The organism is uncultured Muriicola sp. (assembly GCF_947258935.1).
Lineage (GTDB): Bacteria > Bacteroidota > Bacteroidia > Flavobacteriales > Flavobacteriaceae > Muriicola.
In genome coordinates this window covers 1-56992 of the sequence record NZ_CAMYKH010000014.1, presented here as the reverse complement: position 1 = coordinate 56992, position 56992 = coordinate 1, and the positions used below count along the sequence as shown (strand labels likewise).

Here is a 56992-nt window from a genome sequence, read left to right as displayed (position 1 = left end):
CCTAATGTTGCCAAAGGACAAAAAGTACCTGTGGCCACTATCGGAACTACGCTTCATATGAATAATGGAGAATCCTTGGTTATTAAAAAAGGAAAAATCAGAGGGGAACTAAGTGCAGGGATGATCTGTGCAGAAGATGAATTAGGATTAGGAGACAGTCATGATGGCATTATGATCCTTGAGGCAAGTATAGAACCTGGAACCCCGGTGGCCGATCTTTTTGAGATCGAGATAGATCAAGTCTTTGAAATTGGCCTCACTCCTAACAGGGCAGATGCCATGAGTCATTATGGCGTAGCGCGAGATCTAAAAGCGGGACTAAGGCAGCAAGGCATACAGAAGGAACTCATGACTCCCTCAATAAGCAATTTTAATGTGGCCAACAGGTCCTTGAAAATTGCGGTTAAGGTAGAAGATAAAACAAAGGCTCCAAGATACGCCGGCGTTACTATTAGTAATCTAATTGTTCAACCGTCCCCTAACTGGTTAAAGAACAGGCTTAAAGCAATTGGTTTAAAACCCATTAACAATGTAGTAGATGCCACTAATTATGTGCTGCATGAGTTAGGACAACCATTGCACGCTTTTGATGCAGACAGAATCTTCGGAAAAGAGATCGTGGTGAGGACCGCTATAGAAGGAACTCGTTTTATGACCCTTGATGGTGAAGAACGTATCCTGGACAAGGAAGATCTAATGATCTGCGATGCTGAAAAAGCCATGTGTATTGCAGGAGTTTTTGGTGGGATAAATACCGGTGTTACAGAAAATACAAAATCGATCTTTTTGGAAAGTGCCTATTTCGATCCGGTTTCTATCCGAAAAACGGCCAAACGTCATGGACTTAACACAGATGCCTCTTTCCGTTTTGAACGCGGAATAGACATCAATAATGTGGAATATGCTTTGCAGCGTGCTGCTTTGCTAATTTGTGAGCTCACAGGCGGGGATATCACTTCCGACATTGTTGATCTCTACCCAAAAAAGATAGAAGATCACCAGGTCTTCCTAACATTTGAGAAAATCAATGCCTTAATAGGGCAGGAAATTCCGCGTGATGTGATCAAATCGATCCTGGCCTCTCTCGACATAAAAGTAAAAAGTGTTACGGAATCTGGATTGGGCCTTGTTATTCCGTTTTACAGAATAGATGTTCAGCGCGAGGTTGATGTAATAGAGGAGATCTTGCGGGTATATGGATACAACAATATCCAATTTGAACCAAAATTAAACGCCTCTGTTGCACCTACCTCTAGATTTGAAGATCACAAACTGCAAAATAATATCGGGGATCTGTTGGCAGCTCAGGGCTTCTACGAGATCCTTTCCAATAGTTTGAGTAACCCCGACTATTCAAAGGCTTTGGATCCTTCATGGGAAAAAGGAGCAGTCACCATTCTTAACCCTCTAAGCTCTGAATTATCTGTCCTTAGACCTTCAATGCTCTTTTCTGCTCTTGAAGCAGCCGCCTATAACATCAATAGAAAGCGACCTAATTTAAAGTTATTCGAATTTGGGAAGACCTATCACAAAACTACATCTGGTCATCTGGAAAAGGAACACCTAACCCTGCTGATAACCGGAGATAGAGTACCGGAAAGTTGGACGATGAAATCCAAACCTTCAGATTTTTATTTGCTGAAGGCAGTGGTAGAACAGATCCTGGAAAAGATGGGCGTAGGTGGATATCAAACTGCCGGAATTGAATCCACTGAATATGGCGAAGGCATCCAACTTATGAAGGATAAAACTCCGCTTGTTAAAATTGGCGTGATCCAGGGAAGCCTACTAAAGATGTTCGATATAAAACAAGAGGTGCTCTTTGCCGATTTTGATTGGGCTGCGCTTCGAAAAATGGCGTCCAGAAAGCAAATTATATTTACACCCATCCCAAAATTTCCGGCAGTAAGAAGAGATTTCGCACTACTGCTCAATAAGGAGGTACCTTTTAAACAACTGAAAGAGATCGCTTATAGAACCGAAAAGAAATTATTAAAGGATCTGTCCTTATTCGACGTCTATACAGGCGATAAATTACCAAAAGGCAAGAAGTCATATGCAGTGAGTTTTACACTTCAGGATGAAACCAAAACACTCACTGACAAGAATATAGAAAAGATCATGAACAAGATCAAAAATGCGTACGAGAAACAATTGGGAGCAGAATTACGCTAGTAAATTGAAAGAGGTTTTGGTAAAATAACACTGTCAATGGTATGAATAATCCCATTGCATTGATCGCCGTCTGCCACAGTGATCTTGGCCTTATTTCCTTGCCCATCTGTAAGAACGATATCTATTCCTTCAATGGATGCTTTGATCTTTTTACCCTGTACCGAAGTAAAGGTAGCAATGCCATTGCCACGGACCAGCGCATTAAGAATCTTCGACGCGGATAGTGAACCGGCTACCATAAAATAGGTGACCATTTCTCTGAGTTCCTTTTTATTCTCTGGGCGTAAAAGATGTTTTATCTTTTCAGATGAGAGTTTACGAAAGGCACGATCTGAAGGCGCAAAAATTGTAAAAGAAGCATCGCCATCTAAGGTAAGATCGAGATCTGTAGCCTTTAAAGCAGAAATAAGCGTGGTGTAATTCCCTGCCTCTAAAGTACTTGTGTAAATGGTTTTCTTGAAGTCGGTATATCCCTCGGGCGATTGGGCTTTCATTGATGCCAATGCAACAAAGCATAATAGAACAATATACAGGCGGTATTGTTTCATAGTTATATCTAGGGACCTTTTAATCGATTAACGGTCAAAAAGTCCGACAATATACAATCTAGGAATTAGAAATTGGGGAGCGGTTGCGGTAGTAGAACGAATTTAACATAATATTAACATTAGAGAAATTTGATTTATGGGGTTGTTTTGAGGATTCCTAATCTGTATTTTTGCTGTAATTGCAAAAAGAAAAAGAATGTTATTAAAGAGAACTAATATTGAGGAGAAGCTATCTTCAATAACCAAAAAAGAAATCGCGCAGGCAGATTTACTCTCAAGTGTTTATGAGCTTTTAAGGAAGGATACTGAGAGTGAGGAGCGAATTCAGCAAAGACTTGCCGGCAAGGCGAAAGGAATTCAGAATAACTTTGACTTTGACCAGCTCGAGACAGACAAGATCTATCATATAGAACAAATAAAGAGGATCTGTATTGAATACCGACTTCGTTTTCTGGACACCAAATACTTTAAGGGAGAGATTCCCATGGAAGGGATCTCAAAAATCAAGGCCCTGGAAAAGGAGCACAATATTCAGATTGAAGGCTTTAAAATTATAGCCCCCTCTAAATTATTCAGGTTGGAAGATAAGGATGATCCCTTATTATTTGCGCCCATCGGCAATGGATATTTCTACCTTATCCATCGCTGGGGTAATGATCTGCATCCTTTACGCCGAGCATTTGCCTGGCCCTTTAAGAACATCGTTAATTTAACTTCAATTGTACTTATAATAGCTTATTTGATCACCTTGATGGTCCCTGAAGGTCTTTTTTCTAAAAATAATTCAAGTTCAGAGTTCTGGATCATATTCTTCTTTATGTTCAAGTCTATTGCCTCGGTGGTGATATTTTACGGATTTGCGCTTGGAAAGAATTTTAATCCGGCGATTTGGAATAGCAAATATTTCAACTCTTGAAACGCACCTAAATAAATAAAAAAAGCATTCTTTCGAATGCTTTTTTTATGGATATACTTTGCCTTAAACTGGCACCGAATACATTTTTTCCCGCTGCTCCCTGATACTTTTATCAGACATATAGTCATCAAAACTTGAATAGCGATCAATGGTTTGTTTAGGAGTGAGTTCTACGATCCTACTCGCTACTGTTTGAGCAAATTGATGATCATGGGTCGTAAACATCACCGTTCCCTTAAAATTCTTAAGAGAGTTGTTAAAAGCTGTAATACTTTCCAGATCCAAATGGTTGGTAGGCTCATCCAACATTAAGACGTTTGCTCTAAGAAGCATCATTCTACTCAACATGCACCTTACCTTCTCCCCTCCCGACAAAACTGTACATTTTTTGAGTGCTTCTTCTCCACTAAAAAGCATTTTTCCAAGGAAGCCACGTATATATACCTCTTCCTTTTCCTCTTCGGTCTTTGCCCACTGTCGCAGCCAGTCTACCAAATTTATATTTTCTGTAAAAAAAGAAGCGTTATCTGCAGGTAGATAGGATTGCGTGGTAGTAACTCCCCATTGGAATTTACCACTATCTGGTTTTCTATTACCGTTAATGATCTCGTATAAAGCAGAAGTTGCTCTGGAATCCCTGGATAGCAAAGCCACCTTATCTCCCTTGGCGAGATTTAGGTTTAAATTATCAAAAAGCAAGGTACCATCCTCGCTTATGGCAGACATTCCTTCAATATGCAAAATCTGATCTCCTGCCTCGCGTTCCCGGTCAAAAATAATTGCAGGATACCTGCGAGAAGAAGGCTTAATGTCTTCAATCTTAAGTTTTTCAAGCATCTTCTTTCGGGAAGTTGCCTGTTTGCTCTTGGCCACATTAGCGCTAAAGCGTAAAATGAATTCTTGTAATTCTTTGGCTTTCTCTTCAGCCTTTTTATTCTGTTGTGCCCTTTGTCTTGCAGCTAATTGACTACTCTCGTACCAGAAAGTATAGTTTCCGGAATACAGATTGAGTTTGCTAAAATCGATATCAACCACATGGGTACATACGGCATCTAAAAAATGCCGGTCGTGAGACACCACTATCACCGTATTCTCATAATTGCCAAGGAAATTCTCGAGCCACTCAATTGTTTCATAATCCAGGTCGTTCGTAGGCTCATCCATCACTAAAACATCCGGGGTGCCAAACAATGCCTGAGCTAATAAAACCCGTACTTTTAACTTGGCATCCAGATCAGACATTTGTGTAAAATGATACTCTTCCCTAATTCCCAAATTAGACAATAAGGCAGCAGCATCACTATCGGCATTCCAGCCATTCATTTCCTCAAACGCAACTTGTAATTCCCCTATTCTATCAGCATTTTCATCCGAATAGTCTGCGTATAAGGCATCTATTTCTTTTTTGATCTTATACAAGGGTTTATTTCCAATAACCACTGTTTCCAGTACAGTATGATCATCGTGAGCATTATGGTTCTGTTCCAGGACAGACATTCGTTTGCCGTGTTCCAGATGAACATGTCCTGAAGTTGGGTCCACAGACCCCGAAAGAATTTTTAGGAATGTGGATTTGCCGGCCCCATTAGCTCCTATAACCCCATAGCAGTTACCTTGTGTAAAACTTACGTTTACATCATCGAATAAAATTCGTTTTCCAAATTGTACCGATAAATTTGATACTGAAAGCATATCAGATTCTTTAAATTTTTTGCAAAAATAGACAAATTTAAGGCGATGTGCCAATAAACCTTTATTTGATCGTATTCATCGAATGTTCTTCTTCAGCGCTTATTTTTAACGCCCTATTAACAACCCCTACCCTGCGCAATGCTTAGCTTTGTTGTCATATTTAGTGGATCTTGTACATGAATAAACAGTTACTCTATATTCTTGTTGGATTGATCGCGGTTAGTTGCCTTGATAATAAAGGCAATGAGAAGCATGTTATTTTTGCAGGCGAGATCGTTAACCCTACAAGTGACCAGATAGTGCTCTTTAAGGGCGAAAATCCCGTAGATTCTGTAAAACTGGATTCCGATAACCGATTTATTTTCAGATTAGATTCTGTTTCTGAGGGGCTTCACCACTTTTACCACAACCCCGAATTACAATATGTATACATAGAAAATGGGGACAGTCTTCAAGTTCGATTAAATACTGCCGACTTTGATGAGTCATTAGTGTTTTCCGGGAAAGGTGAAGAGATCAATAATTTTTTATTGGAAATGTTTCTTGCGCGTGAAGAAGAAGAATTCTTGGTAAACTCAATTTACGAATTGGAGCCCGGAATATTTCATCAAAAGATCGACTCTTTAAGAAACATCAAATTGTCCTTACTGGAACAAACCAAAGCCGAATTTGAAATTTCTCCCAAGGCCTATGATTTGGCAAAAGCGCTTATTTCTTACAGCTCTAATATTTCCATGGAAGCCTATCCATTCTATCATAGAAGGCGAAGCGGTGAATCAAAAATGCACCAATTACCCGATTCCTTTTATGAGTACCGCAAAGATATCAACTACAATGACAAGGATCTTACTTACTTAAGGCCCTATTACAATTTTATGAAGTTTCATCTTGGGAATTTGGCTTACACAATGTGCAAAGCAGATTGTGGCGATAAAATTGAAAGAGCCAGCAGACAATTACACTTTAATGAACACAAGTTAAAGCTTATAGACAGCTTAATTACTCAGAAGGAACTTCGCGATAATCTATTCAGAAATGTAGCCATAGACTATCTATTAAAGCACGATACGGAGCAAAACAACCAGCGCTTTATTGAAGACTTCAAAAAATTATCACATAATAATACTCATAGCACAGAGATCTTTACATTATATGAAGGGATCATAAACATGCAACCGTCCAAGTCACTCCCAGATTTTACATTGTATTCTTACGGTGGTGAGGAAGTAAAGCTTATTGACATTGACCACAAATCTCCTGTGGTTTTCTATTTCTGGTCGGGTACAGAACCAGGGCATTTCAGGAACATCAGTAAACGAATAACAGAATTGAAACTTGAACACCCGGATTATCGTTTCGTTGGTATTAACTTAAGAACAGACAAAGCCAAATGGAAAGGTATGATAGACAGTAATAATCTGGATAGATCCGATCAGTTCTGGACAAGTAATTATGAGCAGGCCGTTCAAACACTTATTGTCTACAACCCCAACAAGACTATTGTTGCCAAAAATGGGGTCATTGTAGATGCCTTTGCCAACATTTACAGATCTTTTTAAAGTCTCCTTTTAGTTTCCTTTTTTGTAGTCTTCCAGGAATTTCGCTAGCCCAATGTCGGTAAGTGGATGTTTCAACAATCCTTCAATGGCTGACAACGGTCCTGTCATCACATCGGCCCCTAATTTTGCACAATCTATAATATGCATGGTATGCCTAATGGAGGCAGCAAGGATCTGCGTTTGATAACCGTAATTATCATAAATAAGCCTTATTTCGGCAATGAGATTAAGTCCGTCTGTAGAAATATCATCCAATCTTCCTATAAATGGGGAAACATAAGTAGCTCCGGCTTTTGCGGCTAATAAAGCCTGTCCGGGTGAGAATACAAGCGTACAATTGGTTCTGATCCCTTTATCTGAAAAATATTTTAGTGCCTTTACTCCATCTCGGATCATCGGGACCTTAACTACAATTTGATCGTGTAACTCCGCTAACTCCTCCCCTTCTTTGATCATGCCTTTTAAATCCGTAGCAATCACCTCTGCAGATACATCTCCATCAACAATATTACAGATATCAACATAATGCTTTAGGATATTATTTCGACCAGTGATCCCCTCTTTGGCCATAAGAGATGGGTTGGTAGTGACCCCATCTAATACACCCAATTCCTGAGCATCCCTTATCTGATCTAAATTTGCAGTATCAATAAAAAATTTCATAGGTTCTTGTTTTGTTTAACGATTTCTATTGGCATTTTTTTAAATGCCTTACAAAGCTACAACTTATAATGATTTCGCAGTAAATTCTCATAAACTTTACCGGGAAGAATCTTTTTAAGGACCAAGGAGAATTTTTGCATAAAGCTGCCTACTTTGTAGTGAACTTTTGGAGCTCCACTCTGTAAGATTTTATATACTTTTTTAGCAACTTCTATAGGATCTCCTGCCTTGTCCACATCATCGTTGATCATCTTCAGCGTTTTTTCGTAGGGTACTTTGTAGGGAGATTCTTTGATAATTGGAGCATGAAAGCGACCAGCTGCAATGTTGGTGGCAAAATCGCCGGGGGCTAGTGTTGAAATATGAATTCCAAATTTCTTGGTTTCCAGTCGGATTGCTTCTGTAGCCAGATCGAGTGCTCCCTTGCTGGCTGAATAAATGCCTCTGTATGGCAGCCCCATCTTGCCGGCAATAGAAGTAATATTGACGATACGCCCTTGCTGCTGCGACCGCATGATGGGCAAGCATGCCTTCATCACGTTCAAGGGCCCAATAAAATTAGTTTCAAAGGCATTTTGAATAGCCTCGTTTGGGGTCTCTTCTATAGGTCCGGTGATCCCGATTCCTGCATTGTTGATCAGGATATCTAGTGTGCCTTCTTTCTTAAGCAATAATTGAAGTGCTGCACGGATGGTTTCTGTCTCGCGCACATCGAGCTCTAAAAGCTCAAAATCTGTAAATCCTTGATTTTTTTGAAGATCTCGTGTGGTACCGTAAACGGTGAAGCCCTTATCTTTAAGGAAGTTCCCAATTGCTCTCCCTATCCCGGAAGAACCTCCTGTTACCAGTACAACTTTATTGCTCATAGGTCTTACAAAGAAACAAATAATTGACGCCGGGGACAAACAAGATGAAACATTATAAATTTAGGAAGTTTACTCACTTTTGGGCATAAAAAAAAGGCAAGCTACCTACATCGCACCGCTACAACCATATACCCTTGCTGCGTTCCCACCCTGGGGGATTCTACAGGAGCTGGTCGTGTAGGACTTGCCTCATGCAAATATACAACCTTTTAAATATGAGACAATCGTTTTAGAATCTTAAATTATTAAATTAACTTGCTCTAAATCTACTCTTGTCTATGAATTTCATTAAGTATTTTATCCTTAATGGCCTGGTGCTATTTTTTCTAAGTTGCGGAGGGGAGAAAGATCCCTCTTCATTTTTTTCAATTCAATTTGAGAAGAACAAAAAGGAATTTCAGCAATTCGATACAATTCGTCCTGCCATTGGCAATAAAAAAGAATTTCCTATAGATTCCATTCGGTTTTCTATCGCCGGTGAAGACCTTCCGTACAATAATGATCAATTAGTTCTAAGAGTATCTAAATTAGGAGCACAAACCTTAAAGGCCCATTTCAAATCTGAAGGAAATGTAATTGAGATTAGCAAGGAAATAAAGATCCTGGCTCCTATAGCCCCTGCATTGTATACCTATGAAATTATAAATGAGTATCCACATGACATGCAAGCCTTTACCCAGGGACTGGAATTCTATCAGGATACGCTTTATGAGAGTACAGGCTCTGGAAATGGAGCAAAATCGTTTGTTCGCAAACTAGATTTTAAGACCGGACAAGTATTCAAACAAGTTGATCTTGATACAAAATATTTTGGCGAAGGAATTACCGTACTCAATAACAAATTGTATCAACTAACCTGGCAAAGTAAAGTTGGGTTCTTATACAATGTATCGGATTTGGAACGAATAGATCAATTTCAATATGGCCAGAGTAAGGAAGGATGGGGCCTTTGCAATGATGGGACACACATTTTCAAAAGCGATGGTTCTGAACGCATTTGGTTGCTTAACCCTGAAACGCTGGTGGAAGAAGACAACATACAGATCGTTACCAACAAGTCTATTTTTAACAAGGCGAACGAATTAGAATATGTGGAAGGAAAGATCTATGCCAATGTGTGGCAAAAAGAAAGTATCAATGGCATTGCCTATCACCCTACGCGGAAAACCTTTTTTGTGACCGGAAAGAATTGGGATACGATGTTCGAGATCTCACTTAAAAGAAAGGAATAAATGACCTTTGAAATGACCAGGGTAGTAACCGAAGAAGATCTTGATGATCTGGACCATGTAAACAATGTTCGCTACGTTCAATGGATACAGGATATCTCAAAAGAACACTGGCAATCTTATGCCCCGGAAGCGCTGCGCAACCAAGCCATCTGGGTTGTAAAACAACATTTAATTGAATATAAGAATTCTGCTAAACTGGGTGATACAATAAGAATGAGTACCTATATCGAGAAGTCTGAAGGGGCTATTTCTACCAGGGTTGTGCAAATGCATGATGAACAATCTAAATTACCCTTGTTGCGCTCAGAGACCGAGTGGTGTCTTCTTAATGCCGCTACGCTGCGCCCAATGAGGATATCAGAGGAGATCCGTTCTGTTTTTATTGACGAGCCAAGCACCTGACCCCATTCCATGAGATACCTCATTCCCATATTACTAGTACTAAGTTGCCTTATCTGGGTGACCTCTTGCAGAAAAGATTTTGAGTATGATGCAAGCAACGGAGATCTTCAATTTTCGAAGGACACTGTCTTTTTAGATACCGTCTTTACTAATATAGGAAGCAGTACCTACAGTTTAAAAGTGTACAATAGAAGTGGGAATGACATAGAAATTCCCAGTATTTACCTGGAAGATGGTATTAATAGCAAGTACAGGCTCAATGTTGAGGGTGTTGCAGGTAATTCATTTGAGAATATTTCGCTTTATGCCCGGGATAGTATGTATATTTTTATTGAGACCACTTATGATATAGCACCCGCCAATCTTAACGAATTCTTATATATTGATAACTTACTTTTCGATTCAGGAGTGAATGAACAGCGTATCCCTTTAGTAACATTGGTAAAAGATGCAGTATTCTTATATCCTTCTACCCTGGCCGATGGCAGTAAAGAAAGTCTGTTACTGGGTTTAGACGAGCAAGGGAACGAGCTGCGGATAGAAGGATTTGTTCTAGACGATGATGAACTCAATTTCACCAGCGAAAAGCCCTATGTGATCTATGGGTATGCCGCAGTTTCTGAAAACAAGGTTTTAACCGTTGAGGCAGGATCCCGACTGCATTTTCACGAAAATTCTGGAATCCTTGTTGGTACCGGAGGAAGCCTCAAGATCAATGGTTCACTTAGTGAAGATCCCGGACTCCTGGAAAACGAGGTGATCTTTGAAGGCGATCGATTGGAACCCGAATTCTCTACTGTACCCGGGCAGTGGGGCACACTTTGGCTGGCACCCGGAAGTGCAGAGAATGAGATTTCGTATCTCACACTAAAAAATGCAACGGTGGGGATACTGGCAGAGGGTAATCCGGGAGCTGCCTCCCCTACGCTGACGATAAAGAATTCACAGGTATACAATAGCACAGTCGTAAATTTGTGGGGCAGAAACACCTCAATAGAGGCAGAAAATTTAGTCCTGGGGAATGCAGGGAATCACAGCTTATTATGTACCCTTGGCGGTTCATATAGTTTTCTTCACAGTACCATAGCCAATTATTGGAGTAATGGTTTTAGAACAGGAGCAGCAATAAGGATCAGTAACTTCGAAACAGATGGCTCAGGAGAAATAACCGGCGCTAACTTGTTAAAAGCAGATCTTATCAACTGTATCATTGATGGGAATACAAGCAGGGAATTGGATCTTGAGGATACCGAGGGATTTGATTTTAACTATTTATTTTCTCATGTGCTCCTGAAATTTGTGGATACCGGCGGACAATTCGCCAATGATCCTCTTTATGATTTTAGTGATACTAATTTTTATAAGGAGATCTACCTCAACACTGAAGCCGACTTTATTGATCCATTGCGAAACGATTTCAAAATAGGAAACAATTCTTCCGCATTTGGAAAGGCAGAATTAGATACAGCCCTTTTGGTACCCTACGATCTGCTTGGCAGAGACCGCAGTATAGATCCTGCTTTGGGGGCATATCAGCCCGAGCTCTAGAATCAAAAAGTAACTTTTTTTTATATTTGTAAGAATATTCTTTCTTTTATATTGATTTTCAGTATATTAGCTACTAAAACCATATATATTCTAAGGGAAATATATAGTCCTTTCTCACAAAGGTTCACTAATTTTCCCACAAGGTTGGGTCTATGGAGTATACTTACACCATAATTGATGCGGACGCCACTTCCAATTTGCAATTACAGCATTATCTGGAAGACTATGGTGATTTTATCTGTGCAGATAGGGTAAGAGACAGCAGGGAAGGAATAAATTCCATTTTAAAACACTTGCCAGACCTTGTTTTCATCAACTTATCTGATCTGGCAATGGATTATTTTCTGATGGTCTCAGAATTACATCAGTACATGAACGAACTTCCTTTGATCATTGGGATCGCTAAAAGCAAGGAATATGCATACCATGCTATAAAGAATGGTTTTTATGACTACTGGCTAATGCCGTATAATGAATTAGATATACGCAAAACGCTGCTCAGACTTAAAAAGCAGCATCCCAAAGAAGTAAGCTCTCATACCATTTGTTTAAAATCGTACAAGGACTTCCAGTATCTCGATACAGATGAGATCTTGTACCTCCAGGCTGATAATAATGCCACTGATTTTATTATGAAAGATGGAAGTGTTATCAGTGCCTTTAAAACCTTAAAGACCTTCGAAAAAAGCTTGCCAAAGAATTTTATTCGTGTACATCAGAGTTATATCCTGAATGTAGATTACGTCTCAAGGATCAATTACGGTAAGAATATCTGCGCCTTAAAAACAGGAAAAAAACAACTGCCCTTCTCAAAGACCTATAAGGAGAACATAGACAGTTTAAAAAAGGTGCTCTCCAGAAACGCCATCTCTACCCTTAAATAACAAAATTCTTCCAAAACTGGTGCTTTCCCTCACAGATGTGGTGGGTTTACTAAAACATTGTAGCTAATACAATAGGCTTACACTACTCCTCCTAGATTAGTAAGAAATATTTTAACTCACTAAAACAAATAATAATGAAAAAATTAGCCTGTATTTTTGCATTAGCCCTTTTAAGTTCTACCATGTTCTCCTGCACCAATGATTCTGCCGAAGACCAGACCCTTTACGAACAATCTACCGATGGAAATGATCACCCTCCAACAGGTCGTGATGGATAGTCCAAATAATATTTAGGAATGATAGAGGAGTCTTAGGTTAATTAAGGCTCCTTTTTTTATCTTGTATCCCGAAATAAGATGAAACCCTACCCCATGACCAGAATTTTAGTGGTATTGCTCTTTTTTATTATCCTCATAGGTTCATGCAAAAAAAATAGTGAGAAGCCATATGATCAACACTATATTGTCCTTATAGACAGTTTGGATAATTGGATAGAAATGGCCAAGAATCCTGTTACCAGTAGAGATGTTAGCTTACCTAAACTTTTGAAGATTTCCCAGATCATTGATACGATCTCAATAGATTCTTTAAGGGTAAAATACTTGTCGGAATTATCGCTAGCCTATTACACAGTCCGTGATTCTATTAATTTCTTAAATACGAATAAGGAATTGGAGGTCTTTGCTATAAAAATTAAAGATTCAACTAAATTGGCAGAAGCCTATTGGGATAAGGGGGAATATTTCAATTGGGGGAGTGTTAGGAAACGAGATAGTGCTTATTATTATCTTTCCAAAGCTCAAAAGCTTTTTGATTTACGAGGTGAAAATCTACAATCTGCTAGATTATTAAGGAGCATGGCCAGTATTCAAACAGCTGTTCATGATAATACGGGAGCCTTGGTAACCATGACAGAAAGTCTTAAATTATTAAAGCCCCTTAAAAATAATAAAAGACTATATGAGGCCTACAATACGATGGGCATTGCAGCAGCTGCGCTGGAAGAGTACGACGAGGCTTTTGAATACTACAATCTTGCGGATCAATACCTAAATAAAACAAAACCGGCAAATACCGATCTTGTAACCATTTATAATAATATTGGGCTATTGTATTATAAAAAAGGTGATTTTGCAAATGCCAAAATTGAGTATGAGAAGGCCCTTAATATTGATAGTCTATATCTTTTAAGGCCTATTACTTATGCCAGAGTTTTAGATCATCTTGCTATGACCAATCTAAAGTTAGGTGAAACCACCTCGGTAGAGAACGATCTGACTAGAGCGCTTTATATACGCGATAGCATTGGGGACCTCGAAGGCCTTTCACTTAACTACTACAATTTGTCATTATTTATGAAGGAGTCAGGAAATACAACAGATGCGTTTATCTATGCTCAGAATTCAAGGGATCTTTCCAAACAGATCGACAATAACCTGCGGTATATGGAATCACTGAATCTATTGGCCGAACTGGATCCTGGCAATGCAATCAGCTACAATAAGGAATATATCCGGATATCAGATAGTTTGCAACAGGAAGAACGCCAGATCCGTAATAAATTCAATAGAATTCGGTTTGAAACAGACGAAACCTTAGCCAAAAACCAGCAACTGTCCAAACAGCGGCTGGTATGGATCGGGGTTGCCACCGGAGTAGTACTTTTAGCAATGGCACTTTTTATAATCGTCATACAGCGGATCAAAAACCAACGACTTAAATTTCAGCAACAACAACAAGAAGCTAACCAGGAGATCTTTAACCTGATGCTTGCCCAGAAACAGAAAGTGGAAGAAGGGAAGCAATCTGAACAAAAAAGGATCTCAGAAGAATTACACGATGGGGTGCTAGGAGAGATGAATGGCGTACGAATGATCTTACTGGGCCTCAATAAAAAAGCGGATGATGCTGCAGTGGCCTTACGGGAGCAGGCTATTGAGAAGTTGAAAGATGTGCAGGAAGAGATCCGATCTATCTCGCACGAACTGAATGACACCTCTTACCAGAAGTTGAATAACTTTATGAGTTCCGTTGAAGAATTATTAAAGACCATTTGCGAACCTGCCGGTATAAAATATGATTTTACCTTTGACCAGGATCTGGACTGGGACAATCTGGAGGGGATCACTAAGATCAACCTTTATCGAATATTACAGGAAAGTTTGCAAAATTGTGTAAAACATGCCGCTGCCACCACTGTCTATATTTCTTTTGAAACCAATGAAAAGGATATGTTGATCAGTATTCAGGATAATGGGCGTGGTTTTGATACCTCAAAAGGTAAAGCAGGCATTGGCCATAAGAACATAAAATCGCGTATAGAAAAAATAAAAGGCAGGTGGCATCTTAGGAGCGCCCCCGGAATTGGTACGACAGTTCTTCTGGAAATCCCGTTGGAACATATTTCGCAGGATACAAAAAAAGAAATATCTTTACCTATGGACCTGCAGAAAGTTTAAAATTAAACGTATGAAGACGGTAAAGATCTTAGCAGTAGACGATCATGAAATGACCACCCTTGGGTATAAATTTATCCTGGAAGACACAGAATTTGAGGATTTCAAAGTTCAGATGGATACCGCCAAATCCTATGCTGATGCAAAAAAAAGAATTGAAGAAACTGCTGAGGGCATTATCTATGATATTCTCTTATTGGATATTCAACTTGCCAATCCAACCGATGGCCCTGCAAAGACCGGAGAAGACATTGGAATATTTGCCAGAAAAGTGTCTCCAGATACCAAGATTGTTTTTATGTCCTCCTTTAGTGATAATTACCGTATCAATAGTATTATGCAAACGGTAGATCCGGAAGGGTATATGGTGAAGTCGGAGATCGATCAGAAATCACTGCAAGCCATGGTAAGTACTGTTCTTACTTCTCCCCCCTATTACACTCAGAAAGCGCTGGTAGCCATTCGTAGGAAGATGGCTCAGGATATCTCGCTAGATGACAATGATAAAAAAATACTGTACTACCTCTCTATAGGTACCAAGACCAAAGACATGGTGAACTTCATTTCTCTTTCCCTCCCGGGAATAGAGAATAGAAAACGCCAGCTTAAATCACTTTTTGGTGTTGAAAAACAAAATGATCAGGCTTTGATCACCGCATCCCGAAACAGAGGGTTCATTTAGATTTTATACAACTTTATCTGAATATTAGGCTATAATTCTTCATAAACCTGGCTTTTCAAGGCGAAACCTTACAAAGTCTATGGTTTTTATATACTACTCTGCCAAAAATTAACATTAAATTTACATTAGAGAACCTTCAAATGAGTTGCTATGCCTCACAGGTTTAATAAAGTTGACGCTCAGTTTACTTCCGGCGAAAGAGGGAAATGTGATATCCTTGGGCTGGAGTCACTGAATAACAGCCTTGAAAAAGACTACTTTTCTAATGTAACCATACGCAATTCTGCGGTTTGCTGCGAACAAAATAATCTTGTCATTGAACTAAACTGTGCACTAAGCCTGCATGAAGTTCTATTCCATATTCAACAAGGAACTTGGGGAACTGTCCAGCCTGTGCTTGTAAATAAAGGACTCACAGTGCTAAGTAAGCACATGCAGAGCATAAGGGAAATAAATAATACGTTTATTGATGTAGAAGAACTTTCTTTTTTCCTGAAAGACTGCAGCATAATTATTAAAAAGCTGGGGCCGGAGAGTGTAGAACACGAATTAGATACCATTCTAAGCACTTTGGCTGAAAATTATGTCTATATCACCCGCCATCTCTCTGAAACACCCAGTGAAATTTTTATTCCGGTATATGAGGAAGTCTCCTCCGGGGATCATATTACCAGATTAGCAGGGCCATTAAGGATAGATCAAAAGGGTTATTACTCCTATTGGGGACTCTACTTTGAAAGAGATATTGAAGCAGTTATTTACGACCTCGAGGGTAAAAATATTATTTCTGGAGATCTAAACTTGCTAAACCTATAAAAAGAGGACGCTTTCTCATCATCTTATTTACATTTTCCTTTACTCCTGAAATAACTTCCTCATCTTTAGGGTGACTAAGAACCTCATCGATAAAGGATACGATGATCTTCATGTCATCTTCATTTAACCCGCGTGTTGTAACCGCCGCAGTCCCAAAACGTATTCCTGAGGTAATAAATGGTGATTTGTCATCAAAGGGAACCATATTCTTGTTGGCCGTAATATCTGCTTTTACCAATACATGTTCAGCTTCCTTCCCGGTTATATTTTTATTGCGAAGATCAATAAGCATCATATGATTGTCTGTACCTCCAGATATGATTTTATAATCCCTTGCAACAAAAGCCTCGGCCATGGCAGCAGCATTCTTTTTTACCTGGATCATGTAATGCAAGAACTCCTCTGTGAGGGCTTCGCCAAAAGCAATGGCTTTTGCGGCAATAATGTGCTCTAACGGGCCACCCTGATTCCCCGGAAATACGGCTAAATCGATTAAAGCCGACATTTTTCGGAGGTTACCATTCTTTAAACGAATTCCAAAGGGATTTTCAAAATCTTGCCCCATCATAATAAGCCCTCCCCTTGGACCCCTGAGTGTTTTATGAGTGGTTGTGGTCACAAAATGAGCATGTGGCATAGGATCGTTTAAGATACCCTTGGCGATCAATCCGGCCGGATGCGCAATATCTGCAAGTAATAAGGCGTCTACACTATCGGCTATTTCCCTGAATCGTTCAAAATCCATATCCCTCGAATACGCTGAAGCGCCGGCAATAATAAGTTTTGGCCTTTCCTTTAGCGCGATCTCCTGAATGATATCATAATTCAACATTCCGGTAGACTCTTCTACTCCATAAAAGGTGGGGCGATATAATTTCCCTGAAAAATTTACTGGTGAACCATGGGTTAGATGCCCGCCATGAGAGAGATCGAATCCCAGAATTGTATCGCCGGGCTGCAAACATGCCTGAAAAACAGCGGCATTGGCCTGTGATCCGGAATGAGGCTGAACATTGGCATACACAGCGCCAAACAACTCTTTTGCCCGCTCAATAGCAATTGTTTCAACTTGATCTACAATTTCGCATCCTCCGTAATATCGCTTACCGGGATAGCCTTCTGCATACTTATTGGTAAGAACAGAGCCTGCAGCTTCCATAACCTGTGGACTCGCAAAATTTTCCGAGGCAATGAGTTCTATTCCGTTTACCTGACGTTCTTTTTCGGCAGCGATCAGTTCAAATATTTGCGTATCCCTTTTCATAAATGATGTTTTCTTTCAATTAAGGCGTAAAAGTACAAATTGCACATTGTTAATGATTAGAATATAATATATTTGATCAGGAATTTATCAAATACAAATTAACAATTATACCATGCCTCTAAAAGCCAATGACCCTTCATTATCTTCCTGGTTAGCAGTACCGGAAAATTCTGATTTTCCAATTCAGAACATCCCCTTTGGAGTATTTCTCACAAGAGATGATGTAATCACAATAGGAACAAGGATAGGAGATCATGCCATAGACCTGGGGGCCTTACATCAACTTGGGTATTTTAGTGAAATTCCTTTAACAGATGATATCTTCTTACAGGATACACTCAATGACTTTATATCTGATGGAAAAAAGACCTGGCGACTGGTTAGAAACAGGATAAGTCAGCTTTTTGAAAAAAATAATCAAGAATTACAAAAAAATAAGGATCATCAAAAGATCGTCTTGTTTACCATGGACGAGATCGAGATGCAATTACCTGTTCAAATAGGCGACTATACGGATTTTTACTCCAGTAAGGAGCACGCCACAAACGTAGGTAAAATGTTCCGAGATCCTGAAAATGCTTTATTACCCAATTGGCTGCACTTGCCTGTGGGGTATCATGGTCGCAGCTCAACAATTATCCCGAGTGGAACTCCGGTAAGGAGACCTCACGGGCAAACGCTTCCTAAAGGAGCTGAAAACCCCGTTTTCGGGCCGTCAAGGCTGGTCGACTTTGAATTAGAGATGGCCTTTATTACCACGGATGCCAATGCATTAGGAGAACCTATCTCTGTGGACGAAGCAGAGGAATATATCTTTGGTATGGTCTTGTTTAATGACTGGAGCGCCAGAGACCTTCAGAAATGGGAATATGTACCCCTGGGACCTTTTTTAGCAAAAAATTTCGCCTCTTCCATCTCCCCATGGATAGTAACATTAGATGCCCTGGAACCTTTCAGAGTAGCAAGTCCGAAGCAAGATCCGGAACCACTACCCTATCTAAAACAAAAAGGAAGTAAAAGTTTCGACATTCATCTCGCCGTGGATATTAAAACTGAGGATGGCTCTGTGACAACGGTCTGTAATACCAATTTTAAATATATGTATTGGACCATGTCACAACAGTTGGCACATCATACAATTAATGGATGTAAGATCAATAGTGGAGATATGATGGGAAGCGGCACTATTTCCGGGCCCACGCCGGATTCCTATGGCTCCATGTTAGAACTTTCCTGGCAAGGAACGAAGGAGATCACCCTTAAGAATGGGACTACTCGTAAATTCATTGGTGACAATGACACGGTCATCATGAAGGGGCATTGTGCAAAAAATGGTGTCCGTATAGGATTTGGAGAAGTTTCCACGAAAATTCTACCTGCTGTAAACCTCAATAAAAAATAGTTATCCATCTTTTTAGTTGTGTATTTCGTCGGGAGTATACGATACATAAACCTTTTTCGTTATGATTTTGGATTATTTTGGCACGGCTCTTGGATATGCCCTGTCAAACCATAAAACAAAACGTCATGAAAAGAGCATTACTTTACCTTTCGGTCATTGTTTTTTTGATTGCCTGTGGAGGTGTGAAAAAAACACAGGAAGCTATTAATACTGGAAATTACCAACAAGCAATTAACAGCGCCCTTAGAAATCTTGCGGAAAAAAAGGACAAAAAAGGCAATCAGCCCTATGTCCTGATGTTGGAAGAAGCCTTTAGCAAGAACATGGAAAGGGAACTCCAGAACATCTCTTATTTAGAGAAAGATGGAAATCCGGCAAATCTTGAGGCTATTTATAAAGGATATGCCAGGTTGAAGAATATTCAACAGCGTATTAGACCTTTGTTGCCCTTATATCTTAGAGATGAAGGCAGGGATGCCAGGTTCGCCTTTAAAAATTTCGATGAGGATATTATTGATTCAAAGGAGAGACTATCAGACTATTTGTATGACAACGCTTTGTCTTTATACAACAATGCCTCTAGTAAATTAGATTACAGAAGGGCGTATGAAGATTTCAGGTATTTGGATGAGATCAATCCTGGATTTGGTGATACCAAAGAACAAATGGAACAGGCCTACCAAAAAGGATTGGATTTTGTAAAAGTGAAGATGATCAATGATACTGAAATGGTGATCCCTAACAGATTGGAAGAAGAACTGTTGAATTTCAACACCTATGGTTTGGATGATCTTTGGACACAATATCACAATAATCCTTTGAGTGAAATTAAATATGACTATGAAATGCAGGTTGCTTTTAGAAACATCAACATTTCTCCTGAACAAGTGAATGAAAAGCAATTCATTAAAGAAAAACAGGTGGTAGATGGCTACAAGTATTTGGAAGATGAGAATGGAAACCTGGTAAAAGACAGTCTCGGCAACGAAATTAAAGTAGATAATTTCAAGACTGTAACCTGTAACTATTATCAATTCACCCAACAAAAGCAAGCACAGGTAACAGGAACTGTAAGTTATATAGATTTACAATCTAAACAGCAATTGAATACCTATCCACTATCTAGTGAGTTTGTGTTTCAACATGTGTATGCCAATTACAATGGCGATAAAAGAGCACTAGACAATAATCTGGTAGCCTTGTTAAACCTTGGTGCGGTACCTTTTCCTTCCAATGAACAAATGGTGTACGATGCGGGCGAGGATCTAAAAGCCCGACTCAAAGAGATCGTCGTTAGACACAGATTTAATTAAATATAAACACCCGGAGGCATCACCTCCGGGTTTTTTTTAAAGGTATTTCTCAATCGATACTTCTGCAATTACTCCATGAGAAGCTTCTTTTACAACACTTCCGTTTTTAATGATCAGCAGCTGAGGTGATTCATGCCGCACACGGAACCTTTGTGCGATCTCATTAGAAAGTGGTCTGTTGTGTTGAATGTGCAACATATATAGATCTGCTTGTTCCGAATTCAGATCGTACTGCGCTTCAAATGACCGTAAAGCCATACTACTAATTCCACAAGTTGTAGAATTTTTAAAGATCAGTTGTGGTCTTTTACTTGATTTACTGACCAGAGTGTCCAATTCATCCGCAGAAATAAGTGGAATCCATGGAATTCGACTTTTCTTCTCTGTTGATGCAGTTTCATTTCTTTTGAACAAATCAAATAATCCCATTCTAATTTTCTATTTTAATAGGTGTACCTATTGAGTCTACCTGCCTAATTGTCTGTGTTTTAGCCTAAACATCGGTCATTTTGTCTGCTCTTTTTAAATGGTAAGATTGTTGACCTATACACTGCAAAAGTAGACATAAGAACTAAAAGTACATAACAATGAATATCAACAATTTTACCATAAAATCACAGGAGGTTATTCAAATGGCCCAGCAAATGGCTCAGGAGATGCAGCATCCTCAGATCGAGAATGAACATCTATTTAAGGCCTTAATGGAAATTGATGAAAATGTTCTTCCATTTATTCTAAAGAAATTGAACGTTAACCTCGCCTTGGTAGAACAAATTCTGGCCAAAGAGCTGCAAAGTATCCCAAAGGTTTCCGGAGGCGAGTTGCAATTCTCCAAAGAAGCAGGCAAAACCTTAAATGAGGCGAGTATCATTGCCAAGAAAATGAAGGATGAGTTTGTTTCTCTTGAACATATCTTGCTAGCCATTTTTAAGTCCAAAAGTAAAATTGGTCAGATATTGAAGGATCAGGGTGTTTCAGAAAAGGATCTCCTTGCTGCCATTTCCGAATTGCGAAAAGGGGCCAAGGTTACTTCCCAAAGTGCAGAAGAAACATATAACTCCTTAAATAAATACGCACGAAACCTAAACGAATTGGCAGATAGTGGAAAGTTGGATCCGGTTATTGGCAGAGATGAAGAGATCAGAAGGATTTTGCAAATCCTATCCAGACGCACCAAGAACAATCCAATATTGGTGGGTGAACCAGGAACAGGTAAAACCGCTATCGCCGAAGGATTGGCTCATAGGATCATTCAGGGAGATGTGCCGGAAAACCTAAAAGACAAAGTGATTTATTCCTTAGATATGGGTGCCCTTATTGCAGGAGCTAAATATAAAGGTGAGTTTGAGGAGCGACTTAAATCTGTGATCAAAGAGGTGACCACCAGTGATGGAGACATTGTTTTGTTCATAGATGAGATCCATACGCTGGTAGGTGCCGGTGGTGGTCAGGGAGCCATGGATGCGGCCAATATCTTAAAACCAAAATATTTTGAGAAGGATAAGGCCCTGGAGAGGCGCTTTCAAAAGGTTGTTGTAAATGAGCCCGATACAGAAAGTGCCATATCTATTCTGAGAGGGATCAAGGAAAAATATGAGGCCCATCACAAAGTTCGTATTAAGGATGAAGCCGTAATTGCTGCCGTAGAACTTTCTCAGCGATATATCACTAATAGATTCCTTCCTGATAAGGCGATCGACCTTATGGATGAAGCCGCGGCTAAACTGAGAATGGAGATCAATAGCAAACCAGAAAACCTCGACGTTATGGACAGGAAAATTATGCAGTTGGAAATTGAGATAGAAGCTATAAAGCGTGAGGAAGACCATGCTAAATTAAAGGCCCTTAATATTGATCTGGCTAATGTTAAAGAAGAACGCAATGAGGTCTATGCCAAATGGGAAAGTGAGAAATCGGTCATAGATGCTATTCAAAAGACGAAACTCGATATTGAGAACTTCAAATTAGAGGCTGAACGTGCAGAGCGTAATGGTGATTATGGGCTGGTAGCCGAATTGCGCTATGGGAAGATAAAAGAAGCACAGGAAACTGTGGAAAAGCTTCAAAAAGACCTGGTAGAGGCACAGAAAGGCGGCACTTTAATTAAAGAAGAGGTCACCAATGAGGATATTGCCGAAGTGGTTGCCAAATGGACAGGTATTCCGGTAACCAAGATGCTTCAAAGCGAACGTGAGAAACTGTTGAAACTAGAAAAAGTTTTGCACAAAAGAGTCGTAGGGCAAGATGAGGCCATCGAAGCCGTTTCAGATGCCATCAGAAGAAGCAGAGCCGGTCTTCAGGATGCAAAACGCCCAATAGGATCTTTCTTATTCCTTGGAACCACTGGGGTTGGTAAGACTGAATTGGCCAAGACATTGGCAGACTATCTGTTTGATGATGAAAATGCCCTTACTAGAATAGACATGAGTGAATATCAGGAAAGACATTCTGTAAGCAGGCTAATTGGAGCTCCTCCGGGATATGTAGGTTATGACGAAGGTGGTCAGTTGACGGAAGCCGTAAGAAGACGACCTTATTCCGTTATTCTACTCGATGAAATTGAGAAAGCACATCCGGATACTTTTAATATTTTGTTGCAGGTGTTGGATGAAGGTAGACTTACAGATAACAAAGGCAGGGTGGCCGATTTTAAAAACACCATTATCATTATGACCAGTAATATGGGTGGGCATATCATCCAGGAAACGTTTGAGAATGTGAAGGATCTTCACAGTGCTACAGAGGCTGCAAGGATAGAAGTTATGGGATTATTAAAACAAAACATCCGGCCTGAATTTTTGAACCGGATAGATGACATCATCATGTTTACTCCTCTGAGCAAGAAAAATATTGTTGAGATCGTAAGATTGCAATTAGACCACTTGAAAAAACTTGTGGACAAACAACATATTACCATTGATGCCACAGAAGAAGCTATTCAATATCTGGCTGAGAAAGGGTATAACCCACAATATGGGGCTCGACCCATTAAGCGAACCATTCAGAAAGAAGTATTGAACAATCTTTCCAAGGAACTTTTAAGTGGTTCAATTAGTGCAGAGAGTATTATCCTTATCGATTCTTTCGACAATGGATTGGTTTTTAGAAATCAATCAGAACTGGTAGAATAATTTCTCTTATAAACCCTAAATAACAGGCATCCGAATTCAAAAGACTTCGGATGCCTTTTTTAATCAAAATATATTCGGTGCAGGAATTAGATTTTTTATATTCGTAAAAAATTGATCCTTCATGACCACCAAAGCCGAACGTACGTCCGCTTATATTATTGAAAAAGTGGCGCCTATTTTCAATAAACAAGGCTATATAGGTACCAGCATGAGCGATCTTACAGAGGCCACAGGCCTTACCAAAGGAGCTTTATACGGGAATTTTGAAAACAAGGAATCCCTGGCACTGGCGGCTTTTGAATACCACAGTAAAAAATTATTGGCTGCCATAGACGAACACTTGAATGGTCCGGGTAATGCCATCGATACCCTTTTCCGACTTACGAACTTCTACCGGCACTACGATGAATTTACAGCACCCATGGGAGGTTGTCCAATTCTGAATGTTGGCGTGGATGCACAATACAATAACGGGCATTTAGAAGGTGCAGCGAGAGAAACTTTGCGAACCATAGAAGGAAAGATCGCTTTAGTTTTAGAGAATGGCGTAAATAATGGAGAATTAAAGTTGCCAGTACCACCTTTGCAATTCGCTAAACAGTTATTTACCATGATACAGGGAGCAATTGCAATGGCTACCATCTCAGGAGACAGGAAATACCTGATCAATACTATAGCGTATCTAGAAGTATTGGTAAAAAAAGAGATCAAGAAATAAGCCTATTCCGCCTTCACCCTAAAGATCCAAATGGGCTCAGGGTACTTTCCAAAATACTTGCTGTCTCTTGCTTTTCTGGCCTCCTGCATACTATCATATCGCTCAAGATACACGTAATTATACTTATTTTGAGTCCGGTAAAACGACTTGGGATCTAGACCTTTCTCATTTAAACTTTTCATAAAGCTATTGTAATAGGTTTTCGTTCCAAAGACATTGACAATTAAATAAAATCCGGGACGAATATCCTCTGTAAGAACAGCTTCTTCAAAACGTTCTCCTTTTTTAGGTAGTTCTTCTGCGGTTAATTCTTTTGTAGCAGCCTCTTTTTCCTTAGCTACTGTCTCCAAAGAATCCTTTTTTCGTTGCAATTCTATTAGTCGCAATTCATTTTCCGCAGCTACAGCTTTTGATTTGGCCACGGCTAAGGAATCTCGTGTTCTTATAACTAGTTCAAGTGAATCTTGTGTCTTTTTTTCCTGAGCTAAAGCGAAGGCTTTTCGCTCTTTTCTACTAAGCTTCTTTTCCTTTACAATTTCGGTGTCTTCTTCTTGTACTATTTCTTCTTCCTTTTCATCAGGTTCAAGCGTCTCTGTCTCTTCTTCATCTAATTCCGAGATATTATCGCGCGAAGCAGGGACCGCAAATTGATATGAAGTAACGATCTCAAAAGTTGGTTCTTTTCCAATTAATTCGGATGAGTCTGCTATTTCAATCAGTACACCCAAGGATAACTTTTTAAAAAGAGTACCACCAACACCGCCCGAAAGACCGTAAAAATTATTATACCCCGCTTGTAACCAGTATTTCTTATTACTAAATAGAGCATTTATGCCAAATTGCGTGTCCAGATTTGGTATAGTTTTTACATACAACATAGGACGGAAATACGCTCCTTCTAATTTTCCAGCATCAGTTATTGGAAACTGATAGCTTGCATGCCCAATAAAAATCTTATCGTTAGACCCGTTATTTTTCTCCCCAGCCGTTATATTATAATCCAGCACATTTTCACCAACAAAACCCAGACCAAAATTTTTATAGCCTATCCTAATCCCAGGAGCTGCTTGTAATATAAATGAAGGACCATCGTCTAGTATTGGTAATCCCGGTCCTTGCTGAAAACTGTTATCCGCAAGTTCTTGTTGAAATCCAAATAGGTTTACACCCAGGGAAATTTGAAAATCCTGATTAAAATTGAGTTCATAGGCATAATTTAGAACACCACCTGTTTGCAGGAATACGCCGGTATTCTGTTGTAAAAATCCAACTCCAAAAGCAGCGTTCCCCTTCAATCTATGGGTATAGTTTACAAAGACAGTAGTAGGGTCTGTATCTATTTGCTGCCATTGCCATCTCGTCCATAATGATAAGGATTGTGGATTATTTCTATCTAAGGTAAAAACTGGGTTAAGTAAGCTGCTGTTGTATTGAGTTAGATTGTATTGCCGGAGATCTGGTGGTAAGGGTACTTCTTGAGCTATCAATGTTCTGCTGATCAGAAGCGCAAAGAAAATTATAAGTAGTTTTGGCATAGAAGGATACAATGAAGCAAATTTCATACTATTTTTACAATAGTAAAGTTACATAATAGATCGAAACCCACTAGAAAAACCAAATTAATATGAGACCAAGAATCCTAATTATTCTGATAGCATTGTTCACTTCCATGTATAGCTGTAAAGAAGAATCTAAGGTGGAGGGTACCGAGATTGGTCCGGAGGTTACTACTTTTTACTTTATCAGGCATGCGGAAAAAGACAGGAGTGATCCGGAGAACAGTGATCCTGAATTAAATCAAAAAGGCCTCGGAAGAGCTATGCACTGGGCAGAGATCCTTAAGGAAGCTAATATAAATGCGATTTATACCACAGATTATGCGCGTACAACCATGACCGCAGCACCAACAGAAGTTAAAAATGATCTTATCCGCCAGTACTATGATCCCTCCATGATCAATATAGCTGAGTTTAAAGCCGAAAATCTGGGAAATAATGTTTTAGTAGTTGGTCATAGTAATACTACTCCCGATTTTGTGAACAAGATGATAGGAGAGGAAAAATATCCTGCAATGGATGATATGGACAATGGCAGTCTGTTTATTGTGCAGCAAATTGGAGACATGACCACTGATGTTAGATTGACATTTAATTGTAATTGCCCTGATTAACCTCAACATTCTTGAGTTCTATTTTAGAAAGTAATACGAGCTCCTCTTTTTCATAAAGCGAGTCTATTTGGGTGATCACGATTTCTCCCATGGGTTTATAGTTATAATAATCAACAAACCGTATTCCGTTTACATAACGTTCATTATAAGCTTTCCGGAAACGAAGTCCACCTCCATCTACGTGGAATTCATAGGCCAAATAAGTGGGCTTATAGGTTTTCTGATCTATCCAATAGAGGTACACATCCTCAAAATCGTTGCCGCCGCCTTGCTGATCAAAAGTTACTTTTACTTTATAGTAGTCTTTTCCTTTGATCTGCTTTTTACCTAACAATTCTTTGCGAACGGCGCGATCGTTAAGGCCATATGGCAATAGGGCGAAGTAATGTACAGAATTCACGGAATTGCCATATACGGTTGCCATACTATCTGTAACGGGAATAGGCTCTTCGTTTATGAAACGTTTAAAACTATTCCCTTGTTTTATATCTGTGACCATCCCTGAATCTGTATACTGTATCCTCTTTAGGGCTCTTTTACCTTTTAGTTGCTCCAGAACATAATCTCTATCCCTGAACCTAAAGCTAATATTGCTGGTCTTATATAAGTCGCCTCCTGCCACTTCAATGGAGGCGTCTATGATCTTTTGCACATCATCCACTTCGGTATTATCATTACAGGATAAAACAAAGATTAGTAAGAGTACGAAGGAATAATTTTTTAACATGGATGATAAAATGGGTTTTACCGTACAAAGAAACAGGGATTATTCCACAAAATGAACATAGGAGCTCCAAGATTTGTTCTTATTTTTGTGCCATCATGCAGAACAAGATCAATATTAAAAACAAGAAGGCAAATTTTCAGTACGAGTTGCTCGACACCTATATTGCCGGTATTGTCCTTGCAGGTACCGAGATCAAATCTGTCAGACTTGGGAAGGCATCGATCACTGAAAGCTTCTGTGAATTTAATGAGCAGGGAGAATTGTTCGTTGTGAATATGCAAATAGATGAATATTCTCATGCCTCTCATTTTAATCATCAACCGAAAGCAGCGCGTAAACTCCTGATGAATAAAAAGGAATTAAAAAAATTACATAAGGAGGTGAATACAAGCGGCCTCACCATTATTCCCTTGTCCGTTTTTATAAATGAAAAGGGTCTCGCCAAGATAAAGATAGCCCTTGCCAAAGGGAAAAAATTATATGACAAACGCGAAACCATCAAGAACAGAGAAAGCAAAGTTCGCCTGGACCGGATTAAAAAAAGTTTTAACAAGTAGGGTTAAAAGAGGAAGTACTTCCCTCCTTCCTGGCATTTTAGGCTAAATGCCTGCCAATATCATTTCCTTAATTCTTATCCTCCAGCAGAGGTACAAATCGAAAAGTGCCAAACTCTTCCTGAGCAAATTCTGTATCAGATTTTCTAGTAATTCGAAGCATTTCCTGATCTCCTTTCCCTACCGGGATCACTAACTTCCCTCCTATTTTCAATTGACCCAGTAATTTTTTAGGAACTTCTGGTGCCCCGGCTGTAACTATGATGCCATCGAACGGAGCGTGTTCGGGCAGGCCTTTATATCCATCTCCAAAAACGAATTTCTTTGGTCTGTATCCCATTTTCTTAAAGAATAAATTGGTCTTCTTAAAAAGTTCCAATTGTCTTTCTATAGTATATACTTTGGCCTTGAGATGCAATAAAACAGCGGTCTGATATCCGCTACCTGTTCCTATCTCTAACACTTTATGGTCTGGTTCCACGTCTAATAATTCGGTTTGAAATGCAACGGTATAAGGCTGAGATATGGTTTGATCTGCCGCAATTGGAAAGGGCTTATCCTGGTAAGCATGGTCCTCAAAACTGCTATCCATAAATAAGTGTCTGGGGATGGTGCGAATGGCCGCAAGGACCTTTTTATTACGAATGCCCTTAGAAGCAATCAGTTCTGCCAGCTGATTCCGCATTCCCTTGTGTTTGAAGGTATCTTTCAAAAAGTTCTTAATTTCTTTAGTTTCGTTTGATATTGGTAAAGTTACCACATTTTGTATTTCTCAGCTTGGTTTGTTTTAGGATTAATCTGCGTATTTTTGACAAAATTGAAGATCTATGCTCAAAGTTGGAGTGCTGGGTGCGGGCCATCTTGGAAAAATACACTTACGGCTCTTAAAGGAGTCCTCGAAATATGATTTGATTGGTTTTTATGATCCCGATGCCATTCGTGGAAAAAAAGTAGAGGCAGAATTTGGATACCGGTATTATGACAATATCAACACACTGATAGATGACGTAGAAGTAGTAGACATTGTGACCCCTACACTTTCTCATTTCGATTGTGCAAAAAAGGCCATGGAAAAAGGGAGACATGTCTTCCTTGAAAAACCAATCACCAAGACACTGGAAGAGGCCGAAGAACTTATTGTTCTTGAGACGAAACACGGAGTTAAAGGACAGGTAGGACATGTTGAGCGTTTTAACCCTGCATTTACTGCCATTAAGGATTCCATTCACAACCCCATGTTTATAGAAACACACAGATTAGCAGAATTCAATCCCAGGGGTACGGATGTTCCTGTTGTGCTAGATCTGATGATCCATGATATTGATGCCATCTTAAGTGTGGTACCCTCTGAAGTAAAGGAGATCCACGCCAGTGGTGTATCTGTGATCAGTAAATCCCCAGATATAGCGAATGCCAGAATAGCCTTTAAAAATGGATGTGTAGCCAATCTGACGGCAAGTCGTATTTCCCTCAAAAACATGAGAAAATCCCGATTTTTTCAACAAGACGCTTATATTTCGGTCGATTTTCTTGAAAAAAAGGTGGAAGTAGTAAAAATGAAGGATGCTCCTGAAACACCAGGTGAATTCGATATGATATTGCAAAACGCTGAAGGGATCAAAAAACAAATCTATTTTGAGAATCCATCCATCGAAAACAATAATGCCATCCTGGATGAACTGGAAACCTTTGCCGATGCCATTACACAGGATACCACACCTATGGTAACCCTAACCGATGGCACAAAAGCTTTACGAGTGGCATTGCAAATAATAGATTCGTTTTAGATAATTAGAATAGTCAAACTCCTATATATGATAAAGAATGTAACTGTGATAGGCGCAGGGACCATGGGAAATGGAATTGCGCATGTCTTTGCACAAAACGGCTTTAAGGTAACTATGGTAGATGTCTCAGAACAGGCATTGAAAAAGGGTATGGAAACTATTAACCGGAACCTGGATAGAATGGTACAAAAAAATACGATTACTTCTGAGGTTTCCAAATCCACCTTAAAAAATATTGCAACATATACTGATCTCATAGCAGGAGTAGCTCAATCGGATCTTGTTGTGGAGGCTGCTACAGAGAATCTCGACCTTAAACTTCAAATTTTTAAGGAATTAGATGATCATTGTCCTTCTGATACAATCCTGGCTACCAATACTTCTTCCATATCTATAACACAAATAGCTTCTGTTACGAAAAGACCAGAAAAGGTAATTGGAATGCACTTTATGAATCCTGTACCAATTATGAAGCTGGTAGAGATCATACGTGGTTATTCCACATCTGCTTCGGTAACAGAACAGATTATGGCCTTATCTATAGAATTGGGTAAAACCCCAACTGAGGTCAATGATTATCCGGGATTTGTGGCCAACAGAATATTAATGCCCATGATCAATGAGGCCATTGAAACCTTGTACAATGGTGTTGCGGGGGTAACCGAAATAGATACTGTGATGAAATTAGGAATGGCACATCCTATGGGGCCTTTACAGCTGGCAGATTTTATTGGATTGGATGTATGCTTATCCATCCTGAACGTATTATATGATGGCTTTAAAGCTCCAAAATATGCCCCATGCCCATTACTTGTAAATATGGTAATGGCAGGTAAATTAGGGGTAAAGACAGGTGAAGGTTTCTACGATTACGCCGAAAGCAGGAAAGCAGAAAAGGTATCTTCCCAATTTAAGAATGCATAATGGCAATTGTAAAACCATTTAAAGCCATTAGGCCAGCCGCTGATAAAGTAGCTCATGTGGCATCGCGCTCTTATGAGGATTATTCCAAGGAAGAATTAAAAGCCAATTTAAAGTTTAACCCCTTCTCTTTTCTGCACATTATTAATCCTGGATTTAAATTCCAAAAGAAAGTATCTGGAGATGAACGATTTAAATTGGTGCACAACAGATATATGGAGTTTTTGGAGGAAAAGGTCTTCGTAAAAGATGCAGAGGCGAGCTTTTATATTTATGAAATAATTAAAAATGAAACTCAATGCTCCGGGATATTTTGTGCCACAAGTGTGCAGGATTACAGGAATAACCGCATTAAAAAACACGAAAATACCATTGAAAGCAGGGAACAACTATTTGCCCATTACCTTGAAACCGTAAAGTTCAATGCCGAGCCTGTTTTGATGACCTACCCGGATCACCCAACAATAGCCAGGATAATTCAGCATACTAAAAAAGAAGATCCTTTACATCACTTTACTACACCCGATAGAACTTCACACCGTCTATGGAAAATTTCAAATGGGAAGATAATAAAAGAGATTACGGATGCTTTTGCCAATATAGACAGTCTTTATATAGCAGACGGACACCACCGAAGTGCATCCTCAGATCTCTTGGCACAATGGTGCGAGAAGCGGAATGAAAAGCACAACGGCAAAGAAGCGTACAACTACTTTATGAGCTATCTCATTCCCGAAAGCGAAATCAGGATCTACGAATTCAATAGGTTGGTCAAAGACCTGAACGGCCATACTAAAGAGTCATTCCTAGTGAAGCTAGACGAACTCTATAGAATTAATAAGACAGAAATGGAGCTTTATAAACCTACTAAGAAGCACCATTTTAGCATGTACCTGGATGGGGAATTCTATTCGCTTTATTTGCGAAAAAATGTTTTACCTCTAGACGACCCGCTGAGCAAATTAGATACACACATCCTTTTTAAGACAATTTTGGAACCTATCTTAGGCATTGAAGATCTACGCAATGATAAGAGAATACAATACGGCTACGGAAAACACAATGTGCTTCGTATGAAAACCGAAATAGACAAGGGGAGTTTTGCAGTTGGGTTTAATTTGGTCCCAATCACTATAGATGAAATAAAGGCAATTGCGGACGCCAAATTAGTGATGCCTCCAAAAAGTACCTTCATTGAGCCGAAGCTTAAAAGTGGAATAGCCATATATGAATTATAATTTGCCCTATGTCTATCTCAGCTAATATTAAAAGTATCAAAACTAAAATACCAGAAAATGTAACCCTGGTAGCAGTCTCAAAAACAAAGTCATATAATGAGATTCTCGAGGCCTACCATGCCGGGCAGCGAGTTTTTGGTGAGAATAAAATCCAGGAAATGACTCAAAAATGGTCAGAACTGCCAAAGGACATCGAATGGCATATGATAGGTCATGTACAACGGAATAAAGTAAAGTACATGGCGGCCTACGTTGCATTGATACATGGTGTAGACAGTTTAAAACTGTTGAAGGAAATTAATAAACAGGCTAAAAAAGTACAACGGGTGGTCCCCTGTCTATTGCAGATACATATAGCTGAAGAAGAGACCAAATTTGGTTTCGACAGGGAGGAATTAAAAGCATTGATAGATAGCAGAGTTTTACAGGAATTGGAGCATGTCCAAATCAAAGGTTTGATGGGGATGGCCACATTTACGGAGAATGCCAAACAGATACGGAAAGAGTTTAAGACACTAGGGGCGATGTACCGGGCATTAAGAAAAGAGCTGCCGGATATCACAGAACTTTCAATGGGAATGAGTGGTGATTACCCCATTGCAATAGAAGAAGGTAGCACCATGGTACGCATAGGAAGTAGTATCTTTGGAGCAAGAAATAAGACCTAGAAGGTCTAAATGAACAGAAAGACTCAAGGAAGAGTATCATATGTATGCAATTCTAGATATAGAAACTACCGGAGGCAAGTACAATGAAGAAGGCATCACAGAAATTGCTATTCATAAATTTGACGGGCAGCAAGTAGTAGATCAATTTATCACTCTGATCAATCCGGAACGCGAAATACAACCCTTTGTGGTAAATCTTACAGGCATCAATAGCAAAATGCTGCGAACTGCTCCCAAATTCCATGAAGTTGCAAAACGCATTGTAGAAATAACTCAGAATACTGTCATTGTTGCTCACAATGCACAATTTGATTACCGGATACTCAGGACAGAATTCAGGCGACTAGGTTTTAATTTTGAACGCAAAACCCTCTGCACAGTAGATCTTGCCAAAACATTGATCCCCGAAGCTGAATCACATAGTCTTGGTAAATTGGTTAGATCTTTAGGTATTGCTGTTAGCGATCGGCACCGTGCAAATGGGGATGCCCTGGCAACCTTGAAGCTCTTTAAGATCTTATTGACCAAAGATCTGGAAAAGACCTTTATAACGGAAGTTACAAGAGCAGAGACACATGGGGAATTATCACACAGACAATTAAAGATCGTTGATTTGATGCCCTCAGAAACAGGAGTTTACTATATGCACAATAAGGACGGAAAGGTCATTTATATTGGAAAAAGTTCCGATATTAAGAAACGTGTAAATGAACATTTCACATCCAACGCCAAGTTGGCTAGAAGTCTTCAGAAAGAAACACGGAAGATCACTTTTGAACGAACCGGTAATGAGCTCATCGCCTTTTTAAAAGTGAGTGAAGAACTAAAAAGAAATTCTCCAAAATATCCAACTCATAAAAAAGAGATTTCCTTATCTCTGGACCAGAATAGCAAAGAGAATTCGGACATGGAAGCCATTAGCCTGGCTGGCAAAAACATTATGGTAGTGGATAAAGGAAGAGAATTAGGGGAGCGAAGTGCCATTCTCATTAAAAATGGTAAGTTAAAAGGCATGGGATTTTATGATCTTAATTATCAAATCAATAATATTCATATCTTGGAAACCATAATGACCCCAATGGAAGGCAATGCTAAGATCGTTCAAGAAGTAGAGGCGTATATTAACTATAAGAAAGTATTGAAGATAATTGAACTCAATTAAAAACATTGGATACACCTAAGCCAAATAAAGACTGGAAATACAAGCTGCATGAGATCATCTACGGAACTCATACCCCGGCAGGCAAAATGTTCGATATTGTACTGCTGGTCGTCATTGTTTTTAGTGTTATCGTGGTTATGCTGGAGAGTATTCCCAGTTTCGATGAGAAATTCCACGGATTTCTCAACATCTCTGAATGGTTTGTTACAATATTATTTACAATTGAATATATTTTACGAATCATTTGCATTAAATCTCCCAAGAGATACATTTTCAGTTTTTTCGGGATCGTAGATTTACTCTCTACCATACCAAAATATTTATCTTTCTTTATCGTAGGTTCACAATATATAACCGCCTTCAGGGCATTGCGTTTACTGCGTGTATTTCGGATCTTAAAACTGGTTCGATTCATAGGAGAGTCCAATAATCTGCTGCGAGCGCTAAAAGCCAGCCGTACCAAAATATTCATTTTCGTATTTTTTATATTGGTTGTATCCGTGCTTTTGGGTACAATCATGTATTTGGTAGAAGGCCCGGAACACGGGTTTAACAGTATTCCTCATAGTGTGTATTGGACCATAGTTACCTTAACAACGGTTGGCTATGGTGATATTTCTCCTGAAACCGGACTAGGACAAATAATTGCTACCATCATTATGATCGTTGGGTATGGAATTATTGCCGTTCCTACCGGGATAGTTAGTGCAGAATATGTCACTGAAGCGAGAAAGAGCAAAAAGAAAAAAAAGGATAAGGAAGAAAAAAACTGTGCAGAATGTGGTACCGTTATCTTACGTGTTGATGCTATGTATTGCCGTGTATGTGGTTTCAGGCTAAAAGATGAATAATGGCTCCAAAAACCCTTTTGGTAGTTGCAGGTCCAACTGGAATAGGGAAAACAGCCCTTGCAGTTCAACTTGCTAAACATTTCAAGACTGAGATCCTCTCAGCAGACTCCAGACAATTCTATAGTGAAATGCATATAGGTACGGCTGTACCAGACAAAGAGGAGCTTGCAACGGCTAATCATTACTTTATTCAGCACAAAAGCATTCACGATACATACACTGTAGGCGATTTTGAACGTGAAGCCCTGGAATTACTGGACAAGCTTTTTAAACGTCATGATCTGGTGATCATGGTTGGCGGCAGCGGTTTGTATATTGATGCGGTACTTTTTGGTATGGATTCCTTTCCAGATATTGAGCCTTCCATTCGTGAAGTACTTAACAAGGAATTAGACCAAAATGGTTTGGGCCCTTTGCAGCAAGAGCTGGTAACGGCAGATCCATTATATGCGCAGAAAGTAGATCTGCAGAATCCTCAACGTGTTATAAGAGCACTGGAGGTATGGAGAGCAACCGGGAAGCCGTATTCATCCTTTCTGGGGCGCAAGAAGACTAGCAGACCCTTTAAAACACTTATTATAGGTATAGAAGCCGCAAGAGAAGTAGTCTACCAAAGGATAAATGCTAGAGTTGATCGTATGATGGCAGCCGGACTTCTACAAGAGGCCTCGGGTTTGAAGGAATTTAAAAATCTTAATGCACTTCAAACTGTTGGCTATAAAGAGTTATTTCAATACTTGGATGGGCACTGCACATTAGAAGAAGCGGTAGAAGAAATAAAGAAAAACACCAGGCGTTTTGCAAAGAGACAGGGCACATGGTTTCGTAAAAATAAAACCATTTTATGGGTCCATTATGACCTGTCCTTCAACTTAATAGTAGAGCGGATCCAACAAGAACTGAGAAAACAGCTATGATAAAATCATCAAAAAATATCTTTGTGATCATGGGAGTCTCCGGTTGTGGAAAGTCGACCATTGGGCGAATGCTGGCAGAAACCCTTTCAATTCCTTTCTTTGACGGTGACGATTATCATCCTGAAAAGAACATCCAGAAAATGTCTAAAGGGGAGCCATTGAATGATGAAGACAGGTACTCGTGGTTGATGGCCCTCAATAAGCTTGGGGGGGAAAATCAAAATAATGGCGCGGTCATTGCGTGTTCTGCATTAAAAGAAATGTATAGAGACATTATAGAAAAAGACCTGGATCCTGTTCCGATTTGGATCTATCTGGAAGGCAGCTATAATGCTATTCTGAAACGCCTGGAGCAAAGAAGTGGGCACTTTATGCCTGCCAAGCTATTAAGGTCACAGTTCGATGACTTAGAACCACCTACAAAGGCGATTTGTATTTCTATTGAACTGGAACCGAAGGAAATCATCAACGAGATCCTGGAAAAATTAGGGTATTAAAAAAGGCACTCGTTTGAATGCCTTTTTTATATTGGTTCAATCTTGTTTACTGGGGAGTTTTTACAACCAAACGGAATCCCTCTCCGTGAATGTTTAATATTTCAACTACATCATCCTTCTTTAGGTATTTTCTCAACTTGGCTATGTAAACATCCATACTTCTGGAGGTGAAATAATTATCGTCTCTCCATATTTTGGTAAGCGCCAATTCTCTGGGCATAAGATCATTTTCATGTAGGGCCAACAACCTGAGAAGTTCATTCTCTTTGGGAGAAAGTTTTGCGGGCTCTTCATCTTTATATTTTAAAAATCTGAGTTTGGAATTTAAATGAAAATTACCAATTTTAAATTCAAATTGTTTGCTATCTGCCAAAGTACTAGATGCCTTTCTTTGAAGTATTGCTTTAAGCTTCATAAGAAGAACTTCTGAATCAAATGGCTTATTTAAATAGTCATCAGCTCCCGCCTTATATCCTTTTAAGACATCTTCTTTCATGGTCTTGGCGGTGAGAAAAACGATAGGCACATTTTCGTTCTTTTCACGGATCTCTTTGGCCAGGGTAAATCCATCTTTATAAGGCATCATTACATCCAAAATACAGATATCATAATTGTCCTTTTTAAATTTCTCAAATCCCTCCATGCCATTCTTGGCGAGAGTGACATCAAAATCGTTCATAGATAAATAATCCTTTAGAACGATACCAAAATTCGGATCATCCTCTACCAATAATATTTTCTTATTTACTGTTTCCATATCGTTTAAATTAAAGGCACTTTAATATAGAAAGTGCTGCCTTTTCCTTTTTCACTTTCTGCATAAACTTCACCTTGATGGTCTTCTACTATTTTTTTAACATAGGCCAATCCTAAACCATGGCCTTTAACATTATGTAAATCTCCTGTATGTTCCCTATAGAACTTCTCAAACACTTTATTCAACACAGCCTTACTCATCCCCGCACCCTGATCCTCGATCTTAATAATTAGATAATTATTAACTACCTCCGTATTAATGTCGATCTTAGGGGCCTCCGGTGAATACTTGATGGCATTATCTATAATATTCACTAATACGTTCCCGAAATGCATTTCATTGGCTAATATCTCTGAACGTTTTGCATCCAGATGAGTATGTATATACCCGCCACGGTCCAAGACGATCAGATCAACATGAGAGATCGCGGTCTGTATTAGATCATGAGCATCTACCCTATCCTTGGATATATCTAACTGGTTTCGTTCCAGTTTCGAGATCCGTAATACATTTTCTACCTGAGCGTGCATTCGTTTATTTTCATCCCTAATCATTTGAAGATACCGTCTTACTTTAGCCTCATCCCCAATTATCTTTGGATTGCGAATTGCTTCTACTGCTAAATTTATTGTCGCTATTGGTGTTTTAAACTCATGCGTCATATTATTGATAAAATCTGATTTAATTTCAGAGATCTGTTTCTGACGAATTAGTTGATAAATAGCGCTGGCGTAAGCAATTACGATCACCAAGGTAAAAAGCAATGACAAAAATGCCATTCCCAAGACAGATTGCAAAAGAAATTTCTTTTTACTCGGAAACGAAAGCAGAAGGGCAAAATTACTGGTCCCTTCACTATTCTTAAAGATAGGAGCCTTGTAGATTGTAGACTCTCCGAACTTGAATCGTCTAGATTTTACTTTTGTAGGCAATCCCCTGCTGTAAATACCATATTGAAAATCAGTATTTATCGTCATATTGCTCAATTCCTGATTCAGCAATAATTCTATTTCCTGTTTAGAGACGCGCTTGTGGATAGGTACATTTTCCGCATACTGTCTGTATACGTCATCAAAAACGGCTTTATCTATTGATGAAAGTCCGCCTATCTTCTCGAGTTTCTGAATAGGGTTTAGGCTATATGCCTTACCATCCAGGCCATATTCCTCTTTAAAAATTGTTTTTGTACGCTTACTGGTGATATTTTTAATTGCTGCGGTATCCCCTGTAACGCTGTCAAAGAACGTAGATGCTATATTGTAATCTTCCTCAAGTATTCCGTGAGAATAAAAAAGGATCTCGTTAGAATTAATGTCGCGGTCTATAAAGAAGATATTACTGAGGTTCGAACTCTTAAACTCCCCCAGACTATCCTTTAGGCTCAAGAACCTATCGGAATAATCTCTCATTTCACGTTCCTCAATCTTGTCTGTGACCCTATTGAGAACCTCCGCTATCGCATTTGAGAACTGTTCTTCTTTGTCATCTACAGACCTTTTGATCCAGTATAATTGTACCGAAATGATCCCAATAAGGGACAGGCTCATTAAGATGACAAGAAAAACAAATAATCGCTTATTCATTTTGGCGTAAAATTAAAAATTTAACATTTAGCGGATTGCTTGTTTAACCTAATCTTAACAAAAATGTTAAAATTATTGATTATCAACTTTTTTGAAGGATTTGATCGTGAATTTTACGTACCTGGTTACGTGTATCCTCTAAGTTTTTATTTATGATCACATATTGTGCCAGTTCCTTTTTTTTCTTAACAGGCCATTGGTGCTGCATACGTTCCAGAATTGCCTTTTCCGTTAGGTGGTCGCGAAGTTTAATTCGGGCGATTCTTTCTTTCTTAGGCGCCGTAACTAAGATCATTTTGTCAAAATTCTTGTATCCTCCATTTTCAAATAGAATGGCTGCCTCCTGTATCACGTACTCACCTTCTTGCTTTTCAACCCAGGTCTTAAAATCTTGGCGTACGGCAGGATGTACAATTTCATTTAAAGCTATAAGTAGCTCTCTATTTTTAAACGCCTTTTCAGCAAGGAATTTTCTATTCAACGCATTATTTTGATATGCCATTTCTCCGAAAAGAGTTCTAATTGCAGTTCGTATTCCGGGATCTTCATTCATTAATCTTTTTGCCTCTATATCCGAGTTATAAACTGCGACGCCTAGATCCTCAAACATTGCAGCTACGGTGGTCTTACCACTACCTATACCCCCGGTTAACCCTATTCGTATCATTCTCTTTTTAAAATGAATTCTACCTGTGATTGCCTCATCTGAACACTTGGAAGACTGTCTGGTTGTTGAATTAAATATAATGGCAAAAAGGGTGAATCTTCTTTGATATCTGCCAGGTCTGCAATTATCCTGAAATCCGTAGGAACTATCTCCTTAAGTCGTTCTATGCTCGCTTTGCACAAAACCTCTACAGTATTGGGAAAGGTCCTTATTTGCGTTCCCTGAGGCAGATTGGCTACTTCCACGGGCACCTGAAATATTTTTTCAGAAAAGCGGAATACCGTTGCCGAAAAGGTTACACTTTGCTGTTCGTATACCGCATGAACCAGATCAGATGGTTTTAAGAGCTGTAGTGTTCTTTTAAAACTATCGGTTATATCAGAAAGGATAACAGCCTCTGTATGTGCTTCTTTAATGGTGTCTATTTCCTGCAACGGGCCTCTTAAAACAACAGAGTCCGGTGAAATTTCCAGATCACCATACATAAGGTAATTTTGTGCAAGGTCTATAGTAGCATCTACGCGAACGGGTACTTTCTTACTGATCATACGGGTAAAATCAAAAAATATGGTATCCTGATCCATTTGAAGGATGGTCATGGCATCCGGAAGTTTAGATTCAATCTGTTTTCTGTATACCGGTTCTGCGAGGAAAAATTTATTACCACGATAACTCATCTCATTAAGATCAATCGACAATTTCCTGGTTGCAAATCGGGATCCCAGAAACTGCCAACCACTGCCCCTTGCCGTAATTGTTAAATTGTCTTTGGACGCCCCTAGAAAAAAAAGGGAATCGGGAATGTTGGTATAGACCAAGTCAAAAGTAGTCCTATCTGTATGTGTATCAGATAGTTTACTGACAAGCCATGCTAAAAATGAGCAAAACAATAAGATCACAAAGACCTTCACTTTTCGCTTTACAGCACCTTTTAAAACTTGTTTTGCAGCCATTATTATTTAAAAAATAAGAAGGGAAATAATTCCTGAGGTTTCTTCTTACTAAATGTAAGTAAGAATGTCGATTTAAAAAAACCCAGTCCATAGCCAGTAAATTGTATTATAACGGCCCATAAGGATAAGAGTGCAATGCCTAACTTCTTGTTCTTGTACCATGAATCAATTAATACTACCACAAAGTATAACAGATAAAAGAACAAAAACCAAGGTATTTGAACGATTGCTAAAAAAATAGACACAATAAGGCCAATAATGAAAAAGATAGGGAACCAGTAGGTAAGTTTGGCCGTTTTAGGGTGCCAGCTATTTAATATTGGCCTTACCATTCCAAATTTCTTTACCTGGGTGTAGAATTTATTAAAATCTACGCGCCTCTTGTGATATACAAAAGCTTCAGGTATTAGACGGGTATTAAATCCAAGTCCCCATAGGCGTATACTGAGGTCCGGATCTTCCCCGGGATGTATCTTTCCAAATCCACCGGTTTTTTCAAAGGCCTCTTTTGATATCCCCATGTTAAAGCTTCTGGGTTGGAATTGTTGAGCCACCTTTTTATTTCCTCTGATACCTCCTGTTGAAATAAAGGCCGTCATGGCGTAATTTATGGCCTTTTGAGTTGTGCTAAAAGTATGATGCGCTGTGTCCGGACCTCCAAAACAATCTACATAATGGTCCACAAGAGCCTTGGACGCGCTATCAAGGTATGTCGGCGGGAGTAAACAGTCTGAATCGAGAATAATAAAATAATTGCCTTTTGCCTTTCGCATCCCATAATTCCGGGAATCCCCTGGCCCACTATTTTCTTTAAAGTAATAGGATATTTGCAATTTTTTCTGAAAGGAACGTGCCACTTCCTCAGAACGGTTTTGAGACCCATCTTCAACGATCACTACTTCATATGGGTTTTGATAGGTTTGTTCCAAAAGACTATCCAGCAGCTCCCTAATTTCATCTGGTCTGTTATAAACGGGTATGATGAACGAAAAGAAAAGGTCCATGGCAATGTGATAATAGAAAAGCCATCCCAAAGAGGATGGCTCAATGCTGTTTTATATCTTCTTAATCTGAAAATCGCTCAATTACTTCCTGACTCACGCCGGTGTTGGAAAAGCCTCCATCATGAAACAGGTTCTGCATGGTCACTTTTTTAGTTAGATCTGAAAAGAGAGAAATCGTATAATTAGCACAATCTAGCGCAGTGGCATTTCCTAAGGGTGACATTTTTTCTGCATATGAAATAAAGCCGTCAAAGCCTTTAACTCCCTGGCCTGCCGTGGTAGGCGTTGGTGATTGGGAGATGGTATTGACCCTTACTTTTTTCTCTTTCCCAAAGAAATACCCAAAGCTGCGTGCTACCGATTCCAAATAGGCTTTGTTATCTGCCATATCATTATAATCCGGGAAGGTACGCTGAGCTGCCATATAAGTAAGCGCAACAATACTTCCCCATTGATTCATAGCATCTGCCTTGTATAAACTCTGCATCACTTTGTGAAATGACAGCGCAGAAACATCCCATCCTTTGGTGGTGAAATCGTATTTCTCGTCTGTATATAAACGTCCTTTCCTAACATTGACAGACATTCCTATAGAGTGCAAGACAAAATCTAGTTTGCCACCCAAAATTTCCATTGATTTGGTAACTAAATTAGCAAGATCTTCTTCACTTGTAGCATCGGCAGGAATGATCTCGGATTTTGTCTTTTTGGCCAATTCATTGATCTGTCCCATCCGCATTGCGATTGGTGCATTAGTCAGAACAAAAGTCCCCCCTTCTTCATGTACCCTTTCCGCAGTTTTCCAGGCTATAGAATTCTCATCTAAAGCTCCAAATATGATTCCTTTTTTTCCTTTGAGTAAGTCGTATCCCATTGTTTAAATCTTAGGTTTATGTTGTCCTTAAATATATCTAATTTATTCTTAATTAAGTAATTGCTTGGCATGTGCCATGGCCGAATCGGACAAGGCCTTTCCCCCCAGCATTTCTGCCAACTCAACCACCCGTTCCTCAGGAGAGAGCTTTTTCATACGTGTTCTGGTAACTTCACCATCATCTTCTTTAAATACCTTATAATGATGATCTCCTTTTGAAGCTACCTGTGGCAGGTGGGTAATTGAAAAAACCTGCATATTGGCACTCATTTGTTGCATAATGTCTCCCATATTGTTAGAGATCTCGCCCGAAACTCCGGTATCAATCTCATCGAACATCATTGTGGGCAATTGTTCATAGGACGCCAGTATAGATTTTATGATCAACATTATTCTGGATAGCTCTCCTCCGGAGGCTACTTTCTTTAAAGACCCAAAACCGGATCCCCTATTTGCGGAAAACTCAAAAATTAGCTGATCTCTTCCCGTACTTAGAAATGACTCCGTTTTTTCAATTTGTATGTTAAATGTGGCATTAGGCATCCCCAAAGATTGCAGTGAAGATTCCAGTTTGCTTTTTAATTGTGGCACTACGGCTAGTCTTCTATCACTTAATTCACTGGCCAGCACTGTCAATTCCTTTTGTGTAGTTTTTATTAGGGCTTCCTGTGCTTCTATATCCTGTTCAAGATCTTCGGACTTACTTAATTTTTCTTCTAATTGGTCCTTTATTTCCAGAAGTTCGCCTACCGTTGCCGCACTGTGCTTTTTCTGCAAGTTGTAAAGCAATTGTAGTTTTTCATTAACCTCTTCTAACAGACCAGGATTAGGAGTTACCTGTTCTTGCAAAGTTTCAATTTCCGACCTAATGTCGTCTAATTCTACAAAAACTGTTTGGATTCTTTCAAAAAGAGAAGCATAAGCAGAACCGTATCCTGAAACCTTAGAAATACTATGCTTACATTGAGCAAGTAGGGCCTGAACGCCTATCTCTTCGTTATTCAGCAATTCATGACCATTCGATAATTGTTCCAAAATACTTTCTACATTGGTAAGCTGCTCATAGGTTGATTCTAACTCTTCAAGAATCCCTGCTTGCAACGGAGCATTCTTTAACTCGTTGAATAGGAAACTGTTATAGTCTTGTTCCTTTTCAGCATCGGCAAGTGTTTTCCTTAGCTGGTTCAACTCTTTTTGTGCCGCCTCAAAGACTTTTAGATGTTCCTTATAGGTAGATAGTAGTTGTTTATTATTTGCCAAAGCATCGATCACCTTAAGCTGAAATTCATTCTCTGTAAGTTCCAGGGTTTGATGTTGTGAATGTATATCAATTAGGCGCTGTCCCACTTGAGAAATTACATCGAGGGTTACTGGTGAATCATTAACAAAAGCTCTCGATTTGCCATTGGGGTGTATCTCTCTTCGAAGGATGGTACGCAGATCATAATCGAGATCATTGGCATCAAACAAAACTTTTAACCCGTAATGTTCAATGTCAAATTCAGCTTCTATGATACATTTAAGTTCCTTGTCTCGCAAAGAATTCAGATCGGCCCGCTTTCCCAATACCAGCGACAAGCCTCCTAAAAAAATAGACTTCCCTGCCCCGGTTTCACCGGTAATGGTACTAAATCCTTTATCGAAAGAGACCGATAGATCTTCAATCAGGGCATAGTTTTTTATGGTGAGGTGTGTCAGCAAATCTTTAGCGTTAATCGTAGCGTAAAGATAACCGTTTATGTCCTGTAAAAAAATGAGGGAACTTAATATTTTATCTCGTTCCAGGTAGAAGAATAGAAGGGTGCTACCTTATTCAGCGTGCTTTTAAGTGCCACAATATCTACTTTTGGACCATCTGAAAAGATATTGAGGATCTCTTCGGATTTAGCATCAAAAAAAGTCTGGATCAAAAAAGCATTTGGTCTGCGCTGTATAAGGGTTTCAAACAAGCGCATAGAACCAGAGATCACTTGCTTTCCGGTACTGTTATTGTCTCCAAGTATATCTAATCCTTTGCGGTGGTAATTATACATTGCGATCCTGTATTCCCTGAATGTATTGGATAATAAGTTATCTACTAATACAAACCGCGTACGATTATCTGTGGCCGATTGGCTCCACCCGGAAAAATTGCTGCCTTGCGCCTGAATCACTATTTTTTGAGCTTCCTTGTAGAAATCTGTCCCTCCCTCTAAGGCATAGGTGTCCGCATCTAAGCCTAAAACGATATAAACATAGTAGGCAATTACTCCAACCAGGTTAGACGAAAAAACATTTTGATTATAGATCAGTGGCTGAAATTCTATATACTCAAAATTAAATTGGTTGTCCTTGTAATTAAAAACCGGACTTTCATAAGAAGTGTTGAAAACTGGTCGTGAGGACTGTATCTGAATATTGGCTTCGAACCTGTTAGATTCAAATTTGTTGACTGTAATGAACATCCTGGCATTCACACGTTCATTCTCTTTGTATACCCTGTTGGTCCATTTATTCTTATTTACAAAATCGTTCAGGGAACGCTCCAGAGTTCTAAAGATTTGTTGATTGGTCTGACTTACCTGATCCGAGTTTACTGTAATAACGCAATTGAGTTCCTGCCCTGCAACCGTAAAGGTCAAAAGGAATACAAATAAGAGCATCACTGAATTACGCATGAATCTTGGAGATAATTTCGTTCCAAATATCTGAAGCTACTTCGGCTTTAGTCTTTACTTCAAACGATTTAATTGAAGAATTCTTGTCTATAAAGGTTATTTTATTGGTACTGCCTCCAAAGCCTGCTCCTTTGTCCTTTAAAGAATTGAGAACAATGGCGTCGAGGTTCTTCTTTTTTAATTTTTGAAGCGCATTTGCCAGCTCATTTTCAGTTTCCAGAGCAAATCCAACTAAGTACTGATCCTCCTTTGCCTTGCCCAGTGTTAAAAGAATATCCTTGTTTTTTACGAGTTCCAGGCTAAGGTCGCCGGTAGATTTCTTGATCTTTTCTTTTGCTACTTTCTTCGGCTTATAGTCTGCAACGGCGGCAGCTGCGATCACCACCTCAGCTTTCTTAAAATGAGAAATTGCCGCTTTATACATTTCATCTGCAGAGGTTATATGGACCACCTCAATAGCAGGATCATTGATCTTTATATCTGATGGGCCCAGGACCAGAACTACATTTGCACCTAGTGATGAGGCCTTTTTAGCCAATTCTATTCCCATCAACCCAGAAGAGTAGTTCCCAATAAAACGAACAGGATCTATAGCCTCATAAGTTGGCCCTGCGGTAATAAGCACCTTTTTATTTACCAGGGGCAACCCTTCTTTTAAATGTTGAATAATAAACGCAATGATCTCTTCGGGTTCTTCCATACGCCCTTCGCCATCAAGACCACTGGCCAGTTCACCGGAAGTAGCCGGGATCATTATGTTTCCAAAAGACTGTAGTTTTTGATAGCTGGCTTTTGTGGTGGGATGCTTATACATATCGAGGTCCATCGCAGGAGCAAAAAACACCGGACATTTAGCCGAAAGATAAGTGGCTAAAAGAAGATTATCACTGCTGCCATTTGCCATCTTAGACAAGGTATTGGCAGTTGCGGGGGCAATGATCATAAGATCTGCCCACAATCCGAGCTCTACATGATTATTCCAATCTAATGTGCCTTCCTTTTCGTTAATAAAGTCGAGATGTACAGGATTCCTGGAGAGGGTAGCAAGCGTTAAGGGGGTCACAAAAGAAACGGCGCTTTCAGTTAAAATAACTTTAACTTCAGCGCCGGCTTTTATTAATAAGCGTACTAAGAAAGCGGTCTTATAGGCGGCAATACCTCCGGTAACTCCCAAAAGGATTTTTTTGCCGACTAACATTTATTCTCCGTCTTTCTCAGTATTGCGGTAGTAAATTCTATCTTCTAACCATTCATTTAAGGCCATGGCATGTGGTTTAGGTAATTTTTCGTAGAATTTAGAAACTTCTATCTGCTCCTTGTTCTCAAAAACTTCTTCAAGACTATCACTATAGGTCGCAAATTCTTCTAACTTCTCCAATAATTCCTTTTTTATCTCTGAGTTGATCTGAACGGCTCTTTTAGAAGCTATGGAAATAGCCTCATATATGTTTCCTGTCTTTTGATCGAACTCATTTCTGTTGATCGTTACGGTAGAAACCGCTGCTTTGGAATTCTTTAAATCGTACGTATTCATTTAGCTAAATTTTCTTGTTCTTTATAACGGGTCATTTCTTTACTTACTTTTTCACGTAAGTTTTCAGCATCTTTTAAAAAGCTGGTTTTAGGGTAATATTTTAAGAGATTCTTGTAGGCCGCTTCTGCGGTTTCCAAACGTTCTTCTTTTCTATTTAGTGTACTATTGAGCGCTAAATTTGCTGTAGCTACCAATTTGAGGTAAAGGGCCTCTTCCCTAAAAATTGTTCCTGGATAGTCAGAAACAAAATTATCCAGTGCTGCCACGGCTGAAATGCTGTAGTCTAAAATATAAGAATTACCAAGTTTTGTGAATTGCTTGGCAATTTCGAATGCCTTTTTCTCCTTCTTAGTGGTAAGTTCCTTGGCCATACTATTAGCCTCGGGCATAAATTCCGATTCGGGATAAGTATTGATGAAGTTCTGAAGTTTAACAAGTGCTTTTTCAGTATCTGTTTGATCTAAGGAATACCTCGGGGAAAGCATATAATAACTTTTAGCCCCTAAAAATGAAGACTCAGCTGCTTTATCACTTTTTGGATACGACTTTAGAAAACGTTCAAATTGATATCCTGCAAAATTGTAGTTCTTTACCTGATAGTATGTGTCGGCTAAGAAAAATTGAACACGCTCCCCTTGCGGTTTCCCAACATACTTAGGAGCTATCTGTTCAAATAATCTATTCGCTCTTTTAAAGTCCTTAGCCTCGTAGTATTTCTCAGCCATGTCATACTTCGCTTTAACATCTTCATTCTTCAATACCTTTTGGTACTCATTGCAAGATTGTGACAAGAGAGCTACTGCGGCCAAGAGGATTAAGATTCGGTGCTTCAAAAACATTTTGCAAAATTAAGGATTCTAAGTGGAATAAAAAACTAAATCTTTAGCACAAACATACTAGGTTCAAGCCTTTAAACAGAAGGTTTTGAGGAAGTTTTAACTATTGACACTCATATTGAGACCGCAAAAGACTTTACGAATGAAGAAATCTTTGACTTTAAAGTTGAGGATGCTTCAATTAGCGGTAAGCGAACTACAGCCGATGATAGTCCGAGGCTCTCAAAAATAGCTTTGATCCCAGCCGGGTTTCCTTCTTCAAAAATAAGATTCATAACAGGCGTAAGCGCATGGTGCAATTGATAGGCCCCTTCATGATCTCCATTTAGACCTAGACGTATCATTTTGCTCATTTGAACAGGCATTCCTTGCCCTAAGACCGAGATAACACCAATTCCACCCTCTACCACTGTTGGAACCGCCGTAATGTCGTCTCCGGAAATTATATGGAAGCCAGAAGGCACTTCCTTTAAGAGCTGCCTAATTTGATCCATGTTCCCACAAGCCTCTTTTATTGCTATAATATTAGAGCAATCTTTGGCTAATCTTACTACTGTAGCGGGCAACATATTACTACCGGTTCTTCCAGGAACATTGTATAGGATAATTGGCTTAGGAGACACAGAAGCCAACATTTTATAATGTTGATAAATCCCTTCTTGAGTGGGCTTGTTATAATAGGGAGACACAGAAAGTACTGCGTCAAAGGGCTCCAGATCGATATTCTTAAATTCTTCAACGAGCAAAGATGTATTATTTCCACCGATCCCTATCACCAAAGGTAAACTTCCCTTATTTTCTTCAATAACCGTTTGAATTACCAGTTGCTTCTCGTCTGAGTTCAGCGTTACCGATTCACCTGTGGTCCCTAAAACCACCAAATAATCCACACCTCCTTCTATGGAGTATCGTACTACCCTTCTCAGGGCCTCTACGTCAACAGAACTGTCTCTTTTAAACGGAGTAACCAGTGCTACTCCCGTTCCATATAATTGTTCCATGATTATAATTCGTTCATTACGTTTAAATACTTCTTTAATTCCGTTTTAAAGGTATTAAAATCTTGTAGCTGCGTTTGGAGTATCAAATCATTCAACTCAGGATCTATCTCGGCAAAACCTACTTTTATTCTAGCTTTGGTCTTTACGGTCATAAGTTTCAGGATCAACGTATCTTGCGTATAATAATTCACAAGGAGGTCGTACTCCTTGGTCAAAAACTCCAGCGCATAACTGTTTTCAACTGCTCCACCCCAACCAAGGTCCTTGTCAGAAAAAACAGGCGTTGAATAGGGAGAGTTCTTATCATAAAACCCTCTATACCCCATTATTTTAACGGCATTGGGTCTTAAATTGAACATGTCAATAAACTGATAAAAAAGGTCCGCATTTTGAAAAGTGTCGAGATCTACTATGACCCCTACTTTCTTAATTTCATTCCTGTTTCTTTCAAGATCCGGGATTTTTAAGAGTTCATTCTTAAGATATTTTTCACCCGATTTATGCTTGAATCTGTCCTTGAGTCCCTGTAAAAACATCTATCTTTACGTTTTGGTAAAGATAACCATTCTCTTAGCATTTCACCGGGCTAAGTTATCACGTTTAGACGATTTAAATATGAAACATTTTGTTGTATTTATAACAATTGTTCTCTTCACTTCCTGTGCTCAAAGTCCGTCACAACTAACCTCTATTAAAGGCGCACAACTTCCTATAAATTCAGAAATTCCCTCCAATGATTCCATTGAAGTGTTCATCACTCCTTATCGCAATAGGATTAATACCGTATTAGATAGTGTCCTGGCTTACGCTCCGAAGGACATTGTGAAGACTGACGGCAAATTAAACACCTCCGAAGGCAATCTGATGGCAGATATTTTAATGAGGCAATCTCAGCCCATTTTTAAGCTGCGAACGGGTCATGAAGTAGACATTGCTTTACTTAATTACGGTGGGATCCGAAACGTTATCTCTGCCGGTTCAGTCACGTCCCGAACAGCCTTTGAAGTAATGCCCTTTGAAAATTATATTGTGGTCCTTGAGCTTCCCGGAACAGCGATCAGGGAAATGGTTAGCTATCTCATTGCTTCCGGCAGACCTCAACCATTTAGTGGTATGAAGATCGTACTTAATAATGATGGTAAATTACAATCTGTAAACATCCAGGGAAAACCTTTTGACGAGAATAAAACATACTATCTCGCGACCATAGATTATTTATTACAAGGTGGCGGAAATATGGACTTTTTAAAAGAAAATAAAAGTATTACGGAACTAGACTATCTGTTAAGAAATGCCATGATAGATTATTTTATAAAAGTAGATACGCTTGAGGCCACAGTAGATGATCGTTTTATTCAAATTAAGCATCCATGAAACGCAGATCATTTATTGAAAATACTATCTCGAGTGCCGGATTTGTTGGTCTGGGAGGCACCTTATTAAATAGTTGTTCCTCGTTTTCCAAAAAACAAATTACGATCTTGCACACCAAATAAGTGCATAGTCATATCGATACATTTCCAACAGACCATTCCACTTTCCCTAATTTGTTCGGTTTGGCCAGAAGGGCTACCCTTATTTCACAGATTCGAAATGAAAATCCTAACACCTTGCTTTTGGATGCAGGAGATATTTTTCAGGGCACACCCTATTTTAATTTTTATGGAGGCGAGTTAGAGTTTAAATTAATGAGTACGATGCGTTATGATGCAGCTACCATCGGGAACCATGATTTTGACAATGGTGTAGATGGACTGTTAGCTCAAATGCCCTATGCAAATTTTGACTTTCTCTCTGCAAACTATGATTTTACCAATACCGTTTTGGATGGCTTCACCTCCCCTTTTAAAATTTTTATGGTTGATGGGTTAAGAGTGGGCGTTTTTGGGCTTGGGATAGCGCTAGAAGGATTGGTCACAAAAAAACTGTATGCAGAAACTCAATACCTCGATCCTATTGAAATTGCGCAGGATATGAGCAGGGTCCTGAAAGAAGAAAAAAAGTGTGATCTGGTCATTTGCCTATCACACCTTGGGTTTGAATATAAAAATGAACCTCAAATGCCAAGTGATGTGCTCCTGGCTTCCAAAACAGAAGATATAGATCTTATCATTGGTGGCCATACGCACACCTTTCTAGAAAGACCTGTTATCCGTAACAACAGAAAAGATATTCCTGTCTTGATCAACCAGGTAGGATGCTATGGCATCAATCTGGGAAGAATCGATTTTTTCTTCGATGGCTCAAAAAAAAGCAGCGGGGAGGGAATATCTATTACGGTCTAGGTCTATAATCTATTATGTATCCCAAGACAATCTGCCCACTAGTGGTATTGCATTTAAAGCTTAGGAAATTATCATCGCCATAACAATATCTTCAAATTCTGCCTCAAGGGATTTTTCAGGGATGGGTTTTCTTGCCCTGCGATACCAGTATTCGGCATTCCATTGATCCCCCTCCTTTCGGTGTAGGTATGCATGGATCCAGATTGCTGTTGGTGTAGAAAGGGAATCAACTAATTCATGGGCTTTTTCCCAGTTCCCTTTGGCATCCCACCATAGTGCCTTCAGTTCATCGGGCCAGATGGAACCTGGCCCAGGTTGGTCTAGACTTTTCGTAAATTCTTTCGGTGTACTTGGCTTTTTCATTTCTAACGGATAAATAAAATGAGTGTTACGGACATTATAACAAGCTATTGGTCCTTTTTGATTTGTTCCGATTCTTATAATGACATACCTATGAGAAACCTAATCTCTAAAAAAACAAAATGATGTCTAAAAAATTAATTTCATTTATTGCCACCGTATTACTCATATTGGGGGCCACCACACAACTAAAAGCACAAGAAGCACAAGACGAACCTAAGTGGGAATCCATTATGCTGGTACCGGATAATACCAAGTTAAAAGTTCTTGGTGAAAATATGCGGAAACACAACCAGAAATACCATAAGGAAGGAGCATTTAAAGCTTCAGTTTACAATATATTAAGCGGTCCGAATTCAGGCAAATTAATATGGATGATGGGGCCCTTAAAATTTAGTGACCTGGACACGCGCCCGGCAGAAGGAGGGCACGATGAAGATTGGAGAGACAATATCATGCCATATGTAATGCAAACTGAACAAGGGGAATATTGGGAAGGAGATTCCAAACTTTCCAATACGTCCATGCTTCCTAATGATCCAAGTACTTATCCAATCCTTTTTACCCGTTATTGGGAGGTTAATCCTGGGCATGGCTTTAGTGTAGAATCACATTTGGAAATGGCCAGTAAGACAATAAAGGCAATGCCCGGTGTTCATCCATGGGGCGTCTATAACAATCTGTTCGTCCAGGGTAAAATTGGCAGACATATTGCAACCGTTAGCTTTCATAAAAATTGGACCGACTTTGGGACCTCCTGGCCTTTTAGAACAACGTTTGATGAGGTACATGGTGCTAATACCTGGGATTCATTTATCAGGAACCGGGATGTCACTTACTCTAACTGGTGGGATGAGATATGGGTCTATGACAAAGCTCTTAGTGGAGACTAATTCAATTAAATCGAACTTAATAAACCCTCTTAAGCTATTAAGGGGGTTTATTTTATTAAGTCTAGAAAATCGGATTCTGAAATAATAGGCACCCCCAGAGTCTCTGCCTTGCTACGCTTACTTGGACCCATGTTATTCCCGGCAACCAGGTAAGATGTTTTGGAAGAAATAGAAGAACTTACCTTACCCCCATTATCCTCAATCAGCTTTTTGAGTTCCGTTCGCTCCAGATTTTCAAAAACGCCAGAGACTACCAGAGTCTTCCCTTTTAAGAGGTCGGTCTGATTTTGCAGCTGTTCTTCCGTGAGTGAAAACTGAAGCCCGTATCTTTTGAGTTGTTCCATGATCTCCCGGTTCTGGTCTTCCTGAAAAAAGGAAACCACACTTTCCGCAATGCGCTGACCAATCTCATTAACCTCCATCAATTCTTCAGAAGTTGCAGCCATTAAAGCATCAATATTTTTATAGGCTTTTACCAATGTTTTTGCTACGGTTTCACCTACAAAGCGGATTCCTAGTCCAAATAATACCCGTTCAAAAGGGATCTTTACTGAATCAGCAATTCCCTGAACAAGATTTTCGGCCGACTTTTCCGCCATGCGTTCCAAAGGAAGGATCTGTTCCTTGGTAAGAGTATAGAGATCTGCGTAATTCTCAATAAGTCCTTCTTTAAAAAGTAATTCGACGGTTTCAGCACCAAGTCCGTCTATATCCATGGCCTTTCTGGAAATAAAATGCTGAATTCTACCTGTGATCTGTGGTGGGCAACCCCCTGTGTTTGGGCAAAAGTGCTGAGCCTCTCCTTCTTCCCTCTGAAGTAAGGTGCCACATTCCGGGCAATGTGTAATATAAATTGTAGGAGTCGATTCTGCCGGACGCTGGGTTAAGTCAACCCCAACAATTTTCGGAATAATTTCACCTCCTTTTTCAACAAATACGGTATCACCTTCGCGTATATCGAGCTTTGCTATCTGATCTGCATTGTGCAAGGAAGCCCGCTTTACGGTAGTACCTGCCAATAAAACCGGTTGAAGGTTTGCAACTGGCGTAATCGCTCCTGTACGCCCCACCTGATAAGTGATCTTCTCTAATACCGAGCTAGCTTGTTCAGTTTTAAACTTATAGGCAATGGCCCAGCGAGGTGATTTTGCGGTATAGCCTAATTCCTCCTGTTGTTGAAGATCATTGACTTTTATAACTACCCCATCCGTTTCGTATGGCAATTGGTGTCTATGAACATCCCAGTGCTCAAGGAAAGCTAAAACCTCCTTTATGGAATGACATAATTGAGCTTCCCTGGGTATTTTAAATCCCCATCCTCGTGCTTTTTCCAGAAGTTCATAATGAGTTTTTGACGGAAGATCTCTTCCAACCAAAGCATATAATAAGCAATCCAGAGGTCTTTCGGCAACTAAGGCACTATCCTGTAATTTAAGACTTCCAGATGCTGTGTTCCTTGGATTCATATAAGGATCATCTCCATTCTTGATTCGCTCCTCATTCATTTTTTCGAAGCCTTCTAAAGGCAAGATGATCTCACCTCTAATATCAAATCTGGGAGGGAAATCTCCACGCAAATGTAAGGGGACTGACCGAATGGTTTTAACATTGGCTGTAACCTCATCGCCCTGAAACCCATCACCTCTTGTCAATGCTCTTACAAGTTGACCGTTTTCATAACTCAGGCTAATGGAGGCCCCGTCGTATTTTAATTCACAGGTATAGCTTACTGTGGCATCGCCAAGATTGCGTTTTATACGTTGTTCCCATTCTAATAATTCTTCTTTGGAATACGAGTTGTCTAGAGAATACATACGTTGTTCGTGCACAAGAGTATTAAAATTCTTGGTTACCGTACCCCCCACTCTCATTGTAGGTGAAGTTTCATCTAGAAATTCGGGATGCGCTTCTTCAAGAGCCTGCAGCTCTTTCAATTTCATGTCAAAATCATAATCAGAAATAACGGCTGCATCCAGAACATAGTACCTGTAGTTATGTTCGTGCAATTCCTCCCTAAGTCTTTTTATTTGCTCTTCAATATTCATGTATACTAACGTCTATGTCTTATTGCACCAAACTTGTTCCTTTAATGAACCGATCCTTCCCATGGAGGTCTTGCTGTATTTCTATATTGGTAAAAGAATGTTCCTTTAAAAGATCGCTTACCTCTTTTCCAAATATTTCGTTGATCTCAAGATACAATACACCTCCCTCTTTCAGGGCCTTTTGCGCCAATTTTGCAAGATATTCATAATACAACAAAGGTTGCGTATCCGGAACAAAAAGTGCTAAGGAAGGCTCTGAATTCTTCACATGGTCTTGCATAATGGCTTTCTCTCTCTCAAGTACGTAAGGAGGATTAGAAACTATAATGTCATAGTTCTCCTCACTTATGTCCATATCACGAACATCTGCATTTTTGAATAAAACGGATACTTTATTGTTTTTGGCATTTTGTTTAGCCACTTCCAGGGCTTCTTTCGAAATATCAATAGCACTAACTTCGGCCTGGTGCAGGTTTTTTGCCAAGGCAATTGCAATACAACCGCTGCCAGTACCAATATCTAATATCTTGATGTTCGATTCTGACTTTTGGCAGTCATTTAGTACCCATTGTACTAACCCTTCCGTTTCCGGCCTCGGAATTAAGACATCTTCATTGACCGTCAATATGAGATCCATAAAAGAGGTAGTACCTAAAATATACTGAATGGGTTTCCCTTGTTTCAATGCAGCTAGACCTTCAAAAAATAAGGATTCATCTTCCTTGGTAATGATCCATTGCGGGTGAATCGCTAAATGGAACCGTGGAAGTCCCAGATAGCTTTCTACAAAATAATAGAAGAAATGTGATACCTCTTCTGTCCCATATTGGCTGTCTAATTCCTGATGAAAAATATGTTTTATATCCTTTAATAGCATTTTAAAAAAATTACTGTCTTAGTTTTTTGAGCATCCAGACAGTACATGAATAATGGCCGGTATTTCCCATTGGGGCTTCAAGGTATTCAAAACCCCATTTAGCATAAAGCTTCAGGGCGTTTTTCATGTAGGGCATGGTCTCCAGATAGCAAAAATCATATCCTTCTTTTTCCGCACGATCCAGGCAACATTCCAGCATCTTTGTGCCCATCCCCAATCCCCGGGCTTCTTTTAAAAAATACATTTTTTGCAATTCACACACATTCCCATCATGGGCTTCCAACCCTATAATTCCTCCCCCTCCTATAATTTTATCCTTATTTTCTACCACAAAATAAGCCGCCTTAGCTTTGTTGTAATATTCATATAGCGAATCGAGGATTGGATCTGCATAGGTAGTTCCTATTTTAGGCACCTGGTGCTCTACCAGTACAGTTCGGATTACCCTTGCTAGTTGGGCATTATCTGCTGGTGATATTTCCCTGATTCTAAGGGTGTCTGAAATCATGATTAATATCCTATTTTTGCGAGGTGAAGATACACGAAAAATATATTTTGCGAGGTATTGAACTCGGCAAAAACGGTCTTGGAACCACTGCACCCAATCCAATGGTAGGCTGTGTTATCGTTCATAATAATACCATCATTGGGGAGGGTTTCACCAGCCCTTTTGGAGGAGCACATGCAGAAGTAAATGCCATACGTTCTGTACAGAACAAGGAACTCCTAAAAAAATCGACCTTGTACGTGACCCTGGAACCATGTGCTCACCATGGTAAAACCCCGCCTTGTGTAGATCTGATCATTTCATCCAAGATCCCAAGAGTAGTTATTGGTGTAAAAGATCCTCATGATAAGGTAGGCGGAAAAGGAATTGAAAAGTTATTGGCTGCTGGCTGTGAAGTAAATACACCAGTATTGGAGAGCAGATGTCGTGAACATCACAGGCGTTTTCTTACATTCCATGAAAAGAAACGCCCCTATATTATTCTGAAATGGGCACAAACCCGGGATGGCTTTATGGCACCTTCGATCAACCAGCGAGAAAAGGATCCACGTCCATACTGGATCACCAACCGCTATTCGAGACAAAAAGTACACCAATGGAGAAGTGAGGAGCAGGCTATCTTTGTAGGTACCAACACGGTGCTCTTAGATAATCCTAAATTAACAACCAGATCCTGGGCAGGCCACTCTCCGCTAAGGATCATCTTTGATAAGGACCTGAAAACACCTGCTTCTTACAACATCTTTGATAGAACAGCTGAAACACTGATTTTTACACAAAGTAATGTCCCTAATAAAGCTCAGAAGGGCATTCAATATGAATGTATCGATTTCTCACAAAAGGTAGCTTCTCAAGTTTGCGAGACCTTATTTAAGAGGAATATACTAAGTGTCATCATTGAGGGTGGTGCGGCCACTCTTAACACGTTTATAGAGTCTGCTCTCTGGGATGAAGCTAGGATCTTTACCGGAACCATTTCTTTTTATAAGGGTCTTACAGCGCCTCTGATCAAAGGAAATGAAATAAGTCAAACACTTGTTGGCCAGGATACCTTAAGTATTTTGCGAAATGATTAAAAATATAATTTTCGATTTTGGCGATGTATTTATAAATCTCGATAAACCAGCTACTTTGCAGGCTTTGATCAAGGCAGGATATAAAGAAATTCCGGAGGGTCTATTTCCCCTGGCGAATTCCTATGAAAAAGGCATATTAGATACCCCATCGTTCTTGGAAGCCGTAAATAGTTTTCTGCCAAGCTCAACAAAAGAAGAGATCATTGATGCGTGGAATGCTATTCTTCTAGATTTCCCTGAGAAAAGACTACACTACCTTCAAAAATTAGCAAATAAAAAGAAGTACAGGCTTTTTCTATTAAGTAATACAAATGAACTTCATATCCAATACGTAATTTCTCAAATGGGAATGCAGAAATACGAGGCTTTTAAAGCGTGTTTTGAAGGTTTTTATCTATCGCATTGTATAGGAATGAGAAAGCCAGATCCTGAAATATTTAAAATGTTCCTCACAGAACATGGCCTTGGAGCTAAAGAAACACTTTTTGTTGATGACACTTTAGAACATATACTTAGTGCTAAACGTCTTGGATTCCAGACCTGGCATTTACAAGTGGGAGAAGAAGATGTTACAGAACTTAATTCCCATCTATGATATGCTAGACCTGGCCCTGAGTATCTTTTGTTCTAGTTTGATCTTTGTCATCTTTAAGCTGTATACCAGATTTAGAGTACAAACATTGTATGCCATCATTGTTAACTATATGACGGCCTGTACTGTTGGTTTTCTTCTTTCCGATGTAACGGTGAGTCTGATTGAAATTCCATCAAAAAAATGGTTCTATGGCACACTGCTATTAGGGTTGCTATTTATCATCATATTCAATTTAATGGCGAAAACCTCCCAGATCCTTGGCGTTTCTGTCGCTTCTGTGGCCACTAAAATGTCCCTTACGATTCCAGTACTTCTAGGTGTAATTATATATGGCGAAGACCTGGGACCCTTAAAGGTTGTGGGGATAGTATTAGCGCTGGCCGCCGTGTATTTCACCTCGGTAAAAAAAGGTACAGTGGCGTTTAACAGAAGATCGTTGTACTTACCTCTTTTGGTATTTCTGGGATCAGGGATCATTGATGCCAGTATTCAATACGCTGAGCAGTACCTGGTTCCCACAGAGGAGTTTCCCATTTTTTCTTCAACAGTATTTGCCAGTGCCGCGCTATGTGGACTTATTTTTATCCTTATCAGATCCTGGAAAACCCCCGTGAAAATTCTTCCCAGAAGCATCCTTGGGGGAATTGCCCTGGGGGTGCCAAATTTTTTCTCTATTTATTTCCTTCTTCGGGCATTGCAAAATGAAGTACTTAATAGTGCCTCAGTTT

At 39.4% G+C, this 56992-nt stretch carries 56 protein-coding genes, 1 other RNA gene and 1 pseudogene; 31 read left to right on the top strand and 27 right to left on the bottom strand.

The window, feature by feature from the left end:
• Window positions 1–2175 (top strand): phenylalanine--tRNA ligase subunit beta (pheT, locus tag Q0X72_RS04170; protein ID WP_297762311.1); only part of this gene is annotated, 2175 nt, incomplete at its 5' end.
• On the opposite strand, the gene Q0X72_RS04165 is transcribed toward pheT, so the two are convergent.
• Window positions 2172–2723 carry a fasciclin domain-containing protein gene (locus Q0X72_RS04165; protein ID WP_297762309.1) on the bottom strand — a complete coding sequence of 184 codons (552 nt, stop codon included), beginning with the start codon at window positions 2721–2723 and terminating at the stop codon, window positions 2172–2174. The genes pheT and Q0X72_RS04165 overlap by 4 nt on opposite strands.
• 196 nt (window positions 2724–2919) lie before the next feature.
• On the opposite strand from Q0X72_RS04165, the gene Q0X72_RS04160 reads away from it, so the two are divergent.
• Complete coding sequence (locus tag Q0X72_RS04160; RefSeq protein WP_297762307.1) at window positions 2920–3639, top strand: hypothetical protein; 720 nt, start codon at window positions 2920–2922, stop codon at window positions 3637–3639.
• Window positions 3640–3702: 63 nt separating this feature from the next.
• On the opposite strand, the gene Q0X72_RS04155 is transcribed toward Q0X72_RS04160, so the two are convergent.
• Complete coding sequence (locus Q0X72_RS04155) at window positions 3703–5331, bottom strand: ABC-F family ATP-binding cassette domain-containing protein (RefSeq protein WP_297762305.1); 1629 nt, start codon at window positions 5329–5331, stop codon at window positions 3703–3705.
• A gap of 176 nt (window positions 5332–5507) precedes the next feature.
• Between Q0X72_RS04155 and Q0X72_RS04150 the strand changes: the two genes are divergently transcribed.
• On the top strand, window positions 5508–6890 hold the full coding sequence (locus Q0X72_RS04150; RefSeq protein WP_297762303.1) for a transaldolase: 1383 nt from the start codon (window positions 5508–5510) through the stop codon (window positions 6888–6890).
• 9 nt (window positions 6891–6899) lie between these two features.
• On the opposite strand, the gene fsa is transcribed toward Q0X72_RS04150, so the two are convergent.
• The 3 genes from fsa to ffs form a co-directional block, all read right to left on the bottom strand.
• Window positions 6900–7553: a fructose-6-phosphate aldolase gene (gene fsa / locus Q0X72_RS04145; RefSeq protein WP_297762301.1), complete on the bottom strand. Its 654-nt coding sequence runs from the start codon at window positions 7551–7553 to the stop codon at window positions 6900–6902.
• A 56-nt stretch (window positions 7554–7609) separates the two neighbouring features.
• Complete coding sequence (locus tag Q0X72_RS04140; protein WP_297762299.1) at window positions 7610–8419, bottom strand: SDR family oxidoreductase; 810 nt, start codon at window positions 8417–8419, stop codon at window positions 7610–7612.
• A 91-nt stretch (window positions 8420–8510) separates the two neighbouring features.
• Window positions 8511–8609, bottom strand: an RNA gene (gene ffs / locus Q0X72_RS04135) — signal recognition particle sRNA small type.
• Window positions 8610–8697: 88 nt separating this feature from the next.
• On the opposite strand from ffs, the gene Q0X72_RS04130 reads away from it, so the two are divergent.
• From Q0X72_RS04130 to Q0X72_RS04095, 8 genes are all read left to right on the top strand, one after another.
• Window positions 8698–9651, top strand: coding sequence for a glutaminyl-peptide cyclotransferase (locus Q0X72_RS04130; RefSeq protein WP_297762297.1), 954 nt, complete (start codon window positions 8698–8700; stop codon window positions 9649–9651).
• Window positions 9652–10053: a thioesterase family protein gene (locus tag Q0X72_RS04125; RefSeq protein WP_297762295.1), complete on the top strand. Its 402-nt coding sequence runs from the start codon at window positions 9652–9654 to the stop codon at window positions 10051–10053.
• Window positions 10054–10062: 9 nt separating this feature from the next.
• Window positions 10063–11601, top strand: coding sequence for a hypothetical protein (locus tag Q0X72_RS04120; protein WP_297762293.1), 1539 nt, complete (start codon window positions 10063–10065; stop codon window positions 11599–11601).
• Window positions 11602–11753: 152 nt separating this feature from the next.
• Window positions 11754–12485 carry a LytTR family transcriptional regulator DNA-binding domain-containing protein gene (locus Q0X72_RS04115; RefSeq protein WP_297762291.1) on the top strand — a complete coding sequence of 244 codons (732 nt, stop codon included), beginning with the start codon at window positions 11754–11756 and terminating at the stop codon, window positions 12483–12485.
• A 134-nt stretch (window positions 12486–12619) separates the two neighbouring features.
• The gene (locus Q0X72_RS04110) at window positions 12620–12763 is read left to right on the top strand and encodes a hypothetical protein (RefSeq protein ID WP_297762290.1); all 144 of its coding nucleotides are present in this window, start codon (window positions 12620–12622) and stop codon (window positions 12761–12763) included.
• Between the two features lie 93 nt (window positions 12764–12856).
• Window positions 12857–14944 (top strand): tetratricopeptide repeat protein, encoded by a 2088-nt coding sequence (locus tag Q0X72_RS04105; protein WP_297762288.1) that lies wholly within the window; start codon window positions 12857–12859, stop codon window positions 14942–14944.
• 10 nt (window positions 14945–14954) lie between these two features.
• Window positions 14955–15623 (top strand): histidine kinase, encoded by a 669-nt coding sequence (locus tag Q0X72_RS04100; RefSeq protein WP_297762286.1) that lies wholly within the window; start codon window positions 14955–14957, stop codon window positions 15621–15623.
• Between the two features lie 150 nt (window positions 15624–15773).
• Window positions 15774–16439 (top strand): hypothetical protein, encoded by a 666-nt coding sequence (locus tag Q0X72_RS04095; RefSeq protein ID WP_297762284.1) that lies wholly within the window; start codon window positions 15774–15776, stop codon window positions 16437–16439.
• Here Q0X72_RS04095 and glyA read toward each other — a convergent pair.
• The gene (gene glyA, locus Q0X72_RS04090) at window positions 16405–17703 is read right to left on the bottom strand and encodes a serine hydroxymethyltransferase (protein ID WP_297762282.1); all 1299 of its coding nucleotides are present in this window, start codon (window positions 17701–17703) and stop codon (window positions 16405–16407) included. The two genes, Q0X72_RS04095 and glyA, sit on opposite strands and share 35 nt — an antisense overlap.
• A gap of 112 nt (window positions 17704–17815) precedes the next feature.
• Between glyA and fahA the strand changes: the two genes are divergently transcribed.
• The gene (gene fahA / locus Q0X72_RS04085; protein ID WP_297762279.1) at window positions 17816–19105 is read left to right on the top strand and encodes a fumarylacetoacetase; all 1290 of its coding nucleotides are present in this window, start codon (window positions 17816–17818) and stop codon (window positions 19103–19105) included.
• A 125-nt stretch (window positions 19106–19230) separates the two neighbouring features.
• Window positions 19231–20418 carry a hypothetical protein gene (locus Q0X72_RS04080; protein ID WP_297762277.1) on the top strand — a complete coding sequence of 396 codons (1188 nt, stop codon included), beginning with the start codon at window positions 19231–19233 and terminating at the stop codon, window positions 20416–20418.
• 36 nt (window positions 20419–20454) lie between these two features.
• Here Q0X72_RS04080 and ytxJ read toward each other — a convergent pair whose 3' ends face one another.
• Window positions 20455–20847 carry a bacillithiol system redox-active protein YtxJ gene (gene ytxJ / locus Q0X72_RS04075; RefSeq protein WP_297762275.1) on the bottom strand — a complete coding sequence of 131 codons (393 nt, stop codon included), beginning with the start codon at window positions 20845–20847 and terminating at the stop codon, window positions 20455–20457.
• A 158-nt stretch (window positions 20848–21005) separates the two neighbouring features.
• Here ytxJ and Q0X72_RS04070 point away from each other — a divergent pair, with 158 nt between their 5' ends.
• Both Q0X72_RS04070 and Q0X72_RS04065 read left to right on the top strand, forming a co-directional pair.
• A complete protein-coding gene (locus Q0X72_RS04070; RefSeq protein WP_297762273.1) occupies window positions 21006–23549 on the top strand; it encodes an AAA family ATPase in 2544 nt (847 codons plus the stop codon).
• A gap of 121 nt (window positions 23550–23670) precedes the next feature.
• Window positions 23671–24267: a TetR/AcrR family transcriptional regulator gene (locus tag Q0X72_RS04065; protein WP_297762271.1), complete on the top strand. Its 597-nt coding sequence runs from the start codon at window positions 23671–23673 to the stop codon at window positions 24265–24267.
• Between the two features lie 2 nt (window positions 24268–24269).
• Here Q0X72_RS04065 and Q0X72_RS04060 read toward each other — a convergent pair whose 3' ends face one another.
• A complete protein-coding gene (locus Q0X72_RS04060) occupies window positions 24270–25829 on the bottom strand; it encodes a PorP/SprF family type IX secretion system membrane protein (RefSeq protein WP_297762269.1) in 1560 nt (519 codons plus the stop codon).
• A gap of 62 nt (window positions 25830–25891) precedes the next feature.
• Between Q0X72_RS04060 and Q0X72_RS04055 the strand changes: the two genes are divergently transcribed.
• Entirely contained in the window at window positions 25892–26437 is a 546-nt protein-coding gene (locus Q0X72_RS04055; RefSeq protein ID WP_297762267.1) for a histidine phosphatase family protein, read from the top strand.
• On the opposite strand, the gene Q0X72_RS04050 is transcribed toward Q0X72_RS04055, so the two are convergent.
• Window positions 26415–27164 (bottom strand): DUF6503 family protein, encoded by a 750-nt coding sequence (locus tag Q0X72_RS04050; RefSeq protein ID WP_297762265.1) that lies wholly within the window; start codon window positions 27162–27164, stop codon window positions 26415–26417. The two genes, Q0X72_RS04055 and Q0X72_RS04050, sit on opposite strands and share 23 nt — an antisense overlap.
• A 95-nt stretch (window positions 27165–27259) precedes the next feature.
• On the opposite strand from Q0X72_RS04050, the gene smpB reads away from it, so the two are divergent.
• Window positions 27260–27721 (top strand): SsrA-binding protein SmpB, encoded by a 462-nt coding sequence (gene smpB, locus Q0X72_RS04045; protein ID WP_297762315.1) that lies wholly within the window; start codon window positions 27260–27262, stop codon window positions 27719–27721.
• 67 nt (window positions 27722–27788) lie between these two features.
• On the opposite strand, the gene Q0X72_RS04040 is transcribed toward smpB, so the two are convergent.
• The gene (locus Q0X72_RS04040; RefSeq protein ID WP_297762263.1) at window positions 27789–28430 is read right to left on the bottom strand and encodes a protein-L-isoaspartate(D-aspartate) O-methyltransferase; all 642 of its coding nucleotides are present in this window, start codon (window positions 28428–28430) and stop codon (window positions 27789–27791) included.
• Between the two features lie 115 nt (window positions 28431–28545).
• Here Q0X72_RS04040 and Q0X72_RS04035 point away from each other — a divergent pair, with 115 nt between their 5' ends.
• From Q0X72_RS04035 to Q0X72_RS04000, 8 genes are read left to right on the top strand one after another with little or no spacing between them, the layout of a single operon-like run.
• Window positions 28546–29505, top strand: a complete 960-nt coding sequence (locus Q0X72_RS04035; RefSeq protein ID WP_297762261.1) for a Gfo/Idh/MocA family oxidoreductase — start codon at window positions 28546–28548, stop codon at window positions 29503–29505.
• A 30-nt stretch (window positions 29506–29535) separates the two neighbouring features.
• Complete coding sequence (locus Q0X72_RS04030; protein WP_297762313.1) at window positions 29536–30429, top strand: 3-hydroxyacyl-CoA dehydrogenase family protein; 894 nt, start codon at window positions 29536–29538, stop codon at window positions 30427–30429.
• Window positions 30429–31664 (top strand): DUF1015 domain-containing protein, encoded by a 1236-nt coding sequence (locus tag Q0X72_RS04025; RefSeq protein WP_297762259.1) that lies wholly within the window; start codon window positions 30429–30431, stop codon window positions 31662–31664. The genes Q0X72_RS04030 and Q0X72_RS04025 overlap by 1 nt, the downstream gene beginning before the upstream one ends.
• A gap of 8 nt (window positions 31665–31672) precedes the next feature.
• Window positions 31673–32332 carry a YggS family pyridoxal phosphate-dependent enzyme gene (locus tag Q0X72_RS04020; protein ID WP_297762257.1) on the top strand — a complete coding sequence of 220 codons (660 nt, stop codon included), beginning with the start codon at window positions 31673–31675 and terminating at the stop codon, window positions 32330–32332.
• A gap of 40 nt (window positions 32333–32372) precedes the next feature.
• Entirely contained in the window at window positions 32373–33494 is a 1122-nt protein-coding gene (locus Q0X72_RS04015) for an exonuclease domain-containing protein (RefSeq protein WP_297762255.1), read from the top strand.
• A gap of 5 nt (window positions 33495–33499) precedes the next feature.
• The gene (locus tag Q0X72_RS04010) at window positions 33500–34345 is read left to right on the top strand and encodes an ion transporter (protein WP_297762254.1); all 846 of its coding nucleotides are present in this window, start codon (window positions 33500–33502) and stop codon (window positions 34343–34345) included.
• A complete protein-coding gene (gene miaA / locus Q0X72_RS04005; RefSeq protein WP_297762252.1) occupies window positions 34345–35262 on the top strand; it encodes a tRNA (adenosine(37)-N6)-dimethylallyltransferase MiaA in 918 nt (305 codons plus the stop codon). Before Q0X72_RS04010 ends, miaA begins: the two co-directional genes overlap by 1 nt.
• Complete coding sequence (locus Q0X72_RS04000) at window positions 35259–35759, top strand: gluconokinase (RefSeq protein ID WP_297762250.1); 501 nt, start codon at window positions 35259–35261, stop codon at window positions 35757–35759. The genes miaA and Q0X72_RS04000 overlap by 4 nt, the downstream gene beginning before the upstream one ends.
• Window positions 35760–35805: 46 nt before the next feature.
• Here Q0X72_RS04000 and Q0X72_RS03995 read toward each other — a convergent pair whose 3' ends face one another.
• The 13 genes from Q0X72_RS03995 to Q0X72_RS03935 all read right to left on the bottom strand — a co-directional run bounded on the left by Q0X72_RS03995 (window position 35806) and on the right by Q0X72_RS03935 (window position 48161).
• Window positions 35806–36516 (bottom strand): response regulator transcription factor, encoded by a 711-nt coding sequence (locus Q0X72_RS03995; RefSeq protein ID WP_297762248.1) that lies wholly within the window; start codon window positions 36514–36516, stop codon window positions 35806–35808.
• Between the two features lie 5 nt (window positions 36517–36521).
• Window positions 36522–38099, bottom strand: coding sequence for a HAMP domain-containing sensor histidine kinase (locus tag Q0X72_RS03990; protein WP_297762246.1), 1578 nt, complete (start codon window positions 38097–38099; stop codon window positions 36522–36524).
• A gap of 82 nt (window positions 38100–38181) precedes the next feature.
• Window positions 38182–38766: a dephospho-CoA kinase gene (gene coaE / locus Q0X72_RS03985; protein WP_297762244.1), complete on the bottom strand. Its 585-nt coding sequence runs from the start codon at window positions 38764–38766 to the stop codon at window positions 38182–38184.
• Complete coding sequence (locus Q0X72_RS03980; protein WP_297762242.1) at window positions 38763–39719, bottom strand: CdaR family protein; 957 nt, start codon at window positions 39717–39719, stop codon at window positions 38763–38765. The genes coaE and Q0X72_RS03980 overlap by 4 nt, the downstream gene beginning before the upstream one ends.
• Before the next feature lie 2 nt (window positions 39720–39721).
• Entirely contained in the window at window positions 39722–40723 is a 1002-nt protein-coding gene (locus Q0X72_RS03975; protein WP_297762240.1) for a glycosyltransferase, read from the bottom strand.
• 61 nt (window positions 40724–40784) lie between these two features.
• Complete coding sequence (locus Q0X72_RS03970; RefSeq protein ID WP_297762238.1) at window positions 40785–41597, bottom strand: SDR family oxidoreductase; 813 nt, start codon at window positions 41595–41597, stop codon at window positions 40785–40787.
• Between the two features lie 48 nt (window positions 41598–41645).
• Window positions 41646–43298 carry a DNA repair protein RecN gene (recN, locus tag Q0X72_RS03965; protein ID WP_297762236.1) on the bottom strand — a complete coding sequence of 551 codons (1653 nt, stop codon included), beginning with the start codon at window positions 43296–43298 and terminating at the stop codon, window positions 41646–41648.
• 62 nt (window positions 43299–43360) lie between these two features.
• A complete protein-coding gene (locus tag Q0X72_RS03960) occupies window positions 43361–44254 on the bottom strand; it encodes a DUF4835 family protein (protein ID WP_297762234.1) in 894 nt (297 codons plus the stop codon).
• Window positions 44247–45452 carry a bifunctional phosphopantothenoylcysteine decarboxylase/phosphopantothenate--cysteine ligase CoaBC gene (gene coaBC, locus Q0X72_RS03955; protein ID WP_297762232.1) on the bottom strand — a complete coding sequence of 402 codons (1206 nt, stop codon included), beginning with the start codon at window positions 45450–45452 and terminating at the stop codon, window positions 44247–44249. Before coaBC ends, Q0X72_RS03960 begins: the two co-directional genes overlap by 8 nt.
• On the bottom strand, window positions 45453–45788 hold the full coding sequence (locus Q0X72_RS03950; RefSeq protein WP_297762230.1) for a DNA-directed RNA polymerase subunit omega: 336 nt from the start codon (window positions 45786–45788) through the stop codon (window positions 45453–45455).
• Window positions 45785–46627, bottom strand: a complete 843-nt coding sequence (locus Q0X72_RS03945; protein ID WP_297762228.1) for an outer membrane protein assembly factor BamD — start codon at window positions 46625–46627, stop codon at window positions 45785–45787. Before Q0X72_RS03945 ends, Q0X72_RS03950 begins: the two co-directional genes overlap by 4 nt.
• Before the next feature lie 110 nt (window positions 46628–46737).
• A complete protein-coding gene (dapA, locus tag Q0X72_RS03940; RefSeq protein WP_297762226.1) occupies window positions 46738–47625 on the bottom strand; it encodes a 4-hydroxy-tetrahydrodipicolinate synthase in 888 nt (295 codons plus the stop codon).
• Window positions 47626–47627: 2 nt separating this feature from the next.
• A complete protein-coding gene (locus tag Q0X72_RS03935; RefSeq protein ID WP_297762224.1) occupies window positions 47628–48161 on the bottom strand; it encodes a hypothetical protein in 534 nt (177 codons plus the stop codon).
• A 79-nt stretch (window positions 48162–48240) separates the two neighbouring features.
• Here Q0X72_RS03935 and Q0X72_RS03930 point away from each other — a divergent pair, with 79 nt between their 5' ends.
• Both Q0X72_RS03930 and Q0X72_RS03925 read left to right on the top strand, forming a co-directional pair.
• Window positions 48241–48999 (top strand): 5'-nucleotidase C-terminal domain-containing protein, encoded by a 759-nt coding sequence (locus Q0X72_RS03930; RefSeq protein WP_297762222.1) that lies wholly within the window; start codon window positions 48241–48243, stop codon window positions 48997–48999.
• A pseudogene (locus Q0X72_RS03925) lies at window positions 48996–49910 on the top strand (bifunctional UDP-sugar hydrolase/5'-nucleotidase). Before Q0X72_RS03930 ends, Q0X72_RS03925 begins: the two are co-directional and overlap by 4 nt.
• A gap of 60 nt (window positions 49911–49970) precedes the next feature.
• Here the strand turns inward: Q0X72_RS03925 and Q0X72_RS03920 are convergent.
• The gene (locus tag Q0X72_RS03920; RefSeq protein ID WP_297762221.1) at window positions 49971–50273 is read right to left on the bottom strand and encodes a hypothetical protein; all 303 of its coding nucleotides are present in this window, start codon (window positions 50271–50273) and stop codon (window positions 49971–49973) included.
• 119 nt (window positions 50274–50392) lie between these two features.
• Here Q0X72_RS03920 and Q0X72_RS03915 point away from each other — a divergent pair, with 119 nt between their 5' ends.
• On the top strand, window positions 50393–51163 hold the full coding sequence (locus tag Q0X72_RS03915; protein WP_297762219.1) for a hypothetical protein: 771 nt from the start codon (window positions 50393–50395) through the stop codon (window positions 51161–51163).
• A 47-nt stretch (window positions 51164–51210) separates the two neighbouring features.
• Here Q0X72_RS03915 and ligA read toward each other — a convergent pair whose 3' ends face one another.
• The 3 genes from ligA to Q0X72_RS03900 are packed head-to-tail and all read right to left on the bottom strand — an operon-like array spanning window position 51211 to window position 54593.
• Window positions 51211–53208, bottom strand: coding sequence for an NAD-dependent DNA ligase LigA (ligA, locus tag Q0X72_RS03910; protein ID WP_297762217.1), 1998 nt, complete (start codon window positions 53206–53208; stop codon window positions 51211–51213).
• Window positions 53209–53227: 19 nt separating this feature from the next.
• Window positions 53228–54085, bottom strand: coding sequence for a peptide chain release factor N(5)-glutamine methyltransferase (gene prmC, locus Q0X72_RS03905; protein ID WP_297762215.1), 858 nt, complete (start codon window positions 54083–54085; stop codon window positions 53228–53230).
• Between the two features lie 10 nt (window positions 54086–54095).
• On the bottom strand, window positions 54096–54593 hold the full coding sequence (locus tag Q0X72_RS03900; RefSeq protein ID WP_297762213.1) for a GNAT family N-acetyltransferase: 498 nt from the start codon (window positions 54591–54593) through the stop codon (window positions 54096–54098).
• 23 nt (window positions 54594–54616) lie between these two features.
• Here Q0X72_RS03900 and ribD point away from each other — a divergent pair, with 23 nt between their 5' ends.
• From ribD to Q0X72_RS03885, 3 genes are all read left to right on the top strand, one after another.
• Complete coding sequence (gene ribD / locus Q0X72_RS03895) at window positions 54617–55669, top strand: bifunctional diaminohydroxyphosphoribosylaminopyrimidine deaminase/5-amino-6-(5-phosphoribosylamino)uracil reductase RibD (RefSeq protein WP_297762210.1); 1053 nt, start codon at window positions 54617–54619, stop codon at window positions 55667–55669.
• Window positions 55662–56264 carry an HAD family phosphatase gene (locus tag Q0X72_RS03890; protein WP_297762208.1) on the top strand — a complete coding sequence of 201 codons (603 nt, stop codon included), beginning with the start codon at window positions 55662–55664 and terminating at the stop codon, window positions 56262–56264. The genes ribD and Q0X72_RS03890 overlap by 8 nt, the downstream gene beginning before the upstream one ends.
• A partial coding sequence (locus Q0X72_RS03885) for an EamA family transporter (protein ID WP_297762206.1) occupies window positions 56236–56992 on the top strand: 757 nt, incomplete at its 3' end. The genes Q0X72_RS03890 and Q0X72_RS03885, both read left to right, overlap by 29 nt.

Bases quoted from the DNA above. Each gene is read 5' to 3' on its own strand.
- coaBC (WP_297762232.1), bottom strand. From the start codon at position 45,452: ATGTTAGTCGGCAAAAAAATCCTTTTGGGAGTTACCGGAGGTATTGCC.
- smpB (WP_297762315.1), top strand. From the start codon at position 27,260: ATGCAGAACAAGATCAATATTAAAAACAAGAAGGCAAATTTTCAGTAC.
- glyA (WP_297762282.1), bottom strand. From the start codon at position 17,703: ATGAAAAGGGATACGCAAATATTTGAACTGATCGCTGCCGAAAAAGAA.
- Q0X72_RS04050 (WP_297762265.1), bottom strand. From the start codon at position 27,164: ATGTTAAAAAATTATTCCTTCGTACTCTTACTAATCTTTGTTTTATCC.
- Q0X72_RS04165 (WP_297762309.1), bottom strand. From the start codon at position 2,723: ATGAAACAATACCGCCTGTATATTGTTCTATTATGCTTTGTTGCATTG.
- Q0X72_RS04065 (WP_297762271.1), top strand. From the start codon at position 23,671: ATGACCACCAAAGCCGAACGTACGTCCGCTTATATTATTGAAAAAGTG.
- Q0X72_RS03970 (WP_297762238.1), bottom strand. From the start codon at position 41,597: ATGGGATACGACTTACTCAAAGGAAAAAAAGGAATCATATTTGGAGCT.
- Q0X72_RS03950 (WP_297762230.1), bottom strand. From the start codon at position 45,788: ATGAATACGTACGATTTAAAGAATTCCAAAGCAGCGGTTTCTACCGTA.
- Q0X72_RS04080 (WP_297762277.1), top strand. From the start codon at position 19,231: ATGAAAAGAGCATTACTTTACCTTTCGGTCATTGTTTTTTTGATTGCC.
- Q0X72_RS04115 (WP_297762291.1), top strand. From the start codon at position 11,754: ATGGAGTATACTTACACCATAATTGATGCGGACGCCACTTCCAATTTG.
- Q0X72_RS03890 (WP_297762208.1), top strand. From the start codon at position 55,662: ATGATTAAAAATATAATTTTCGATTTTGGCGATGTATTTATAAATCTC.
- miaA (WP_297762252.1), top strand. From the start codon at position 34,345: ATGGCTCCAAAAACCCTTTTGGTAGTTGCAGGTCCAACTGGAATAGGG.
- Q0X72_RS03935 (WP_297762224.1), bottom strand. From the start codon at position 48,161: ATGTTTTTACAGGGACTCAAGGACAGATTCAAGCATAAATCGGGTGAA.
- ytxJ (WP_297762275.1), bottom strand. From the start codon at position 20,847: ATGGGATTATTTGATTTGTTCAAAAGAAATGAAACTGCATCAACAGAG.
- Q0X72_RS04055 (WP_297762267.1), top strand. From the start codon at position 25,892: ATGAGACCAAGAATCCTAATTATTCTGATAGCATTGTTCACTTCCATG.
- dapA (WP_297762226.1), bottom strand. From the start codon at position 47,625: ATGGAACAATTATATGGAACGGGAGTAGCACTGGTTACTCCGTTTAAA.
- Q0X72_RS04110 (WP_297762290.1), top strand. From the start codon at position 12,620: ATGAAAAAATTAGCCTGTATTTTTGCATTAGCCCTTTTAAGTTCTACC.
- Q0X72_RS04105 (WP_297762288.1), top strand. From the start codon at position 12,857: ATGACCAGAATTTTAGTGGTATTGCTCTTTTTTATTATCCTCATAGGT.
- fsa (WP_297762301.1), bottom strand. From the start codon at position 7,553: ATGAAATTTTTTATTGATACTGCAAATTTAGATCAGATAAGGGATGCT.
- Q0X72_RS04000 (WP_297762250.1), top strand. From the start codon at position 35,259: ATGATAAAATCATCAAAAAATATCTTTGTGATCATGGGAGTCTCCGGT.
- Q0X72_RS04020 (WP_297762257.1), top strand. From the start codon at position 31,673: ATGTCTATCTCAGCTAATATTAAAAGTATCAAAACTAAAATACCAGAA.
- Q0X72_RS03990 (WP_297762246.1), bottom strand. From the start codon at position 38,099: ATGAATAAGCGATTATTTGTTTTTCTTGTCATCTTAATGAGCCTGTCC.
- Q0X72_RS04160 (WP_297762307.1), top strand. From the start codon at position 2,920: ATGTTATTAAAGAGAACTAATATTGAGGAGAAGCTATCTTCAATAACC.
- Q0X72_RS03930 (WP_297762222.1), top strand. From the start codon at position 48,241: ATGAAACATTTTGTTGTATTTATAACAATTGTTCTCTTCACTTCCTGT.
- Q0X72_RS03980 (WP_297762242.1), bottom strand. From the start codon at position 39,719: ATGGCTGCAAAACAAGTTTTAAAAGGTGCTGTAAAGCGAAAAGTGAAG.
- Q0X72_RS04025 (WP_297762259.1), top strand. From the start codon at position 30,429: ATGGCAATTGTAAAACCATTTAAAGCCATTAGGCCAGCCGCTGATAAA.
- Q0X72_RS03920 (WP_297762221.1), bottom strand. From the start codon at position 50,273: ATGAAAAAGCCAAGTACACCGAAAGAATTTACGAAAAGTCTAGACCAA.
- ligA (WP_297762217.1), bottom strand. From the start codon at position 53,208: ATGAATATTGAAGAGCAAATAAAAAGACTTAGGGAGGAATTGCACGAA.
- Q0X72_RS04070 (WP_297762273.1), top strand. From the start codon at position 21,006: ATGAATATCAACAATTTTACCATAAAATCACAGGAGGTTATTCAAATG.
- Q0X72_RS04130 (WP_297762297.1), top strand. From the start codon at position 8,698: ATGAATTTCATTAAGTATTTTATCCTTAATGGCCTGGTGCTATTTTTT.
- Q0X72_RS04035 (WP_297762261.1), top strand. From the start codon at position 28,546: ATGCTCAAAGTTGGAGTGCTGGGTGCGGGCCATCTTGGAAAAATACAC.
- Q0X72_RS04100 (WP_297762286.1), top strand. From the start codon at position 14,955: ATGAAGACGGTAAAGATCTTAGCAGTAGACGATCATGAAATGACCACC.
- Q0X72_RS04095 (WP_297762284.1), top strand. From the start codon at position 15,774: ATGCCTCACAGGTTTAATAAAGTTGACGCTCAGTTTACTTCCGGCGAA.
- Q0X72_RS04140 (WP_297762299.1), bottom strand. From the start codon at position 8,419: ATGAGCAATAAAGTTGTACTGGTAACAGGAGGTTCTTCCGGGATAGGG.
- Q0X72_RS03945 (WP_297762228.1), bottom strand. From the start codon at position 46,627: ATGTTTTTGAAGCACCGAATCTTAATCCTCTTGGCCGCAGTAGCTCTC.
- Q0X72_RS04015 (WP_297762255.1), top strand. From the start codon at position 32,373: ATGTATGCAATTCTAGATATAGAAACTACCGGAGGCAAGTACAATGAA.
- Q0X72_RS03915 (WP_297762219.1), top strand. From the start codon at position 50,393: ATGATGTCTAAAAAATTAATTTCATTTATTGCCACCGTATTACTCATA.
- prmC (WP_297762215.1), bottom strand. From the start codon at position 54,085: ATGCTATTAAAGGATATAAAACATATTTTTCATCAGGAATTAGACAGC.
- Q0X72_RS04150 (WP_297762303.1), top strand. From the start codon at position 5,508: ATGAATAAACAGTTACTCTATATTCTTGTTGGATTGATCGCGGTTAGT.
- fahA (WP_297762279.1), top strand. From the start codon at position 17,816: ATGCCTCTAAAAGCCAATGACCCTTCATTATCTTCCTGGTTAGCAGTA.
- Q0X72_RS04155 (WP_297762305.1), bottom strand. From the start codon at position 5,331: ATGCTTTCAGTATCAAATTTATCGGTACAATTTGGAAAACGAATTTTA.
- Q0X72_RS03960 (WP_297762234.1), bottom strand. From the start codon at position 44,254: ATGCGTAATTCAGTGATGCTCTTATTTGTATTCCTTTTGACCTTTACG.
- Q0X72_RS04060 (WP_297762269.1), bottom strand. From the start codon at position 25,829: ATGAAATTTGCTTCATTGTATCCTTCTATGCCAAAACTACTTATAATT.
- Q0X72_RS03975 (WP_297762240.1), bottom strand. From the start codon at position 40,723: ATGGACCTTTTCTTTTCGTTCATCATACCCGTTTATAACAGACCAGAT.
- Q0X72_RS03900 (WP_297762213.1), bottom strand. From the start codon at position 54,593: ATGATTTCAGACACCCTTAGAATCAGGGAAATATCACCAGCAGATAAT.
- Q0X72_RS03995 (WP_297762248.1), bottom strand. From the start codon at position 36,516: ATGGAAACAGTAAATAAGAAAATATTATTGGTAGAGGATGATCCGAAT.
- Q0X72_RS04120 (WP_297762293.1), top strand. From the start codon at position 10,063: ATGAGATACCTCATTCCCATATTACTAGTACTAAGTTGCCTTATCTGG.
- Q0X72_RS04125 (WP_297762295.1), top strand. From the start codon at position 9,652: ATGACCTTTGAAATGACCAGGGTAGTAACCGAAGAAGATCTTGATGAT.
- coaE (WP_297762244.1), bottom strand. From the start codon at position 38,766: ATGATACGAATAGGGTTAACCGGGGGTATAGGTAGTGGTAAGACCACC.